The organism is Proteiniphilum saccharofermentans, from assembly GCF_900095135.1.
GTDB classification, from domain to species: domain Bacteria; phylum Bacteroidota; class Bacteroidia; order Bacteroidales; family Dysgonomonadaceae; genus Proteiniphilum; species Proteiniphilum saccharofermentans.
This window is the reverse complement of sequence record NZ_LT605205.1, coordinates 1,441,783-1,499,453: the sequence shown is the minus strand read 5'-3', so window position 1 is coordinate 1,499,453 and position 57,671 is coordinate 1,441,783. Positions and strand designations below refer to the sequence as shown.

41 protein-coding genes and 1 tRNA gene (2 of these 42 only partly in view) are annotated in these 57,671 nt (G+C 42.7%); 12 read left to right on the top strand and 30 right to left on the bottom strand.

From position 1 onward, the window contains the following. Window positions 1–1,963, top strand: partial view of a hybrid sensor histidine kinase/response regulator transcription factor gene (locus tag PSM36_RS05785; protein ID WP_154671078.1) — the final stretch only. The gene continues 2,033 nt to the left of window position 1, outside the view; only the last 1,963 of its 3,996 coding nucleotides appear in the window; the start codon falls outside the window, past its left edge; its stop codon occupies window positions 1,961–1,963. An 8-nt stretch (window positions 1,964–1,971) separates the two neighbouring features. Here PSM36_RS05785 and PSM36_RS05780 read toward each other — a convergent pair whose 3' ends face one another. The 6 genes from PSM36_RS05780 to PSM36_RS05755 all read right to left on the bottom strand — a co-directional run bounded on the left by PSM36_RS05780 (window position 1,972) and on the right by PSM36_RS05755 (window position 10,673). Continuing rightward, entirely contained in the window at window positions 1,972–2,877 is a 906-nt protein-coding gene (locus tag PSM36_RS05780) for a glycyl-radical enzyme activating protein (RefSeq protein WP_076929643.1), read from the bottom strand. Between the two features lie 11 nt (window positions 2,878–2,888). Further along, window positions 2,889–5,252 carry a trans-4-hydroxy-L-proline dehydratase gene (gene hypD / locus PSM36_RS05775; protein WP_076932090.1) on the bottom strand — a complete coding sequence of 788 codons (2,364 nt, stop codon included), beginning with the start codon at window positions 5,250–5,252 and terminating at the stop codon, window positions 2,889–2,891. A 409-nt stretch (window positions 5,253–5,661) separates the two neighbouring features. Beyond that, window positions 5,662–7,053, bottom strand: a complete 1,392-nt coding sequence (locus PSM36_RS05770; protein ID WP_076932088.1) for an aminopeptidase P family protein — start codon at window positions 7,051–7,053, stop codon at window positions 5,662–5,664. 54 nt (window positions 7,054–7,107) lie between these two features. Further along, window positions 7,108–8,118, bottom strand: coding sequence for a S41 family peptidase (locus PSM36_RS05765; RefSeq protein ID WP_076929641.1), 1,011 nt, complete (start codon window positions 8,116–8,118; stop codon window positions 7,108–7,110). A 70-nt stretch (window positions 8,119–8,188) separates the two neighbouring features. Next, window positions 8,189–8,644, bottom strand: a complete 456-nt coding sequence (gene rpiB / locus PSM36_RS05760) for a ribose 5-phosphate isomerase B (protein ID WP_076929638.1) — start codon at window positions 8,642–8,644, stop codon at window positions 8,189–8,191. Window position 8,645: 1 nt separating this feature from the next. Then, window positions 8,646–10,673 carry a transketolase family protein gene (locus PSM36_RS05755; protein WP_076929635.1) on the bottom strand — a complete coding sequence of 676 codons (2,028 nt, stop codon included), beginning with the start codon at window positions 10,671–10,673 and terminating at the stop codon, window positions 8,646–8,648. Window positions 10,674–11,023: 350 nt separating this feature from the next. Here PSM36_RS05755 and PSM36_RS05750 point away from each other — a divergent pair, with 350 nt between their 5' ends. Beyond that, a complete protein-coding gene (locus PSM36_RS05750; RefSeq protein WP_076929632.1) occupies window positions 11,024–11,782 on the top strand; it encodes an RNA methyltransferase in 759 nt (252 codons plus the stop codon). A 102-nt stretch (window positions 11,783–11,884) separates the two neighbouring features. Here the strand turns inward: PSM36_RS05750 and PSM36_RS05745 are convergent. Next, window positions 11,885–11,960: transfer RNA gene (locus PSM36_RS05745), tRNA-His, on the bottom strand. Between the two features lie 106 nt (window positions 11,961–12,066). Here PSM36_RS05745 and PSM36_RS05740 point away from each other — a divergent pair. From PSM36_RS05740 to nth, 6 genes are all read left to right on the top strand, one after another. Further along, a complete protein-coding gene (locus PSM36_RS05740) occupies window positions 12,067–12,660 on the top strand; it encodes a bifunctional nuclease family protein (protein WP_076929630.1) in 594 nt (197 codons plus the stop codon). A gap of 10 nt (window positions 12,661–12,670) precedes the next feature. Further along, window positions 12,671–13,381 (top strand): 16S rRNA (uracil(1498)-N(3))-methyltransferase, encoded by a 711-nt coding sequence (locus PSM36_RS05735; RefSeq protein ID WP_076929627.1) that lies wholly within the window; start codon window positions 12,671–12,673, stop codon window positions 13,379–13,381. 12 nt (window positions 13,382–13,393) lie between these two features. Beyond that, a complete protein-coding gene (locus PSM36_RS05730; RefSeq protein WP_076929624.1) occupies window positions 13,394–14,956 on the top strand; it encodes a M81 family metallopeptidase in 1,563 nt (520 codons plus the stop codon). A gap of 156 nt (window positions 14,957–15,112) precedes the next feature. Further along, a complete protein-coding gene (locus tag PSM36_RS05725; RefSeq protein WP_161947549.1) occupies window positions 15,113–15,313 on the top strand; it encodes a DUF4258 domain-containing protein in 201 nt (66 codons plus the stop codon). A gap of 1 nt (window position 15,314) precedes the next feature. Beyond that, window positions 15,315–15,545: a DUF2283 domain-containing protein gene (locus tag PSM36_RS05720; RefSeq protein WP_076929619.1), complete on the top strand. Its 231-nt coding sequence runs from the start codon at window positions 15,315–15,317 to the stop codon at window positions 15,543–15,545. Between the two features lie 18 nt (window positions 15,546–15,563). After that, window positions 15,564–16,265: an endonuclease III gene (gene nth, locus PSM36_RS05715; protein WP_076929617.1), complete on the top strand. Its 702-nt coding sequence runs from the start codon at window positions 15,564–15,566 to the stop codon at window positions 16,263–16,265. 92 nt (window positions 16,266–16,357) lie between these two features. Here the strand turns inward: nth and PSM36_RS05710 are convergent, their stop codons facing one another. The 21 genes from PSM36_RS05710 to PSM36_RS05610 form a co-directional block, all read right to left on the bottom strand. Beyond that, window positions 16,358–17,503: an aldose epimerase family protein gene (locus tag PSM36_RS05710; protein ID WP_076932087.1), complete on the bottom strand. Its 1,146-nt coding sequence runs from the start codon at window positions 17,501–17,503 to the stop codon at window positions 16,358–16,360. Window positions 17,504–17,575: 72 nt separating this feature from the next. Next, the gene (locus PSM36_RS05705; RefSeq protein WP_076929614.1) at window positions 17,576–19,606 is read right to left on the bottom strand and encodes a hypothetical protein; all 2,031 of its coding nucleotides are present in this window, start codon (window positions 19,604–19,606) and stop codon (window positions 17,576–17,578) included. Between the two features lie 104 nt (window positions 19,607–19,710). Then, complete coding sequence (locus tag PSM36_RS05700; protein WP_076929611.1) at window positions 19,711–20,718, bottom strand: family 43 glycosylhydrolase; 1,008 nt, start codon at window positions 20,716–20,718, stop codon at window positions 19,711–19,713. 3 nt (window positions 20,719–20,721) lie between these two features. Continuing rightward, window positions 20,722–21,876 (bottom strand): sialidase family protein, encoded by a 1,155-nt coding sequence (locus tag PSM36_RS05695; RefSeq protein WP_076929608.1) that lies wholly within the window; start codon window positions 21,874–21,876, stop codon window positions 20,722–20,724. Further along, window positions 21,855–23,666 carry a glycoside hydrolase family 2 protein gene (locus PSM36_RS05690; protein WP_076929605.1) on the bottom strand — a complete coding sequence of 604 codons (1,812 nt, stop codon included), beginning with the start codon at window positions 23,664–23,666 and terminating at the stop codon, window positions 21,855–21,857. Before PSM36_RS05690 ends, PSM36_RS05695 begins: the two co-directional genes overlap by 22 nt. A gap of 205 nt (window positions 23,667–23,871) precedes the next feature. Beyond that, the gene (locus PSM36_RS05685) at window positions 23,872–27,879 is read right to left on the bottom strand and encodes a hybrid sensor histidine kinase/response regulator transcription factor (protein WP_083710944.1); all 4,008 of its coding nucleotides are present in this window, start codon (window positions 27,877–27,879) and stop codon (window positions 23,872–23,874) included. A gap of 80 nt (window positions 27,880–27,959) precedes the next feature. Continuing rightward, window positions 27,960–28,913 carry a glycoside hydrolase family 43 protein gene (locus PSM36_RS05680; RefSeq protein WP_076929602.1) on the bottom strand — a complete coding sequence of 318 codons (954 nt, stop codon included), beginning with the start codon at window positions 28,911–28,913 and terminating at the stop codon, window positions 27,960–27,962. Between the two features lie 59 nt (window positions 28,914–28,972). Then, window positions 28,973–30,538 (bottom strand): RagB/SusD family nutrient uptake outer membrane protein, encoded by a 1,566-nt coding sequence (locus PSM36_RS05675; protein ID WP_076929601.1) that lies wholly within the window; start codon window positions 30,536–30,538, stop codon window positions 28,973–28,975. A gap of 20 nt (window positions 30,539–30,558) precedes the next feature. Continuing rightward, complete coding sequence (locus PSM36_RS05670; RefSeq protein ID WP_076929599.1) at window positions 30,559–33,579, bottom strand: SusC/RagA family TonB-linked outer membrane protein; 3,021 nt, start codon at window positions 33,577–33,579, stop codon at window positions 30,559–30,561. A 382-nt stretch (window positions 33,580–33,961) separates the two neighbouring features. Then, window positions 33,962–34,981 (bottom strand): family 43 glycosylhydrolase, encoded by a 1,020-nt coding sequence (locus tag PSM36_RS05665; RefSeq protein WP_083710943.1) that lies wholly within the window; start codon window positions 34,979–34,981, stop codon window positions 33,962–33,964. A 108-nt stretch (window positions 34,982–35,089) separates the two neighbouring features. Continuing rightward, complete coding sequence (locus tag PSM36_RS05660) at window positions 35,090–37,312, bottom strand: DUF349 domain-containing protein (RefSeq protein ID WP_154670968.1); 2,223 nt, start codon at window positions 37,310–37,312, stop codon at window positions 35,090–35,092. Window positions 37,313–37,515: 203 nt separating this feature from the next. Next, window positions 37,516–38,829, bottom strand: a complete 1,314-nt coding sequence (der, locus tag PSM36_RS05655; RefSeq protein ID WP_076929597.1) for a ribosome biogenesis GTPase Der — start codon at window positions 38,827–38,829, stop codon at window positions 37,516–37,518. Between the two features lie 61 nt (window positions 38,830–38,890). Further along, window positions 38,891–39,784: a GTPase Era gene (era, locus tag PSM36_RS05650; protein ID WP_076929595.1), complete on the bottom strand. Its 894-nt coding sequence runs from the start codon at window positions 39,782–39,784 to the stop codon at window positions 38,891–38,893. 134 nt (window positions 39,785–39,918) lie between these two features. After that, window positions 39,919–40,917 (bottom strand): beta-ketoacyl-ACP synthase III, encoded by a 999-nt coding sequence (locus PSM36_RS05645; protein WP_076929592.1) that lies wholly within the window; start codon window positions 40,915–40,917, stop codon window positions 39,919–39,921. 85 nt (window positions 40,918–41,002) lie between these two features. Further along, a complete protein-coding gene (gene rpmF / locus PSM36_RS05640) occupies window positions 41,003–41,188 on the bottom strand; it encodes a 50S ribosomal protein L32 (RefSeq protein ID WP_076929590.1) in 186 nt (61 codons plus the stop codon). 140 nt (window positions 41,189–41,328) lie between these two features. Next, the gene (locus PSM36_RS05635) at window positions 41,329–41,901 is read right to left on the bottom strand and encodes a YceD family protein (RefSeq protein WP_076929588.1); all 573 of its coding nucleotides are present in this window, start codon (window positions 41,899–41,901) and stop codon (window positions 41,329–41,331) included. Between the two features lie 300 nt (window positions 41,902–42,201). Further along, window positions 42,202–43,287 carry a phosphotransferase enzyme family protein gene (locus tag PSM36_RS05630; RefSeq protein WP_076932080.1) on the bottom strand — a complete coding sequence of 362 codons (1,086 nt, stop codon included), beginning with the start codon at window positions 43,285–43,287 and terminating at the stop codon, window positions 42,202–42,204. 112 nt (window positions 43,288–43,399) lie between these two features. Then, complete coding sequence (locus PSM36_RS05625) at window positions 43,400–44,047, bottom strand: carbohydrate-binding family 9-like protein (protein WP_076929586.1); 648 nt, start codon at window positions 44,045–44,047, stop codon at window positions 43,400–43,402. 305 nt (window positions 44,048–44,352) lie between these two features. Then, window positions 44,353–46,227 carry an SGNH/GDSL hydrolase family protein gene (locus PSM36_RS05620; protein ID WP_083710942.1) on the bottom strand — a complete coding sequence of 625 codons (1,875 nt, stop codon included), beginning with the start codon at window positions 46,225–46,227 and terminating at the stop codon, window positions 44,353–44,355. Window positions 46,228–46,332: 105 nt separating this feature from the next. Further along, complete coding sequence (locus PSM36_RS05615) at window positions 46,333–47,286, bottom strand: IS30 family transposase (protein ID WP_076932077.1); 954 nt, start codon at window positions 47,284–47,286, stop codon at window positions 46,333–46,335. Between the two features lie 242 nt (window positions 47,287–47,528). Beyond that, window positions 47,529–49,946: a TonB-dependent receptor gene (locus tag PSM36_RS05610; RefSeq protein WP_076929584.1), complete on the bottom strand. Its 2,418-nt coding sequence runs from the start codon at window positions 49,944–49,946 to the stop codon at window positions 47,529–47,531. Window positions 49,947–50,153: 207 nt separating this feature from the next. Here PSM36_RS05610 and istA point away from each other — a divergent pair, with 207 nt between their 5' ends. The 4 genes from istA to fldA all read left to right on the top strand — a co-directional run bounded on the left by istA (window position 50,154) and on the right by fldA (window position 53,112). Further along, entirely contained in the window at window positions 50,154–51,341 is a 1,188-nt protein-coding gene (gene istA, locus PSM36_RS05605) for an IS21 family transposase (RefSeq protein ID WP_076929581.1), read from the top strand. A 28-nt stretch (window positions 51,342–51,369) separates the two neighbouring features. After that, a complete protein-coding gene (locus PSM36_RS05600; protein WP_076929580.1) occupies window positions 51,370–51,630 on the top strand; it encodes a hypothetical protein in 261 nt (86 codons plus the stop codon). Further along, complete coding sequence (istB, locus tag PSM36_RS05595; protein ID WP_076929577.1) at window positions 51,627–52,379, top strand: IS21-like element helper ATPase IstB; 753 nt, start codon at window positions 51,627–51,629, stop codon at window positions 52,377–52,379. The genes PSM36_RS05600 and istB overlap by 4 nt, the downstream gene beginning before the upstream one ends. Window positions 52,380–52,605: 226 nt before the next feature. Beyond that, entirely contained in the window at window positions 52,606–53,112 is a 507-nt protein-coding gene (gene fldA / locus PSM36_RS05590) for a flavodoxin FldA (RefSeq protein WP_076929575.1), read from the top strand. Window positions 53,113–53,715: 603 nt separating this feature from the next. On the opposite strand, the gene PSM36_RS05585 is transcribed toward fldA, so the two are convergent. Beyond that, entirely contained in the window at window positions 53,716–55,320 is a 1,605-nt protein-coding gene (locus tag PSM36_RS05585; RefSeq protein ID WP_083710941.1) for a hypothetical protein, read from the bottom strand. A gap of 616 nt (window positions 55,321–55,936) precedes the next feature. Continuing rightward, window positions 55,937–57,671, bottom strand: partial view of a TonB-dependent receptor gene (locus tag PSM36_RS05580; RefSeq protein ID WP_076929572.1) — the 3' portion only. The gene runs 1,577 nt beyond the window's last position; only the last 1,735 of its 3,312 coding nucleotides appear in the window; the start codon falls outside the window, past its right edge; the stop codon is at window positions 55,937–55,939.

The following is a 57,671-nucleotide window of genomic DNA, read 5'->3' as shown; positions in this document are numbered from 1 at the left end:
AAATAAACAAAATCAATCTGTGCTTACACTGGCACACAATAAGAATTCATTCAGTTTCGGATTTACGGCGTTAAGTTTCTTTGCTCCTGAGAAAAACCGGTATATGTTTATGCTGGAAGGGTTCGACAAGAGTTGGAATGATGCCGGTAAAGAGCGGAGAGCAACCTATACCAATATTCCACCCGGAAATTACATGTTCAGAATAAAAGCATCGAATAACGATGGCGTCTGGAACGACGAAGATTATACCTTGGCGATCATCATAAAACCGCCTCTTTGGTGGAACGGATGGTCAATTACGTTCTACATTCTATTCGTTACTGCCGGCATCGTTTATCTGTTCCGTTTCCTCCGGGAGAAAGACAGGCGAAAAAACGAGGAAAAAATAGCCAAAATCAGAAGTGAACAGGAAAAAGAAACGTATCGTTCCAAAATAGAGTTTTTCACCAATGTGGCACACGAGATAAGGACGCCTCTAAGTTTGATCATTGCCCCTTTGGAACAGATAATAGAAACTTCGGACACGATGTCGGATGCAATCACAGAGAATCTGGATATCATGAGAAGCAATAGCCAACGACTCTTAACACTGGTAAACCAGTTACTCGATTTTTCAAAAATTGAAAAAGGGGGTATCCAGATCTCATTGTCCAATCAGAACATTCATCACTTACTGGCAGAGATCTATCAACGGTTTAAACCATTCATCGAACATAAACACATTCTGTTTGAATACATCTGTGATGATACGGATTTCGAGACGATGACCGATGCGGAGAACCTTACAAAAGTGGTAAGCAACCTGTTAAGCAACGCATCGAAATACACCACTGATCACATATTACTGAAACTGAATGCACATCTCTCCGCCGATTACTATGAAATATCGGTAAAAGATAACGGTGCCGGTTTGTCTGAATCGGAAACCGAGCATATATTCAAACCGTTTTATCAGGTGCCGGGACAATACAACTCCGGTACAGGCCTCGGGTTATATCTGGTAAAATCGATAGTAGATGCACTTGACGGAAAAATAGAACTAATAAATAATCCCGGTGAGAGTTTTTCCATTTCAGTCGTTCTTCCTAAAATAAACAGGCAGGAAGAATATCCTCTCCCCGGAGAATATTCTACGGAAACACAGATGAGTTCCGGTATAGAAACCGAAAGTTGCGATTCCGGCAACGTTTGTTGCGATTCGGGTAATGATGAAAAACCATCGCTGCTGATCGTGGAAGACGACAAGGATATGCAGGCGTTCATCCGGAAACAGTTCCTGAACAATTACCTCGTTTATACGGCAAACGATGGCAATGAGGGTATTGGCATCCTGGAAAATCATCCAATAGATATCATCGTTACGGATATGATGATGCCGAATATGGATGGCATCGCATTTTGCAGAACCGTCAAACAGAATTTTTTATGGAGCCATATTCCGGTGATTATGCTGACAGCAAAAACAAATGTCGGATCAAAGATCGAAGCCTTTGAGACAGGCGCCGATGCGTATCTAGACAAGCCTTTCCATATTTCCTACTTGTCCGCACGTATCCGGAACCTGCTGGAATCACGCAGATTACTGTTCCAAAAATTCTCCCAGACACCGTATGCTTCCCTGAAAAGTATCGCAGGAAACAAAACAGATGAAGATTTTCTGGTAAAATTGAACGAGATCATTGAAAAGAATATTGAAAATTCCGACTTTTCTATTGATGATCTGGCAAAAGAAATAGGCATCAGCAACTCGGGATTGTTTGCAAAGATAAAACAGATATCGGGAGTAACGCCCAACAGGCTTATCCTGTCCATGCGGCTGAAGAAAGCGGCTGAACTGTTAAGCGAAAGAAGATACAGGGTAAATGAAGTGTGTTACAGGGTAGGCTTCAACAACCCGTCTTATTTTGCAAAATGTTTCCAGAAACAATTCGGAAAACTCCCGAAAGACTTTACCGAGACTTGAAAATAATATCAGCCGCCAATCACTGCATTCAATCCGTTTTTCGTGAAAGCAGAGAGAATTTGTGCCAGCCTTTCTTGTGACGGTTCCGCCATACCGTTTTCGCTGTACGTTTTTCCCAGTTTCTCATATTTTTTCGAAGCGATATTGTGATATGGCAACAACCCTACAACGGTCGGTTTTCGTTTCAATCCGTTCAGAAAAGCGATTGTCTCCATTATATTTTCATTATCGGTATTTACTCCTTCCACCAAAGGAATACGGATATGATATTCCTTGTCGTTATCGGAAATCAACCTGAGATTTTTCAGGATAAGTGTATTATCTGCTCCCACCCACGTTCGATGGGTCTTTGCATTCATCACTTTCAAATCATAGAGAAAGAGATCTGTGTAAGGCAGGATATCTTCCACCACCGCCGATCTCACACTACCCGAGGTATCGACTGCCCGATGGATCCCTTCCCGTCCGCACCTGATCAGCAGGCTTTTCAATGCTGCGGGGTACATCAACGGTTCACCGCCTGAGAAAGTAACCCCACCACCCGAAGCATCCATCATATGGGTCTCTTTCAGCACGGCTGCCATCACTTCCTCCTCGGAATAGTTCCGCCCGCTCATCTCGATGGCTTTGGTGGGACACACTTCGGCACACTTTCCGCAGAGAATGCATTTTTCGAAATCGGTAATCACTCCGTCTGTTTCAGTCAACGTAAGTGCCTTTTCGGGGCATACCGCCACACACGATCCACATCCGATACATTTGCTTTTATTATACAGTTTCTCGGTCTTAAAAGAAATACTTTCGGGATTATGACACCATCGGCACGAAAGCGGACAGCCTTTGAAAAAGACCGTAACCCGCACCCCGGGGCCGTCGTTGATCGAATACCGTTTTATGTCAAAGAGGAAAGGCATCGACTTTCGTTTTAGAACGATTCGTTTTCAGTACGTTCGATAATCTCCTGTTTCAGGTTTTCGTGCATGTCGTTGAAATAATCACTGTAACCCGCCATCCTCACCAGCAGATCCTTGTATTCCTCGGGATTGTCGCGGGCCGCGATCAACGTAGCTGTATCCACAATATTGAATTGCACGTGGTGTCCTCCCTGTGCAAAATAGCTTCGGATAAGGTTTCCCAATTTCGCTACGTCTTCGTCTCGCCGGAGAAGGCTGGGTAGGAAACGTAAATTCAACAACGTACCCCCCGATTTCACCTGATCCAGTTTACTGAGGGAACGAATCACCGCAGAAGGGCCGTGCGTATCGCATCCGTGTGAGGGTGATGTACCATCGGAAATGGCTTTTCCTGCCAGACGCCCGTTAGGCATGGCGCCCATCACGTTTCCAAAATAGTTATGGCAGGTGGTGGACAACATGTTCAGATGGTATTTACCACCCGGCTTCCCGTTTGGCCGGTTATCGATCAGGTCGAACAGATCGTCATACACCTTCACTGCAATGTTGTCGGCATAATCATCGTCGTTCCCGAAGAAAGGAGTGTGGTTGATGATCCGCTGGCGCAACACCTCTTCTCCTTCGAAGTTGACGGAAATCGCGTACAGCAACTGATCTATTCTGATATCTTTCACCTCAAAGACATGTTTTTTGAGGGAAGAGAGGGAATCGGTTACTGTTCCCAGCCCCGTACATTGAATATAGGTTGTATTGTATCGCGGGCCACCGTTATAATAATCACGTCCTTTTTTGATGCAGTCATCAATCAGCACCGACAGGAAGGTAGCAGGGAAATAGCGGGCATACATCCGGTCGATGTAGTGGTTGACTTTTATTTTCAGGTCGATAATATATTTCAATTGGGCATGAAAGGCTTGATATAACTCATCATAGGATGTAAAATTACGCGGATCACCGGTCTCGATACCTACCTTTTTTCCGGTCACGGGATCAACGCCGTTGAAGAGTGTAATTTCCAGTATCTTGGGAACATTTAAATAGCCGGTCAGCAGATAAGCCTCTTTTCCGAACGCACCCACCTCAATACATCCGCTGCATCCTCCCTCCCGGGCATCTCTCAAAGATTTTCCGGAGCGCAACATTTCCTGAATATAAACATCGGGATTGAATACAGACGGATAGCCATGCCCCTGACGGATCACTTTAATGGCGGCATGCAGAAAACGGTTCGGAGTTACGGATGCAATATGCACCGAATTGCCCGGTTGCAGGATATGTAACTCCTCTATCACTTCGAGCATCAGATAGGAAACATCGTTCACACCATCTGAGCCATCCGGTTTCACGCCTCCGATATTAATATTGGTAAAGTCGTTATAGGTGCCGCTTTCATTGGCTGTGATCCCCACTTTTGGCGGTGCCGGCTGGTTGTTCACCTTGATCCAGAAGCAGCAGAGCAGCTCCTTTGCCTCCTCGCGCGTCAACGTCCCGTTTTCAAGGTCGTTTTGATAGAACGGCGCCAGGTGCTGGTCGAAATGGCCGGGGTTAAAGGCATCCCAGCCGTTCAGCTCCGTAATCACCCCCAGATGAATAAACCAATACATCTGGATCGCTTCCCAAAAGTTACGCGGGGCATGGGCGGGCACCCTCCGGCATACTTCGGCGATACGGTTCAATTCTTCTACCCGTGCCGGATCCTTTTCATGGCGGGCCATCTCTTCGGCTTTTTCGGCATGACGCTCGGCCAGTCGAATAATGGCATCGCAGGATATGGCCATGGCATGTAACTGGTCTTCTTTGTCAAGTGCTTCGGGATCATTGCAATAATCGAGTTTTGCTATTTCTTCCTCTATCTCCCTTTTGAAATCGAGCATCCCTTTCCGGTAGATCTTACCATCCATACAGGTATGTCCGGGTGCTCGCTGTTCCATGAATTCGGTGAACAGACCGGCTTCGTAAGCCGCTTTCCACTCACCGGGGACATGGTTGAAAATACGGTCACGCTGTGAGCGACCTTTCCAATAAGGGATTACCTCACGCCGGTAAATATCGATATCCTCCTCACTGATCACATAACGTTGCTGTTCACGTGTATTCAACACATGCAGATCTTCCACAGAATGGCAGGTCAGTTCGGGAAATGTATATACCGCCTTGGGTTTCTCTCCCCGTTCACCTACGATCAGCTCATTCGTTCCGATGTAAATGCTCTTTTTTTCGCAGATCTCCAAAAAATTCAACGCACGCATCACAGGAGTAGCATATTTTCCGTTGTTCTCTTTATAGAACGCGGTTTCTATCAGTGCCCGCTCGATGGAAAGGGATGCCGGGGTTGAGACGCTCTCTTCCCGCAGAGTACGTATCCGGTCGTTCATTCCCGGTTTCGGAGTACTGCCTGTATAGAAATTGCCCTCCTGATATGCTTTTCGTTCAGGGACATTATTTTTTATTTTAAGCTCTTCAAACATATTCGTAAATTTTAAGGGTAAATAGATAGATAAGCGGAAAATTACCCGGAAGGATCCGAGTAAATAAAAAACGAACAGAAAGAGAGCACATCAACACATCCAGCAGGAGAACAAGCGCTTCCCGTTGTTATGGTATAGGGATATTATGTGTTGACTACAGTACATGTTATATTGATTTGTAGATTTACTTATTTGATGATTATAATTACTAATTACCAATTACCAATTACTAATTACCAATTATTCACATCATTACATTGGCATATTAGCACATCATATTTATATCATCACATTTACACATCATCTAATCATTACATCAACCAAGCCAGGCTTTTTCGCGTTCCGACTCTACTTCTTCAATTGTCTTGGCGAGTGGTTTTCCGAGTACCCGGTTACCCGTTTCAGTGATTAGGATATCCTCTTCGTTGCGGATTCCTCCAAAGTCACGATATTTATTGACCTCATTGAAGTTTATAAAATCGCCGTTTATTTTATTGCTTTCCCAGTGATCGATCAATTCCGGAATGAAATAGATTCCAGGTTCAATGGTCAACACGAAACCCGGTTGCAATTCACGTCCCAGGCGTAATGATTTCAGTCCGAATTGTGTACTTTTTGGTACACCTGCGTAACCGACAATCTGTTCGCCGAGATTTTCCATATCGTGTACATCCAGTCCCATCAGGTGTCCGGTGCCACACGGGAAGAAAAGCGCATGTGCTCCATTGGCGACAGCCTCTTTGGTATCCCCTTTGGTCAATCCTAACGCTTTCAGTCCATCGAAGAGTACTTCCCCCACATGAAGATGCACATCCCTGAAATTGACACCCGGTTTAGCCAGTTCAATCGCTTTATGATGTGCGTCGAGTGTGATACGATAAATATCTTTCTGCTGCTCAGTAAATTTCCGGGATACCGGAAAGGTGCTGCTCATATCACCGGCATATCCTAACGGAGTCTCATATCCTGCATCCAGGAGAAACAGGTCTCCCTCCTTTAGGGTGTTTCCGTGATAATGATTATGCAAGAACTGTCCGTTGATAGTGCCGATGATTGGGAAGGAAAGATTTCCTCCCGCTGCGATGGCCACTTCATGCACCCTGGCTGTTACCTGCGCTTCAGTCATCCCCGCACGGGCATAATGCATGGCGGCTAAATGCATATCGGACGTCACATCGACTGCCCTTTCAATTTCCTCTATCTCTTCTTGCGATTTGATATTACGTTGCCCGGCCACCGCAACGATAAACTCCCTGCTCGCTTTAGCTGTGGCTTCCGCCACCGAATATCCAAGAAAGTCGTTGAGTTTGAGAAAATGTTCAGCCCTGTAAGGCGGCAGGTACTTGACCGACTGCTTGTCGAGACCCGAGATTTTCTTCCGGAATGCCGACAAATCGCCTGTATGGTGTATACCCGCCTTTCCAGCCAACTCACTGATCTTAGGCTGGGAGCCTGTCCAGACAATTGAATCGACCGTAGGATCATCCCCAAAGACATACTCCTTATCCCCATCGATATCAATCAAAGCGATCAAATCGGGTTTACTGATTCCGAAGTAATAGAGGAATGTACTATCTTGACGGTAGTAATAGGTATTATCAGCATAATTGATACCGCATTCATCATTCCCGAGAAAAAGCAGTTTCCCTGTTTGAAACTGTTTCTTCAACTTCTCTCTCCTTTCGATATAGATCCTTTCCTCAAACATCATACGTTATTAGTTTATCGGTATAGTTCTGAATATATTACTCCCAACAGATAATCACTGATTTTTCAACAAGGTACGTGCTCTCTCAATTATTGTATCTTTATTCTTTTCCTTGTCTTCTCCTTCCATATTCACATATATATCGGGTTCTACACCGAATTCGATATGTTCTCTTTCTGCATTGAACATAGGGGAAGCCGAAAAACGAACTGACCAGCCATTGGGCAGTTCGGAAGTAAACGGCAATCCACTACCGCCCCCTGTCTTATCGCCCATTACAGTTACATTGGGAGCGTACTTCATGATGCTGACAAACTCGTTGGTAGCACTGTAACATCCCCTGTTGGTAAGCACAACTACCGGTTTCTGATAACGTACCCTGTCGGAACTTTCTACATATTTAGGATATAGGGTGGAGAAATCGTTATGTCCAGGACCGATTTTGTGGGAAATATAACCAATAAGGCGGCGTTCATTAAAAAATCGGCTGGTAATCTTTTCGACATTGGTGAGACTTCCCCCGCCGTTACTCCTCACATCAATGATAAGTCCCCTACAAATAGCCATCCTGTTTAATACCTGGTCTAGGTTTCCATGTCCTATATCATTGGAAAAACTACCGTAATAGAGATAACCGATATTGTCTTCCAATATTTTATATCTCATTCCGGAAGCAATGCCGTAATCATTTCCCAGGTAATGTTTTTGTACTGATACATCAAAATTGGATGGATAATCTTCCTGCCATTCCCAATAACGGGTTACGTCGTGTGCTGCGGTTAAATTCACATGCCCGTCCTTCAATTCCGCAAGCATCTGCCCCATCAATTTAAAGAGGGCATCATTGTCCATATCGGAAGTTATACGTGCACTGTACTCCTTATATACACTATCCCAATCAATATCCTTATATTCAAAAAAACAGTAATTTCTATCCAGAATAGTCCATAATGCATCGAAATTACCCCTCGGGTGATTATCGAATTGCATCCCTATATCACTACAACCCAACCAAAAGATAAGTTGTAATAACAAAAGTGTAGTATACCTTCTCCTCTTCTTCATATGTTTGAATAGGGAAAACAGTTCTATTTACAGAATATCTCAAGCCGGACAAGCCGGGTGTCATATAAGATTATCCGCAAGGGATTTTACTTACTCTCCTTTGGTGGCGTCCTCCTTCAAAAGGTGTATTCAAAAAAGTCACCAATATTTCATAGATTTCCTCTTCACTCAGCAACCTGCCCGGCAGTGCCAGGATATTCGCATCATTGTGAGCTCTTGCAAGGAAGGCTACTTCGGGATTCCAGCATAAAGCGGCACGTACTCCCTGATGCTTATTCAACGCAATACTGATTCCTATCCCTGTCCCACAAATGGCTACTCCCGGGTAACACTCGTCGTTTTCTATGGCTTTTGCCAAAGGATGAGCAAAATCGGGATAGTCACTGCTTTCCTCAGAATAGGCTCCAAAATCTCTGTAGGGAATCCCTTTTTCTTGAAGCACTTTGATGATGAATTGCTTTACTTTATAGCCCGCATGGTCGGATGCCAACCCTATAGGTTTTTCTGAATTATCGAATAAAGACATGTTATAACAATTTCTTCACCTGTTCGTAAACATTTTTTCCGGTATATCCCAATTTTTCGTCGAGGATCTTATAGGGAGCCGAAAATCCAAAGGATGTCATCCCCCATACTGCCCCATCGGAACCGACCAGCCCTTCCAAAGTTACGGGAAGTCCGGCAGTAAGGCCAAATTTCTTCTTCCCTTTGGGCAATACTGAATCCTGGTATTCGGGAGATTGGGTCCTGAATAATCCCTCTGACGGGACAGAGACTATGCGTACCTTTACTCCGTCAGCCCGTAGAAGATATGCACCTTCTACCAAGGTAGACACTTCTGATCCCGAAGCAAGCAATATCACATCATAATCCGCATCATCTTGAACGATATAAGCACCTTTTCCGGAATTCAATGCTTCACTGAAACGAGATTTACCTGAAGTAGGAAGATCTTTAATATTCTGGCGGGAAAGGATCAGCCCCGTAGGTGTCGTACTGTTTTCCATCGCCATCTTCCATGCGACAGTCGTCTCATGGACATCGGCAGGACGAAGTATAAGCACTGAGTTCTTACCGTGATGATTTTGTAATTTCTCTAACAAGCGTATCTGTGCTTCGTGTTCTACCGGTTGATGGGTGGGACCATCTTCGCCAACACGGAATGCATCGTGAGTCCATATGAAAATGACCGGTGTTTCCATCAATGCAGCTACCCTAATGGCAGGCTTCATATAGTCAGAGAAGACAAAGAAAGTTCCACAAGCAGGGATAACTCCTCCATGAAGACCCATCCCGATACTAAGGCAAGCCATCGTAAATTCGGAAACTCCGGCCTGAAGGAACGCACCGGAAAAATCATTCTTCACAAACGCTTTTGTATATTTCAAGAAACCGTCCGTCTTATCCGAATTGGAGAGGTCGGCTGATGCTACGATCATATTCTCCACTTGTTTCGCCAACTCACCCAAAACGGTAGCTGAAGCTGCACGGGTAGCGTTATCCGGCTTCTGTTGAATAGCGGCCCAGTCGATAGAAGGCAACTCACGCGCAAACCATTTATGCTTTTTCTCAGCCAGTCCGGGATTGGCTTTTGCCCATTCCTCCTGTTTTGCTCTTTTTGCAGATACTATTTCTTTCAGTTGCTCTTTTCTTCCGGCATAGAGTTCTTCTGACTCGGGGAAAATCACGAAAGGATTTTCCGGATCACCACCTAAATTCCTGATGGTTTGGTCGAAATCAGCGCCGGCAGCACTTAACGGTTGTCCGTGTGTAGAAACCTGGCATTCGAATGAGGTACAATCCGCGGCTAACGCACCACGCCCCATTACGGTGTTACCTATGATCAGTGTGGGCTTCTCATTCTCGGTCTTGGCCTCTTTCAATGCACGACGGATTTCATCAACATTATTACCATCTATCGTAATTACTTTCCAGTTCCACGCTTCATACTTTTTCGCCACATCCTCACTGGTAACTGCATCGGTAGTAGTGGAGAGCTGTATATTATTAGAATCATAGAACATGATCAGGTTATTCAATCCCAAATGACCGGCAATACGCCCTACTCCTTGCGAAATTTCCTCCTGGATACCTCCATCGGAAATAAAACTATAAATAGTGTGATTTATGACATCTCCCAGTCTTGCTTGTAAAAATTTGGCAGCAATGGCTGCTCCGGCGGCATAAGCATGACCTTGTCCCAACGGCCCGGATGTATTCTCCACACCCCGCATCACATCAATCTCGGGATGCCCGGGGGTAGGACTACCCCACTGGCGGAATTCTTTCAATTCATCCAATGAATATTTGCCACTGAGACAAAGTACAGAATAAAGCATCGGCGACATATGCCCCGGATCAAGAAAGAAACGGTCCCTCAATTCCCATGCCGGATCTTCGGGGTCATACTCTAAAAACTCAGAAAAAAGGACATTAATAAAATCGGCACCTCCCATTGCTCCACCGGGATGGCCTGATTTCGCCCGCTCTACCATTGATGCCGAAAGAATTCGAATATTATCGGCCGCTTTGTTCAGTAAGGTGTTATCGTTCATAAAATATCGGTAAAATATAAAGTCTTAATTTACAACTCAGATATAATTCAACATTGAAAGGGTTATTATTCACAAAGGTAATTCTTTTTTTAATTTACAGACTGAAATAATTGATATGTTTGACGCATTTTTTGGTACAATTTCATGGATTTTCATGGTGAATTGGCAATCCGGACGAGGAATATTGCTACTTTTACACTTTTGTTCGATGGTTGCTCCGCAGTTGTTCGACTGTAATTTGAAATAATTCCACAAGGCGGGAAACAACGACGAAGCCGAAGAATGCGAAGCAAACAGCGGTAAAACCAAATAACGCGAAGCGAACAACATGAACGTAATGAACGAATAGAATGAGTTTAAGTAAAAACAAAATAAAATATATCAGGTCGTTGAACGAGAAAAAATTTCGCAACGAACACAATACTTTCGTGGCAGAAGGTACGAAGTTGGTTTTCGACCTATTAAGAACTTGTCGCTGTCAACTGATCGCTGCATTACCTTCCATTTTATCATCCCATCCCGAATTAAAGGCCGAAGAGATTATTGCAGCAGATGAAAACGAATTAAAAAAGGCTACTTTTCTGAAAACAGCACCGCAAATTATTGGTGTTTTTTATCGTCCATCACAGGAGATTGAAAAAATTGATTTCAGTAATCAATTATGCCTTGTACTCGAAGGTATCCAGGATCCCGGAAATATGGGAACTATTATCCGTATCGCCGACTGGTTCGGCATCGAACATATCATAAGCTCTTACGATAGTGTCGACATCTTTAACCCCAAGACCGTGCAGGCTACCATGGGAGCCATTGCCCGTATAAAAGTATTTTATACCGATATCAAAGATCTCCTGAGACAGCAATCGCATTCTCCCATCTACGGCACTTTCCTGGAAGGAGAAGATATTTATTCTACCTCCCTTTCAAATAATGGTTTCATTGTTATGGGAAGTGAGGGCAGAGGCATTAGCCGTGAGACTGAGAAGTTGATTAACAAGAAACTTTTTATTCCCAATTTCCCGGAAGGAAGAGCTACTTCAGAATCATTAAATGTGGCTACAGCTACAGCAATCACCTGTGCGGAATTTCGACGCAGGTCAAGGTCATAATCTGAAAACAGCTCATACCGGGCGGACAAAAAAATCACGTATGTAAAATACGTGATCACCTAAAACAAATCTAAAAAGGATAAAACTCACTTCTGTGAGAGTGGGTGGAGAACGGGGCTCGAACCCGCGACCTTCGGAACCACAATCCGACGCTCTAACCAGCTGAGCTACATCCACCGTATTTCAAATCGAGTGCAAAGGTACATCTTTTTTCTAAATTCTCATACAAAACAGAAAAAAATTCATTACATTTGAAGTTGTTTTAATCAAAAAACGAATCAACTGTGTCAAAAAAAGTCAAACTGTCCGTATTGGGAATATCTTTCAGTCAGGTACAGGCCGGGGCTTATGCACTTATCTTTGCAGAGGAAAATGGCATACGCCGGTTACCGATTGTCATTGGTACTCCTGAAGCGCAATCCATTGCAATTGTAATGGAAGGAATTATCCCGCCTAGGCCTCTTTCGCACGACCTGATATGTTCCATCTGGAATGAACTGGGGGTTGAATTACAGGAAGTTTTGATCCATAAATTCGAAGACGGCGCATTCTTCTCGGAATTGCTGCTACTACAAAACGGCAAAGAGTACCGCATCGACTCCCGTACCTCCGATGCAGTGGCCTTAGCTATCCGCACTCACTCCCCTATCTTTACTACAGAGGAAATCATGCAAAAAATGGCAATCGTCTTCGATGAACAGGCTCCTGCAGGTTCTATTGAACCGGAGAATAATGAGCCTCCTCAAGGGGAAGAAGAACTATCGGGTCTAAGATTGGATATTCTCAAGAATCGCCTTGACGATGCAGTGAAGGAAGAGAATTACGAGCTGGCGACCCGCCTACGTGATGAGATAAACCGAAGGGAGAATAAATCCTGAACTTAGGCGTATGGCTGACACACTCTTCTATTCACCCACTCTTTTGGAAAGCTCCCTACTTCCCGAAAAGGAATCGCAACATTGTGTAAAAGTACTCCGTATGCGGGAAGGCGATAAACTTACTGTGACAGACGGGCAAGGATCTTTTTATGAATGTACACTGCTTCAGGCCAATCCAAAGCAATGCTTGGTAGATATTCAAAACTGTATTGAAAAACCTAAAGGGTGGGGGTATAATCTCCGTATCGCTTTTGCTCCTACCAAACAGATGGAACGGAACGAGTGGTTCGTCGAGAAAGCCGTGGAAATCGGGATCGATAGATTTACCCCAATGCTCTGTCATTATTCTGAACGTAGAGAGGTCAAGACTGAGCGTCTGGAGAAGATCGCAGTTTCAGCAATGAAACAGTCACAGCGATCTTATCTACCCAAAATTGATGAATTATCCCAATTTGAAAAGGTAATCTCAGAACCGTTCAATGGAAAAAAATATATAGCGCATTGCTATGATCTTCCTAAGAAGCAGTTGGCTCAGCACTATAAAAAGGATGAAAACGCCTTTTTCCTTATCGGACCGGAAGGAGATTTTAGTCAGGAAGAGGTGGAGAAAGCAATTGCGACCGGCTTTGAACCGGTTACTCTGGGCGATTCCCGGCTTAGGACAGAGACAGCCTGCCTGGTCGCCATACATACTATACATGTAATCAATAGTTTATCATAATATTTTACAGAGATGAAAAAAATAACTATCGCATTTTCAATAGGTCTGATATTGTTGGCATCAGGCTGTAACAGCGGCACTGTTAAAAAGGAATTACCAAGAATTGCCATTGCGGGTATTGCCATCGAATCCAGTACCTTTTCACCGGCAGTGACCCACGAAGATGCTTTCAGGGCACGTACCGGGGAAGATATTTTTTCCTACTACCCTTTTATGGCTCCCGATTCAGGAATAATAGACCGGGCCGTATGGCTTCCTACCCTCCGTGGACACGCTATGCCGGGAGGTATTGTCACCCGTGAAGCATACGAGTCGCTGGTGACAAAGACTTTGGACCTGTTGAAAGAGACCTTGCCTTTGGACGGACTTTTCTTCGATATCCACGGGGCAATGAGCGTACAGGGGTTAGATGATCCCGAGGGTGATTTTCTGATGCGTATTCGTGATGTGGTGGGTACTGATGTACTGATCTCCACCTCAATGGACCCGCACGGCAGTGTAACACACCGTCTGGCCCAGAATACCGACCTGATTACCTGCTACCGGCTCTCTCCCCACGAGGATGCTATCGAAACGAAAAAAAGGGCCGTCATCAACTTGCTTGACAGGTTAGAAAATGGCAAAGGAAAACCTGCTTATAAAGCATGGATCCGCGTTCCTATCCTCCTTCCGGGTGAACAGACCAGTACCCGTATCGAACCGGGAAAGACCCTTACCGGCCAGATCCCCGGCCTGCTTGAAGAGGATAAGGTGATCGATGCCTCCGTCTGGTTATCTTACCCCTGGGCTGATGCACCGCGAAACCATGGAGTGGTAATGGCATATGGAGACGATAAAGAAGCAGTAGCCAGGGTAGCTGAAAAGCTGGCACATCATTTCTGGAACGTAAGGAAAGAATTTGATTTTGTAGCTCCCACTACTTATCTGGATAATGCATTGGCACAAGCATTGGCAAGCGATAAAAAACCATTTATCATTAGTGATATGGGAGATAATCCTACTGCCGGTGGTGCGGGAGATGTCACCTGGACTCTGCATGAACTGTTCAAACGTCCCGAGTTCCGTGCTTCCGGAAGCAAAACATTGATTTATGCTTCCATTCCCGGCCCGGAATTGGTCAGACAAGCCATCGAGGCAGGGGTTGGCGGACAGGTAGACGGCATGGCCGGCGCCGAAGTGGACAATCGTTATGCGCCGCCTATTCGCCTGAAGGGAGAGGTGACGGCTATTGATGAAGATGATGACAATGCCAAAGCTGTAGTGAAAAGTGGGAATATCTACACCATTGTAACGGAAAAAAGGACGGCCTACCACTATGAGAAGAACTTCACCGATCTGGGATTAAACCCGAGAGAAGCTGATATTTTAGTGGTGAAGATAGGATACCTTGTACCAGAATTGTACGATATGCGCGGTGATTGGGTGATGGCGCTTACACCCGGTGGTGTGGATCAGGATCTGTTGAGATTACCGTATGAGAGAGTTCAACGCCCGATCTATCCGCTTGATCCCGACATGGAAGATCCCGATCTGAGTGCACGGTTCATACCATCGTCGGACGAAATAAAACGGTAATATAATGCTCATTTAGTTTAACGAAAACGTTTATTGGCTACCATCGAATCAGTTTATCATTTTTAAAATTCCGTTCTCACAAAAATGAACTAATTTTGTATTTGTATAGTTATGGAGATAAACAATTTGAAAGTCTCGAACCATCTAAGTGAAAGGATGAAGGAGCGAAATTTAAAAACCAAATGGATTTTAGAGACCGTCCAACATCCCGATGAACAGATAGATATAGCAGAAGATGAAACCCATTTTTATAAAATAATAGCAGAATATCAGGATAAATGGCTTAAAGTAGTAGTAAATAAGATGAATAATATTATAATAACAGCTTATTTTGATAGAAACAAGAAAGGGAAATAACATGAATATTCAATATGACAAAGAGGCCGATGCTTTATATATAAAATTTTCCGAAAACAATATTGTCGAAAGTGAAGAAAAAGAGAATAATATTGTATTAGATTACGATAGCGAAAAAAATATAGTAGGAATCGAAATCCTCTACTTTGTAAAAAAACACAAACAATCTATTTTTCCTGCATTTAAAGAGGTGGAAAAAGCGGTTTGGGAAAGTAACCTTGCAGCCGGATAATATTCACAATGCAGCGATATGACCAAAAAGGAGCGTTATAAAAAGGTAATCGACTGGTTCATAGAAAATGCGGAATCAGCCGAGACGGAGTTGCATTATCAGAACGATTATCAATTGCTGGTGGCGGTGATTCTCTCTGCGCAGTGTACCGACAAGCGGGTGAATATGGTTACACCCGCTTTGTTCGAAGTATTCCCTGTGCCCGAAGTAATGGCCGCTTCAACACCCGAAGCAGTTTTCGAATACATCAAATCCTGCTCCTATCCCAATAACAAAGCGAAGAATCTGGTCGGGATGGCGAAAAAGCTGCTCTCCGACTTCGGGGGTGAAGTGCCTAACGATATCGACTCGTTGCTTACCATCCCGGGCGTTGGCCGTAAAACAGCCAATGTGATGCTGGCTGTCGCATTCAATAAACCTGCCATGCCTGTAGATACGCATGTTTTCCGTGTAGCAAACCGCATCGGATTGACCGACAATTCCAAAACACCACTTGAAACAGAACGGGAACTGGTGAAATATATTCCGTCAGAATTGCTCTCGAAAGCGCACCACTGGCTTATCCTGCACGGGCGATACATCTGCGTGGCGCGAAGACCGAAATGCGAGATCTGCGGTCTCAGTCCATGGTGTAAATATTATGAGAAGCATTTCGGATCAGGCATGACTGTCCACTCAGGAACAAAGACAAGTAGAAAGGCAAATAAGCCGAAGAAATAGTTCAATACTAACATTTACCCGGCAGGAAGGGAAAAAATTTCGGGCTATAATCCAACGATTACAGCCCGATTTTTTGTTTTACCTACAATGGGTTACTGTTGTACTGTGAATTTATAGATGCAACGGCTGGTATATTTCTCTCCCGGCTTCAAATAGGGAGAAGGCCAGTCAGGTTTGTTAGGCGAATCGGGATATTTTTGTGTCTCCAGGCAGATTGCATTGCGTTTGCCATATACAGCACCATATTTACCGGTAACTGTTCCGTCAAGGAAATTTCCGGTATAAACCTGAACCCCAGGCTCGTCGGTATATACCTCTAGTTGAATGCCGGTAACAGGCGAATAAACCGTAGCCGCAATCTGTGAAATATCTCCTTTGGTATTCAACACCCAGTTATGGTCATAACCGTCACCGTTTTTCAACTGGTCGAAATCATACTGGTCGATGCGCGCTCCCACAGCAGTAGGTGTCCTGAAATCCATCGGCGTACCCTCCACTTTTTCGATTTTCCCTGTCGTCATAAATGTGTCATCCACCGGAGTGTACTCATCCGCATTGATCATCAACAGGTCATTGAGGATAGTGTTATTGGCATCACCCGACAGATTGAAATAAGAGTGATTGGTCAGATTAACCACCGTCTCCTTGTCCGTTTCAGCTTCATATTGCAGGTCAATGGCATTATCATTTGTCAACGTCATCGTCACCTTCACGTTCAGGTTACCGGGAAATCCTGCTTCTCCGTCTTCCGACAGGTAAGTTAATACTACTGATTGCTCGTTCGGCTGGACAGCATCGAAGACTTGCTTGTCAAACCCTTCCGGTCCGCCGTGCAGGGTATGCCCAAAATTATTTTGAGGCAATTGATACTCTACTCCGTCCACCGTGATCTTTCCGTGGGCAAGCCGATTGCCATAACGTCCGATGGTCGCCCCAAAATTGTTATTGATATTGACATAGTCATCAATATTATCAAAACCGAGTACTACATCCTGTAGTTTTCCGTCTTTGTCGGGAACCATCACCGAGACAATCCGTCCACCATAGTTGGTTACGGTAACCTCCACACCGTTCGCATTCTTCAGTACATAAAGGTTGACCGAGTCACCGTTTACGACTGCCTGAAAGTCGCTCTTCTTCAATCCCGAGAGTGTTGTTTCCTCCGCGGGAGCCTCTTTTTGTTTGTTGGTACATCCGGCTATGGCTATGATTGCCAGCAGCAGGATTAATCGATTGATTTTTATCATTTTTCCTTTATATTTAATAAATTCTTTCGCAAATTTACATGATTTTATTTATGTACCTATGATTTACTTCGATAAAAAATTTTCAGCTCTGCCGGGAGATAGCAGTTCCCATAGCGATGCCACTGTCCATCCCGGAGCAAAAATATCATTATAAAATCCTTTTCCATTGCGTCCGTAATCCCAATTGGTGTGCTGCACCACTTCGGGATAATATCCTGTTTTTGCTACACCGCACATATGGTTTTCAAACGGCAACAGCTGACGCATCGATGAAGAGATGACTTTGACAAAATCGTCAAAACGAGGTTCATCATATCGTTTAGATAGCCAGTTCAGCACTGAACCGAACTCGAAGATAAACACATCGATATGGTTGTTCTCTACCGATACATTCCCCCATCCCCTGGTTTTCAGGCCGATGTCACCTATCATCTGCCCCCGGGCAAACGGCACATCCCACATGTAATACCAGGAAAGAGCAAAGTAGGATGCTTTAAGAGAGAGATCGGAATAGCGCTGTTGTTCATTCCCTTTGGAAATCAGTGCCAGATAGTACATTGCCGTTGCAGCATACAAAGAGGCCTCTTTATCTTCGCAGTTAGCATCCAAGGTAGAGGAAAAATAGTCGGCTTTGGAAATAATTTCCTTCTCCAGGTAATCAGCTGTTTTTTTAGCGGCATTCAGGTATTTTTTGTCGTTAAAATACTTATAAGCCATTACCAATGGTACCGTTACCGAAGGCGTACTACCACCGCTTCCGTCTTCGATAGTCAGGTCGTCATTAAACTTACGTGGAAAACTTCCGTCTGCATTTTGCAGAAGCAGGATTTTCTCCAATAGAGATTTCATTTTACTCTCCCATTCCGGATGTTTTTGGCCGTTTTCTTTTTCATACTGAAGGAAATGGAACATAGCATATAAGCCTTCGGATTGACGGCGAATACTAAGCGTAAGTGTATTGGGTTTCGCCCTGTCATCATCAAAGTTCACAAATTCACGGAAAAGCCCGTTGGGTGTAAAACCATGATTCAGATAACTATCGAAAACAGAATAACTATTGGATACCAATTCAGCTCGATTATTCTGCTGTCCGTATTCCAATGCATTGAATGCATTGAGCAGGACTCTACCGACAAAGCCTATCTCAGCACGTCCGAGGCTCTCGCAGGTAGCAACTACCATTCCTTCTCCCGAATTGAATTTCAGGGGATGGTCGCTCACAAAGCTCCGGGTAAAAAATCCGGTAAGGGTTTCTTTTACGAAATCATCGCTGAAAGGGATATCCACTGGTTCTGGACGCCAGGTATCGTAACTGTATTCCCATAATTGACGGATAAGTCCCGAAAAATCAGAAACTTTACCCGATTGCAGGAGCCATGTCAGTTTGATCGATTCTCCTTTTTCAAGATATTGGAATGCTTCTACCGACGGTGCCAACGTAAGTTTCCGGATATATGTCTTCGGTGTTTCATAATAGGGAAAACCGAAAGAGATATTGGCATCACTGTTCACATTTTCAAATCCGGTGTAACCGATCGATGTTTTACCGGAAACGATCACTTCTCCTTCTTTATGTGTTGTAAGCGCTTCTTCCTTAAAATCGTCCATCCGCATAACTGAAAGATACTCCCCTGTCCTTTCATTGAAAACAGCGGTCATCGGCACACTCAACCGGTCTTCACGTACCGTCCAGCTATCGGATGTATGAAAAGAAGGCGCTTCTTTGGGTGAACGCAGATTACGGCGATACCAGAAACCGGGCATATAGAATTGACAATCATCATGAGAGTAAGTGGTATTGATCCGCTGTTTGAAATTAAAATAGATATCTTCTTTGGCTGAGATCACCACTTCTATCCTATTTTCTTCCACTGTCCGTGTAATGGCAACCGGAATATCCTTATCCGCTTTTAATTGAACTGACTGCTCCTCTCCCGTTGCTCCTTTCAATGGATAGTGTACGGCATTGTTACCGGGTATTTTTAACGCTATTGAAGCATCTATGTTGATTGCAGGAACCTGAGCAATTATGTATTCCACATTCAGCAGGCACAAAATAGCGATAGAGTATAAAGTGATTTTTTTGATTTGCATACGATTAAAATTTAGATACAAGAACCAAGACACAAGAACCAAGACAATTTAATCATGCACTTATGTGATAACGGTTATCATGCTCGTTTCATACAAAATTTATCTTATTTAAATATGGGTTTTTCGGCTTCAAAAGAGGGGCTGCCCCCTTCGATATAAGGCCAGTCGTTTTCCCAACGCACCTGATCCATTACCAGCACACGTCCTTTGGGATTATCTACAGATACAGCGTGATAGAAGATCCAGTCCTGACCTTTTGAGTCCTGCACAATCTCCGAGTTATGCCCTGTACCCACAAATTTCTGATTTTTTTGAATAATTATTTCATGATGATTATCCATCATCGACCTGCCCTGCTTGTCAAGATAAGGGCCGAAAAGATTATCGGAACGACCTGCTACAGTAGTATAGGTACTGTTCAGTCCTTCACAGCAGGATCCGATGGAAGCAAACATATAATAGTAACCGTTCCGTTTGTGTATATACACTCCTTCGTATGCTGTCCCGGCCACCTGTTGTTTTTCTGCTCCCGGCTTCAGGGAAAGGCCATCATCCGAAAGTTCAATGGCATAAATGCCGCGGAAGCTTCCCCAGAACAGGTATTTCTTCCCTTCCTCTTCGATATAAAAAGGATCGATAGAGTTTTGCACATTGATCTCGTTGCTGCGGAAAAGCTTACCGTGATCGGTATAAGGTCCTTCGGGCTTATCCGCTGTCGCAACACCGATGCCGCAGGTCCATTCACCACCCCAGACCGACATGGAATAGTACAGCACATACTTTCCGTCGATGAAATTGATATCGGGTGCCCACAATCCGCCATTGGGTTCAAACGTAGGGCGGGTTGCATTGGTAAATGCGGTACCTGTCATTTCCCAGTTGACCAGATCTTCAGAACGGTGAATAGGCATATTCCTGGTATCTTCTGTTGCAAAGAGATAGAAATAACCGTCATCTGCCCGTATAATGGTGGGATCAGGAAGACTGTAATTAACTACAGGATTTTTATAAATATTCTCTTTATCATTAACTGGCTTATTATCTACCGGTTCAGCACTTTTACAAGAAGTAAACACGGTGATTAGAAAAAGAAATGTAACTAAGCGGATCATTCTTTATTTTTTAATAATTTTCCCTTTGATCATCCATACACCGATCTTGTCGGAATTAAAGTTTGTAGAAGCCAGAGCAGCAATGGTATTATCCCCTAAATCATATAATGAATTCCATTTTGCTTCTTTCGACAATGGTACATCAAAAGGCCGTGAAGGATTCCTGAAACCAGAAGGATTATCGCTCACCACAACTTCCATGGTAGACAGTTCCCAATCGGAAGACCTGTTTCCCGTAGTCTGGTAAGAGAGCACATAGACCCCTTTGTCGGTAAGTACCAGATAAGGAGCTCCGGCATACACCTCACTACCCAGTGGGTCTCTCAAAGCCGAATAACGGTAGGGTGAATCTTCCAGAACAGGGTTTGCCCAGGCCTGTTCAATCGGGCTCTGTACCAGCCAGGGTTTAAACTGCTTTGACAAGTTGTCTTCAATAGCCACATATATTTTACTGCCATCATGTACTGCCACAGGCATTCCATCCCGTTTCCCTTTCCGGAAAGAGACTGTGGTATGTGCTTCCGACCATGAAGCACCGTCATCAGTGGAATAGAGCATAGAGATCTCTTGCTCATCGGAATCACGATAAGGCGATTCATTGGCGAAATAAAGATGTAATGTGCCGTTGGGTAACATGAGGAAAGAAGGCTCCCAACATCCGTCCCTGAAATAAGTTCCGGCCCGGTAAAGAATATCCGCCTCCGTCCATGTAGCACCATTATCCCTACTCCTTTTCAATGCGATAGAAAAAGGGAAAACACCTTCATCCCGTGGACGCAGGTTTGAGGCAAGAAGGATGTCGCCATTGTCAAGTTGGATCATTTCAGGATTGGCTATATTCACTCTTGTTCTTTCACCTGTTTGTTCATCCGTATAATTAAATGCTTCGTATGCCATCACCGGTTCACCCCAGGTTATACCTTCATCGGTACTTTTTTTCACCATCAGATCACCTCTCCTGTTCTCATACACCACGATAAGAGAGTTATCCTTTAACCTCCGCAGACGGGGATAGCCACCCTCATCTGCAATGCAGATGAGGGTATTCTTTTCCCATTCAATGAAATAATCTTCACTTCCCTGATTTTCCTCACTTTGACAAGTAATGAAAGTGAAAAACAGGAACAGAAATAGAATTATTTGCTTAATATATTGCATATCTCCTGATTCACTTTTCTCACTCTATCCTCATCTACTTTCACCAGTTTCCTGTCATAAGTCAATAATCCGTTTACTTCGACTTCGACATCGGTAGTCTGGGTATAAACAGCGGCGGAGAATCCCTGACGGATCAGTTGTTTCAGTTGCTCGGCATATTTGATATACTCATCGGTCACCTCTTTGGAACTATTGAACTGCACATAACCCCAGTTACGATCGGGTTCCCAGAGATGTTCCTTGTTAGCCCATCCGATTCCGCCATATTCACCAAGCACGGTAGCACGCTGGGCATCGTACAGATAAAGTTGGGGAGCAGGATATTGGTGCAGGTCGAGCATATCTCCTACGGGATAATGGTTACCACCGCTGGCCGGATTCACCAGGCGGGAGGGATCATATTGTTTGGTCCATTCGGTAATCTCCCGGGTTTTGAATTGCCCCCACGCTTCATTAAAGGGCACCCACACACCTATCGACGGGTAAGAATAGAGATAATCCATAATCTCTTTCCATTCTTTACGGAAATTAGCTTCCGACTCGGCGGAACGCACCCTTTCCACACCGTCGAAATACTTTCGCATCTGCCATTCAGGGCTCCTGTCACCATTAGGCATATCCTGCCATACAATTATGCCGTGACGGTCGCAGTGTGTATACCACCGTGCCGGCTCTACTTTCACATGCTTACGGATCATATTGAAGCCAAGTTCCTTGGTTTTCACCACATCGTATTCCAAAGCCTCATCGGAAGGTGCAGTATAAAGTCCGTCGGGCCACCATCCCTGGTCGAGGGGGCCGAAATGGAAAAGATCTTTGTTATTGAGTTGTAAACGTACAATTCCCTTATCATCGCGTTTCATGGAATATTTACGCATAGCGGCATAACTTGCCACTTTATCGAGTTGCTTATTACCATCCCAAAGGGTAATTTCCAGGTCGTAGAGATGCGGACTGTCAGGCGACCAGAGTTTTACATTTTCCGGCATCGTGATCTCCACCGGCAGGTTATTGATGGCCTGTCCCGTCGCGACTACACGGGAACCTTCCTTTACTTTCACCTCTATCTTAGCAGCAGAAGTGCACACATTAGTGATAGCCTGGACTGCTAATATATTTTTATCTACATCAGGCGTAATCCTGATATTTTCGATATGTGTTTCAGGCACCGGCTCCAACCACACTGTCTGCCAGATCCCGGTTACCGGGGTATACCAGATACCTTCCGGTTTATTCACTTGTTTTCCGCGTGGTTGGTACCCCTCGTCAGTGGAATCCCACACTTTTACAACGAGTGTGTTATTGCCATTGACAAGTGCGGGAGTAATATCGAAAGAGAAAGGGGTATATCCACCGGTATGTTGTCCTACTTTCACACCGTTCACCCATACATCCGCTTTCCAGTCCACCGCCCCAAAATGAAGGAGTATCTTATTGTTTCTCCATTTAGACGGTACGGTAAACTCACGCTGATACCATAGTTCATTGTCGCTGCCCACCCTTTTTTGTACTCCCGAGAGGCTTGATTCTACGGCAAACGGCACCAGGATCTGGCCGTCGAAATTAGCCGGTTTTTGTTTTCCAACCGGAAGGATGGCATAATTCCACAACCCGTTAAGATTCTGCCATTCACCGCGTTCCATAATGGGTCTTGGATACTCGGGTAACACATTATTCACATCGATTTGCGTTGCCCACCGGGTTTTAATCTTGTCTCCAGCCGGTTGCCACTGGGCTGAGACAGTAAAAGTTGCTACAAGTAAAACAAATAAAACTAGTTTCGATTTCATAAGACAATATTCATTATTAACATTAAAGTCATATGGAACTCGCATTTAATCATTATCTTTAGTGTAATAATGTTCCTGCTCGTTTCATGTTGATATTATTTTAAATAAAATTACAATTTCGAGTTTACGAAAATAGATGTTTATAAATAAACAAAAAAGTACAATCTGGTCAAAAAATACAAATACAATCTCATTCTGACTTCTTTTATTCAAAATCTTTGGGTAAAACCCCAAATTGCTGTTGAAAACACTTGGTGAAGTAAGAAGGTGAATTAAATCCAACCATATAACAGATCTCATTTACTTTGTAAACTTTTTCCTTGAGCAACTGTGCTGCTTTTTTCAGACGTTCTACCCTGATATACTCGTTGGGAGTGAGATCCAGCACACCTTTTATTTTTCGGTAAAAACTGGCACGGCTCATATTGAACTGCTCCGATATATCTTCCACAATGAATTCGGAATTGTCGAGATTTTCATGTACGATAGCATGTAATTTCTTAATAAACTCTTCATCCGATTTGGTGCGTACTATGCTGTTGGCACCGATAAACGGATTTTTCAGAAATGTTTCGCGTAGCTTTTCCCGGTTCTGCAGCAGATTAGCGATCTGCGCCATCAGCACTTCTAAAGAAAAGGGTTTGTCAATATAGGCATCGGCACCCGTCTCAAATCCCTGTACTTTAGATTCTACATTTACTTTTGCCGTGAGCAGTATCACCGGTATATGGCTGAATTCAATATCGAGTTTCACCCTTTTGGTCAGTTCCAGACCATCCATTTCCGGCATCATAATATCACTCACAATAAGACTCACATTTTCCTCACGGAGTATTTCCAGTGCCTGCATCCCGTTTTCTGCCGTCTTTATATGATAATGTGACGATAGAAACTTTTCTTCAAACCGCAACAATTCCACATCATCGTCGACCAAAAGTATGGTATAAGCCGCTACCTTTTTTTTAACATTTGTATCCGGCTCCCTTTTTCCCAATTCTCTTTCTGTTTCGGATACAGCTTTATCGGTCTCACCAACCGGCAGTGTAAGGTGAAAAAGGATCCATTCATCCTCATTCTCCAAAACCAGACTTCCTTTATGTAGTTCAGCCAAAGATTTGGAAAGCGCCAACCCGATACCAGTACCTGCAGTTTTACCATCGTTCTCTTTATCGAGATGCACAAAAGGTTTGAAGATCTCCTCCCTGTATTCATCAGGAATTTTTTCTCCGTCGTTTTCTGTAAGCAGGTGAAACGTGATGTTCTCTTCATCGGTTGAAATATATGCCTTCACTCGTACACAACTATCGCAATACTTAATGGCATTATTCAATAAATTGCTGACTATCTTCAGGAAAGCTTCTTTATCAAGCAGCACAAAAATATCATTATCTGGCAGATCAAGTTCAAAGGTCAAATTACGTTGCCTTGCCAGAGGGGTGAAACGCAGAAATGTCTCCCTGATCAGTTCCGAAGCATTCTGCCTGTGCAGATTCATTAAATAGGCATCCGATTCGGTCTTCCGAAAATCTAATAACTGATTGGTCAGGTTGAGCAGCCTATCGGTATTCTTGCTCATGATCTGCAGGTTCTCCTTTACATTATCGGATACCTGTCCAGTCATGATCACATGATCGAGAGGCGCTTTGATCAATGATAGAGGTGTACGGATCTCATGCGCCACATTGGTGAAAAAATCGATCTTCGACCGGTATAGTTCCCGTTCCTTTTCCTGCTCAAATATTCTCATTCTACGTCGTTGAACGCGTTGTTCACGCATATTCAAAACACGGAATAATAGTATAATTGAGAATGTAAGCAGCAAGAAATAAATCAAATAAGCCCAACCACTTAACCAGAACGGCGGACGTATCTGAATGGCAAGCGTCTTTATATTCCCTGCATTTTCATTTTCTTCATCTCCATTCAATTTGACTGTCAACCTGTATTTTCCCGGCATCAGATTGGAATATACAATATCCTGCTTATCTTTCGCATTGATCCACTCTTTATCAAACCCTTCGAGCCTGTATACAATATAATTTGAATTCAAATTGGAATAGTTGAGTACAGCATATTCCAATCTGAACGAATTTTTACTGTAAGGTAAGATCAATTCATCGGTATAGAGGATACTTTCCTTTAATAGGGATCGTTCGTCCGCAGGACTTGCCCGTTCATTTTTTACAAATAGTTCCGTAAAAACAATGGGTACGTCAAGTTTGGATTCACTAAAGGACGAAGGATTAAAACGCACAAAACCATCGGTAGAACCGAAATAGATAGTTCCATCGGAAGCCTTGTAACTCGACTTATAATTGAACTGATTGGTTTTTAATCCATTATCCACTGTATAATTTCTGAAAGTTCCCGATAAAGGATTATAACAGACAAGCCCTGAATTAGTGGAGAGCCATAAATTGGCATTATCGTCCTCTACTATTTGATACACCACGTCGTTTGGCAACCCTTTGGCACTGTTGAATGTAATAAATTCTTCAGTCTGTTTATCAAAACGGTAAAATCCTCCGCCTTCCGTGGTAACCCACAACCGTTTCCGGCTATCCTCAAAAACGCTTGTCAACTTATTGTATAACGTGTTTCTTGCACCGGAAGGATCATACAGGAAAACGTCCCACTCACGGGTAGCAGGGTCATACCGGTAAAGACCTTTAGTAAAAGTAGATACCCATATCTTCCCATCTGTGTCTTCAAAAATATCCTGAATATAAATCCCCTGAAATTCCTCAATACGGGTAAAGTTGTCTTCATTATAATTATAAATATTCAACCCGGACAGGTTGCCTATCCACAATGTATTCTGGCGGTCTTTATGGATGGCAAAAGTACTGTTATGGCTGATAGAGTTCGGGTCATCAGACTGTATGTAAGTAACCAATTCTCCTGTTTTCAGGTTATACCGGTTCAATCCTTTCGAAAAGGTACCAATCCATAGATAATCTCCATCAGCATACAGAGCATGAATATTCGTATAAAGCGATTGCAAGACGGACGGTAACGGCAAAAATTCAGTCCTTACCGGATCGAACAAATTCAGGCCGTTATCTTCCGTTCCTATCCATATTTTTCCGTCGGGAGCGCTGCAGAATTCACGCACACGGCTACCTTTCATACCGTTATCCTGGGCAACAGGATAGAATAACTCGAATTGGTTATACTGGTTGGAATAGTAATCGACTCCTCCAAAAAACGAGCCGATCCAGATTCCTCCTTCCCGGTCTTTATAAATGGAATAGATCGCATTGTCGGATAAGGAGTATGGGATATACCTGTTGTGACGGAGATTGCCGACTTCTCCGGTTTCAGTGTTATAGATATACAATCCCGATTCACTACCGATCCAGATCGTCTGCGGATCAATCCTCGCCAAACACCGGGCAAATATTGGTTCACCATATGCGTCTTCATCCAATAAAATACGATGTGTCATATTAACGGTATTTACACTTATAATACCTTTCGTAGAAGAAGCAATCAGCAATTGGTTATACTCGTCTGCCACCACTTTCCATATTTCACCTGTATCATATACCAAATCCGGATCATCTTTTAAATGATACTCGGAAACCTCTCCTGTTTTCTTATCGATCCGGATGAAAGGGAGATTATAGGGGAACGCCCAAACATGTCCATCCCTGCCAAGACACAGGCTTATCATCCGCATCCCTCCGGGAGTCTGGGGTATAGGATAATAGGTAAGCGTATCTGCCCTGAAATTATAACAGAAAACACCCTTTTCCTCTACGGAAATCCACATATCACCGTCGTTATCCAACAAGATATCGCTGACAACACCATCCATCGATACATGATCGGCCGGAGTCTTTTCGAAACGGTTGAACTCCTCACTACGGGGATTATAAATATAGATCCCGTCATCAGTCCCTACCCAGAGGTTATCATTTTTATCCTGAAGAATACGGTGGAACACATTGTCACGCAGGTTCCCACCGGGAGAGAATTTAAAGATCTTGAATGAAGTACCGTCAAAACGGTTTAAACCGTCTTTTGTACCGAACCACATAAATCCCTGGTTATCCTGAAAAATGGTAAAGACGGTATTCTGAGACAGCCCGTTATTGATATTGTAATGCTTAAAGGAATAGCCTGGTAAACAGAACAGTTTCCCGCTGTCCATCATCAAAATAATGAACAACAAAATAATATGGTGTAAATTCTGTTTCTTCTTACTCATTGAACCAAAAGCACAAACCACCTGTCATATATTCCGGAAAGCATCCAGCAATTTTCCGACAACAAGATAAGGAAATATTTTTATTCAGCCATCACCGGCGTATCGTATTGTTCTTCAATATACATCTTATCCACGCCATCGACCTTTTTAAATCCGGCTCTTGCGATATACATTGCCCTCGGATGAATATTCTTATCATCATGATGTGCATGGAAAACAATACGTAAATCACCCTGTTTATCCCGGAACATAGCGCTATGCCCTACCCCAACCAGATCTCCTGGTTTTTGCAAGAGGGGATTGTCCGGATATTTTGTCCATTCACCGAAAATATCTGTCGCGGTGGCACAGCCGATACCGTAGAATTGGCTTTCATAACTGTTTGCAGAGTAGGTCATATAGTATATTCCATTGTGTTTCACAATAAAAGCTCCTTCATTGACCCGGGGCCAGACCTGTTCCCACTCCTGAGAAACATGAATACAGGGATGCAATGTTTCCGTTTTTATGGTCATCAGATCCTCTTCTAATTCAGCAACCCAGATATTTAATCCGTCATTGAAACGGTCGAAAAACAGATAGGGTTTACCATCATCATCAATAAACAACGAATTATCAATCGTTTTTTCACCTTCGATCATCGGTTTTTGAACAGGCTGTTTAAAGGGGCCGAACGGAGAGTCTGCCACCGCAACACAAATATGTTCCTCAGCGGAGTAATACATGTAAAACTTTCCGTTGACATAATACACTTCCGGTGCCCAAAACCATCTGTCACCGTATGAATTATCTTTGTGCAGTGCCAGTTCCGGTGCTTTTTTCCATTCTTTCAAATCATCCGATGTATATACTTCAATTCCGTCATTCGCATTGGTGCCGTAAGCATAATAGACATCATCGTATAACATAATGAACGGATCGGCCAATCTCACGGGGACTGGATTATGGATAGTCTCTTCCGGTTTATCAGCTCCTTTACAGGACGACACTACGACAAACAAACATATAAACAGCAGATACCGGTATTTTTTCATCTCTATTGTAATTTAAAAAAACCTTCCTGACCCGAAAGCCAGGAAGGTTTATCATTAATTTAATAATTAGGATTTTGTTCAATATTGGGATTATTACTCACTTCATCAGACGGGATAGGCAGACGGCTATGACGGCCGATCACGAAATTGTTGAAATCGGAATCACGCGATTTCAGTTCGTCTATGCCGGCCTGGCTGTCGACCAATCCCCAACGTTTGATATCGGCCCAGCGTTGACCTTCCGTGGCCAACTCAAGTGCTCTTTCCATCTGCAAACGCTTCAGGAAAGCATCTTTATCGGAAGTCGCAGCAGCGTGGTTTACAGCAAGTGCCGGCATATTCACCCTTGCCCTTACCCGGTTGACATGTGCAACAGCATCAGAGACACTTCCTCCCGATTGAACGATACACTCTGCATACATCAACAATACGTCTGCAAACCGTACAAGCCTTACATTAGTGGGATTATGATAATCATCAAAATCACGATAATGCTCCGAACTGTATTTCCGGTAAAACACACGCCCTTTCCAGTTGTCCCTGTTCCACGTTGCTTCGTTGCTGACCTCACCATATATCCGTTCGTTATCAGGAAAATCCAGATGTTGCTCACTGTAAAATGCAGTATGCCTCAAACGGATATCGTACCCATCATTCAGATTTTTCTCTTTTTTGAATTCGGCAACGAGCCACGGGCGTATTTCACCATCCGTCCATCCTATTCCGGGAGGAGCGAAAAATTGTCCGCGATTCAATCCCAGATTGGGATTTACATCAAAGTCACCATCACCTGCGGGCGCCTTATTCACATCGGAATATTGAATCTCAAATACAGACTCTCTATTATTTTCAGTGTCTCTCCTGAAATTATCGGCATAATTGGCGGTAAGATCGTAGTACTTCTGGCCTTCACCTTCCACTAACCATTGTAAATCATTCTTGGCTTCATTCCATTGGTGCAGTTGCATATAACATTTTGCCCTGAAAGCCAATGCCGCTCCTTTTGTTGCGCGTCCCTTATTGGCATCGTCCCACTCTTCCGGTAAAAATTTCTGCGCTTCAGTAAAATCACTTATAGCCTGTTGATATACTTCGGAACCAGTATGCCCTTCGGGTTGCATCCCTGGAGTAGACGGTTCGAGTACGATAGCCAGACTCTTATTATCACCTCCCCATAACAAAGCGAGATTATAATAGTAAAGACCCCTCAGAAAGTATGCCTGGCTAAGAATCCTGTTTTTTTCATTTTCGTCGGCAAACGTTATGTCAGGTACAAAATACAATACCTGATTGGCCCGGAATATTGCTTCGTAGCAGTCCCTGTATGTCCAGGCGTTGCCTTCCCAGAAATTGTAGTTATTATACCTGAAATCGGTCCATTCTTTCAATTCTGCCCAGGGACTTTGACTAAACCCTTCATCCGAGGTAAGATCCAGCCGGAACCATATCCACCGGCTATATGTTCCCGGTTTATAAAACATATTGTACACTGCATTGATGCCGTATTGTGCATCGGTCTCCGTTTTCCAGAATGTTGCCGTAGTGATGGTATTCGGATTCTCCACAGTCACATCACAAGCATTTAACAAGAAAACAGCAAATAATAAATATATGATTCTTTTCATTGTAATAAGTTTTCTGAGGGTTAGAATGATATTTGTGCTCCAAAAGTTACTCCGTAGGGATTTGGGAAATATCCGCCATCATAGCTGCGATCCCAGATATTGGTATTGAGGAACTCAGGATCCAATCCCGTATAAGAAGTAAATGTGATCAGATTCTGTGCATTTACATATACACGAATATTACTGAACGTACTGCCAAGCATTGATTTCGGCAGGTTATATCCCAACGCCATCTGTTTTACTTTGAGATAGCTTCCGTTCTCTAACCAGCGATCCTGATTGCCTCGCACATTACGGGAATCAGCATAAATGGGACGTGGATCTTTGGCATTCGGGTTTTCCGGAGTCCATGGGTCGTAACTCACGCGGTAATTCGAATTGTCATCAAAACGGTCGAACGCGCTTCTCGGGCCATTGAACGATTTATGTCCGAATGCGCCTCCCATCTGGATTTGAAGATCGAAGTTTTTGTATTCAAAACCAAGATTCATGCCTAACTCGAATTTCGGAATGGTAGATCCACAGTGCTGTCTGTCGTCATCGGTTATTATTCCGTCATCATTGTAGTCTATATACTTCACATCACCGGGTTTGGCATCGGGTTGAATGATTTTCCCTTCACTATTGGTATGGACATATACTTCTTCCTGGGTACGGAATAATCCGTCTGTTTTGATCAGATACCATTCACCTATCGGCTCTCCAGGAAGAGATTTCGTATCCCATTGAGTGAATTGTTTCAAATTATAGGCAATCTCCGTGATCTTATTCTTCAGGAAAGAACCGTTTACATTAATGCTATAACCAAAATCGCTATTTATCCTGTCGCGCCAGGTAGCAGAAAGTTCCACACCGGTATTCTGCAGGGTAACAGCATTCACATAAGGATTTCCACCGTTATTGCCGGTCACCATCAGTATCTGCATAGGAGCCAGTACATCCTTTGTTTCTTTCAGGAAGTAATCTACTGCAAGATTCAACCTGTTATTAAGCAACATGGCATCGAATCCGACATTCAACTGAGTCAGCCTTTCCCACTTTAAGTCATTATTTGCCAGTCTGATCTGCGTCATACCGGTGTGTACATTCTGGCCTGTTCCGAAGACAGCCTGAGGGAATGTGGTAATAAATGACACCCAATCCCATACACCGATATTTGAATTACCCAACACCCCGTAGTTGGCCCTTATCTTCAGATCGTCTATCCAGGAAGATTCAAAGAAATCTTCATTACTGATCCTCCACCCTGCCGATACGGAAGGAAAATATCCTACCCTGTTGTCAGGCGAAAATTTAGAAGACTCGTCGCGACGCATAGTGAAGCTCAACAGATACCTTTCGTCGTAGTTATAGTTTACACGGCCGAATACCGAAAATAATTTCTGTAAGTCCCTGTAATTTCCTGTCTTTGGATTTGAAAGCGCTGCATCAAGCGTATCAAAATAGCGACCATCGCTCGTCATCAACACATCGTTCTTTGTTCCCCAGATTTGCTCATAGGTGGAAGTAAAATAGCTTGTACCCAATACCGCAGAGATATCGTGTTTGCCAATTTTTTTGTTATACTCCAGCGTATTATCAAATACCAATCCCTGGTATTGAGCCTGGTTTTTATTTAAAGAAGAAGGGTCATAGGGTTGGTTGTATGTCCAATAGCCTTCTTTCCGTAAATAAGAATGTCTGTCATTACTGAAATCAAATCCGAGATTAAACCTGTATTTCAAGGCTTTCAGCAATTCAAGTTCAGTGAAGAGATTTCCCCTGACGCGTAAGTTGCTGTTTTTGGTATCTTCAAAATCTTCCTTTGCAAAAGGATTTGTTCCAAAAGTAACATCCCTGCTTCCATCACCGTAACCATATCCACCCCTGGCTGCATTGTTCTCATCATAAACAGGAATGGTGGGGAGCATACGATATACATCGACAATAGGATTCGTATTCAGTTCATCTACAGCAAAATGGCTTAACGTAATATTTTCCCCGATACGGAACGTAACATTGTCCCCAAAATCACGTGTAGCCGAGGTATTTGACCGCAAAGTAAAACGTTCGCTTTGGGTCCCAATAGTTGTCCCGGAATTGTGCTGGTAGTTACCTGAAATAAAATAGCGGCTACCGCTATTACCCCCCGAGAAAGATATATTGTGATCCTGTACGATACCGGTCTTAAATACCTCTTCCTGCCAGTCGGTATTTCCATCGAAATGGTTGGCCGGCTGCCGTCCTGCATTGGCAAAAGCCAGGTCGTTCAACTCAATCCATTGATCCCGGTTCGTGAGGTTGTATCTGGGTAACCATTGCATGGTGGCACGCGAAGATACATCAATCTTCATTTTACCTTCCTTCCCCTGTTTGGTGGTAATAATAATTACCCCGTTACCGGCTCTTGATCCGTAAATAGCTGCTGCTGATGCATCTTTCAATACCTGAATACTTTCAATATCGTTAAAATTGAAATCCCGGTTTGCACCGGAGACAACCCCATCGACAACATACAGTGGAGTACTATTTCCAAATGTACCCGTACCACGAATTTCCACTTTTCCTTCCCTACCCGGTGCACCGGCAGTACGTACGGTTACCCCGGGAAGAGTACCCAATGCGTCACCCACCGTACCGGTTACGATCGTATTTTTCATCTCGTCAGGATTAAATACGGAAACAGATCCTGTCAGGTCAGCCTTACGGATTGTCTGGTAACCGATGACTACCACTTCTTCCAACAGTTCTGCATCTTCGTCCAATGTAATCCTTACGGATGTTCTTCCATTAAGAGAAACAACCTGCGTTGTCATTCCCACATACGATACTTCCAAGGTTGCATTTGAAGGTACATTTTGCAGGACAAAATTACCGTCCATATCCGTAACGGTTCCGGTAGATGTGCCTTCTACCTGCACCGTTACGCCGACCAGTGGTTCTCCTTGGGTATCAGTAACCACACCTCTTACGGTAATTCCCTGTGCATACAAACATAAGGATAATGTCCACAACAGTACGGACAAGACCCCTTTCGATAAATTGAAAATTTGTTTTTTCATTCTCACATTTTGTTTAGATTATAAATTAAGTAAAAAAGATTTATAAAAATAAGTGCTAATCAGACGCTTATCGCCTCTATTGTTAAAAGGAATAAATGTATTTCCTCCGGGTGGAATAGATTAATGCCTCGCCTCTCATTTTTTGCAATTATTATATTAGCAAAAGAACTTTCTTCTTTACACTTGTCATGTCATAATCGTCTCAAAATGTATTAAAAATTTATCATAATTTTATATGCTATTGACTAATATCCCGTTAGGGAGAAGTAAAATATATCAAATTAACATAACAGCAGATTAGGTAAACAAAAAAAATCAGGAGATCAATAAAGGGTTATTCCTCTTTGATCTCCTGATTATACCTGAAAATACCGTAGCAAATTTACTGACCTGATCGGTTAACCAGTGATGGTAAGCCATCCTTCCAAAAAACCTCTTTGTTTGAAATATACCAACTTTTCCCTTTATCATTATTTCCCTGGAAAAACAAGTATGTTCTTCCATCAGCATCTGTAAATATATGGGGATGGCCCGATTCACTCTCATTCCATTCCCCTGGTTTTCCATTAGGAAGGAATGGATCATCGAACACTCTTTGCCATGTGAGCCCATCGTCACTAACCGCTACACCTACTTGTTGGGGCCAGTTATTGTAAGCCCCGGCATAAAACATATACATTCTGCCATTTTGGATGGTAACGGAAGCTCCTTCTATACATTCACCCTCCCAATCCAATTGTGGATACAAAATAGGAGCATTAAGAGGCTGCTTCCAATCTTCCCTGTTGAAGTTTGTCTCTTTCGGAGCTACAGCCACTCCCAACATCTGTATTTTAAAATCCGGATCACGCGTGGCAAAATAGAGGAAGTATTGCCCTTTGAATTCATATACTTCCGCATCGATTGCACGGCCGCAATTCCAATCACCTTCAGCCTTGAAAACCGGGTTTGTCCGGTTTCGCTCAAAACAGATGCCATCTTCCGAAAAAGCATGACAAATAGCATCATTGCGTCCGTTTCCATAAGTCTGATAGAAAAGATGCACCTTCCCATCCCTTACCAATGCACCGGGAGCACATAATCCGTTTCTCTCATACTCCGCTTCAGGGTCGGGAACAATTTCACCAATTTTCTCCCACGTAATCAGGTTTTCGCTTTCTGCAATCCCTATATTCCACCCCGAATTTTCTGCTCCCTTCATCGGAGGTATGGAATAATACATCAAATAACGCCCATCAAAATAAACGACATGGGGATCCTTGGAAAATGGCACTCCGGTACGTGAGGTATCTCCAAACATCATCTGTTTTTCTTGCGGGATAACTTGAGATTGCGGGAAGATTGCATAGGAAGGGAACGAATAGAAGAGCAATACAATAAAAAACAAAAAATCTATTCTCATAATGATATATATTTTATACTCAGATCAATAAAAATCAGGCATATAAAAGATATAAAAAAACGGCCGGATATATTGTCCGGTCGCTTAACTATTCTCTAGGATATATCGCTACAATTCATCCTCGATTGCCCTGATTTTCTTCTCCAATAAGATCAACTCTGATTTAATTTTTTCCACCTTCTGATTCATGTCGTCCAACAGGTGATTTCCCTTTTTGGAAGAAACCGAGAGGAACCCGATATTGTTTTCGTAAGTCTGCAATTCATTTTTTATGCGCTCATACTGGCGTACCAGTTTTTCGCGTTCCCTGAGAAGTTGACCTTTCGAGTTGTCGGATCGTGCCATATCGGAAATCGTGCTTTTATAAGCTTCCAGTTTCCTCTCAGCCTTACCAATATTCAACCTGTCGAACTGGGCTTCGGTCGCATCGTAGAACTCCTTATAAATACGATCCTTCATCTTATAAGGCACATGCCCAATCTCATACCATTTATCCATCAACTCATGCAACTGGGCCAATGCCTCTTCTGTTTCAAGACTGGTATCCAGCTGATTTATTTTATCGATAATGGCTTTTTTCTCATTCAGATTCTTTTGTTCCTGTTCATATTGCGATGAAGTGTGCAATTTCTTTTGTTCAAAAAAGTAATCACAAGCTGAGATAAACCGTTTCCAGATACTATCGACATATTTGTGAGGAACAATACCAATAGTTTTCCACTCTTTCTGGATTTCAATCATTTCCCTTGTCGTACTTTTCCAATCCTGGCTATCCTTAAGGGCTTCAGCACGTTCACAAAGAGCAGTTTTTTTCTTGAGGTTCTCTTCCATCTCCCCACGAAGAGATTTGTAGAACTCGTTTTTACTCCTGAAAAAGAAATCACAGGCAGCACGATAACGTTTATATATCTTTGTATTCCATTTTCTCGGTACAAATCCTATTTGGCGCCATTGCGATTGTATTTCGAGAACCTCTTTTACTTTGTTATTCCAATCTTTGACTGATTTAAGCTGGCTGTAATCAATTGCTTCGAGTTTCTCACAAAGCGCGGTCTTTAATTCCAGGTTTTCATTTTCTTTTTCCCTTAACTGTTCAAAATGGGCCTGGTATTTTTTATTGATTTGGGTTGAAGCCTCTTTGAATCGGGTCCATATCTCTTCCCTCTCCTTCCTGGAAACAGGTCCGACCTCTCTCCATTCCTGATGCAGGTTTTGTAACTGATGGAAAGCCGAAACGATATCCGTTTCATCATTGAGTCTCTCCGCAGCTTCACATAATTCAGTCTTTATCTCCAGATTTTTCTTGAAATCATATTCCCTGAACTCATTATTGATACGCACCAGGTCATAGAACTTCTCCACATAACGCTGATACGATTTCCATAATTCGTTCACCTTTTCCTGGGGTATCAGTTTAATCTCGTTCCACTCCTGTTGAAGAGATTTGAACTCTTGGTAGATTTTATTAAAATCCTCCTGCCCCTGGGTCTCGGTCAATACTTTGACCTGTTCTATAATAGCCAGTTTTCTGGCTACATTTTTCTCTTTCTCGGCATCTTCTTTTGCGAGGATATCCGCCCGCTTTTCCTTTATTTTCTGGATTAATTCCTTTCCTTCGGTATAGATTTCCGGTTCTTTACCTATGAAATCAATCTCTTCTCCTCCTTTTGAGAGGAACTCCTGTTTTTGTGATTCTGTTTCATTCCGCAAAGAACGATAGAATTGATTTTTATATTCATCCACATCCTTGCGTTTAGGACTCTCAGAGGTCAACAGATCACGCAGGTTACGAACGATCTCTTCAATGGGGAGCAAGGTTACGGAAACATCATCTGCAAACGAGTCTTCATCAGCATCTTCTTCATCTTCTGAATCCGGGACACCGTTACCGTCATCCAAATCATAATCAATGGTGGATTCTTCCTCAACAGTTGCCTCTTCGCTAACATCTATCGGCTCCGGTTCCTTTACAGTTTTTTCTTCGCTGCCTTTTTCTTCCTCAATAACTTCTTCTGTGGTAGTACTCTCTTGTGTAGTTTTTTCTTCCGGAATAACTTCTTCCAAATTCAAATTCGTGCTCTTGACGACAGTTTGCTCCGTCTCATCCTCTTGCCCTTTGCTTTCGGGCAACTCTTCCCCGGTTACCTCTTCAGAAGCAATATCTCCCGTTTCCGGCAGATCATCTTTTTCGGGTTCTTCTACAGCAGGAATCTCAGTTTGAGGGATCTCTACCGCTGAATCCTCTTTCGGGAGTTCAGACTGCAGGTCTTTATTATTTTGGTCTTCTTTAACAGGTAATTTTTCGTTGTCAGGATTGTTTTTCGTATTCATCAGTAGTCCCTTAGTTTATTCAGGCTTTTAATGCCTATGTGTTGCGTTTCGATTTTTATCCTTTTTAAAACAAGATAGCAGTTTTTATCATTCGCCTACCTTTGCAAAGATAATACAAATTAACGCAATATTTTTGTGATTTCATACGATTAGTTCATTTTTTTCATTATTCACTTTCCCACTGTCCCATTTTCTCACTTTTATTATTTTTCCCTGAAAAAAATATTTATCGGAGTTCCTGAGAAATTCCAATTTTCGCGCATTCTGTTTTCTACAAACCGTTTATATGGTTCTTTGACCCATTGCGGCAGATTACAGAAGAAAACAAATGAAGGCACTTGAGTATTGGCTAATTGGGTGATATATTTGACCTTTATAAACTTTCCCTTGTTAGATGGAGGTGGTGTCCTTTCAATAATCGGTAACATCACTTCATTTAACTTACTGGTAGGTACTTTACGTTTTTTATTCTGATATACTTCTTTCGCGGTATCCATCACTTTGAGAATTCGTTGTTTAGTGAGCGCAGACCCAAAGATTATCGGAAAATCGGTAAAAGGTGCCAGACGTTCACGGATCGCATTTTCAAAAGTCTTAATCACAATATTGTCCTTTTCTTCTACCGTGTCCCATTTATTGACAAAAACAACCAATCCTTTCCGGTTCTTCTGTATAAGTGAGAAGATATTCAGATCCTGACTTTCAATCCCACGTGTAGCATCGAGCATCAGGATACATACATCGGCATTCTCTATCATCCGGATAGAGCGGATCACAGAGAAATACTCCAGATCCTCTGTCACCTTTCCCTTTTTACGGATACCGGCCGTATCGATCAGATAGAAATCCATACCAAATTTATTGTAGCGCATATTGATGGCATCACGTGTTGTACCGGCAATATCGGTTACAATGCTCCGGTCTTCACCGACCAAAGCATTGACCATGGAAGATTTTCCGGCATTAGGTCGACCTACTACGGCAAATTTAGGTACATCATCCAATTCCTCCTCGGTGTTATCTTTTGTGAACAATGTGAGTATGTGATCCAACAGGTCGCCGGTTCCCGAACCATTGATTGCAGATATGCTAAACGGATCACCTAATCCCAGGGAATAGAATTCTGCAGACTGGTGTCCCAACTCAAAATTATCTGATTTATTGGATATTACCACTACCGGTTTACCCGATTTACGCAGCATCTGGGCCACTCCTTCATCAAGATCGGTCAGACCATGCATTACATCTACTACAAAAAGTATCACATCCGCCTCTTCAATGGCTATGCGAACCTGTTTATTGATCTCATCTTCCATTATATCATCGGAATTGACTACCCAACCACCTGTATCAACCAGCGAAAATTCCTGTCCGCCCCAGATCACTTTTCCGTACTGCCGATCACGCGTGGTACCTGCGGTTTCTGTTACAATAGCCTGACGGCTCTGTGTCAACCGATTAAAGAGGGTCGATTTCCCCACATTGGGTCTTCCTACTATCGCTACTAAGTTTTGCATATTTTTTTTTAGAATCAAGAGCCAAGAACCAAGACTAATTGGTAATTGGTAATTATTCACATTAATCCACCCGATACCCGAAAGTTTTCAGCATATTATCTCGATTACGCCAATCTTTTTCCACTTTTACATAAAGCTGCAAAAAGACCTTTTTCTCAAAGAACCGTTCAATATCCTTTCGTGCCATCGTACCCAGTTTTTTCAATGATTCTCCTTTGTGTCCAATCACTATACCTTTTTGAGAATCACGCTCTACCATCACAACCGCCCTTATCCTGATTATATCATTTTCTTCTTTAAACTCCTCCACGACCACTTCTATGGAATAGGGAACCTCTTTCTGATAGATAAGTAACGCTTTCTCTCTGATAATTTCAGTAACAAAAAAGCGTGCGGGTTTATCAGTAAGCGCATCCTTTTCAAAATAGGGTGGCGATTCCGGTAACAGTTCCAGAATGCGATTCTGTATCACATCGATACTAAAATTATTCAGTGCCGAAATGGGATAGATCTCAGCCTGCGGCAACAATTCTCTCCATTGCGTAACCATTTTCTCTAGCTCATCCTGATTAGTCTGGTCTATTTTATTGATCAGCAGGAGAATCGGCAAATTTAATCGTTGCACTTTACCCAAAAACTCGTCATTTTTATCGATTTTCTCTACCACATCGGTCACATAGAGCAACACATCAGCATCATCCAGTGCCGACAAGGAGAAATTCAACATCGATTCCTGTAACTTGTAATTGGGACGTAGTACCCCCGGCGTATCGGAATAGACGACCTGATACTCGGGCTTGTTCACGATACCGATAATACGGTGACGCGTGGTCTGTGACTTTGATGTGATAATCGATATCTTCTCTCCCACCAACCTGTTCATCAGTGTGGATTTACCTACATTGGGATTACCCACTATATTGACAAAACCGGAACGATGTTTATTCTGTGACATATATATAACCCGTTAATAGGACAAAGATAACAACTAGTGAACGATTTTACCCTATCATTTCTCAATAAAGACAAAAAACGCACCGTTGCCGGCGCGTTATAGTGTATAATTTTTCACTTTTCACTATTCATTTTTCATTTCCCATCGTATCCCCACTTCAGATAAACGCCACCCCAGGAGAAACCGGCTCCGAAAGCAACCAGGATTATATTATCTCCCTTTTTCAGTTTGGGTTCCCACTCCCACAAACAAAGCGGGATAGTACCGGCACTGGTATTTCCGTAACGCTCAATATTGATCATCACTTTCTCACGGGGCAGCCCGGTACGGTCTATCGTCGCATCAATAATACGCATATTGGCTTGATGTGGAACGAGCCAGTTCACATCGTCGATGGAAAGATTATTGCGCTCCATAATATTCAATGACACCTCAGCCATACGTGAAACTGCGTGCTTAAATACCACTTTGCCGTCCTGATGTACGGTATGTTCGGCATTTTCCACCGTCTCATGTGTCGCCGGGAATTTACTGCCTCCGGCCTTCATCTGCAATGGCTGATAGCCCACTCCATCCGAATGAAGTTCGGCATCAATGATACCTATATTCTCCTCGGTAGGTTCTATCATGACCGCCCCTACTGCGTCACCAAAAAGGGGACATGTGGTACGGTCCTTATAATTGGTAATGGACGACATTTTATCACCGGCCAACAGGATGATTTTTTTATACTTACCTGTCTGGATGAGACCATTGCAGATCTCCAATCCGTAAACAAATCCTGAACAGGCCACTTCCATATCGAAACAGAAAGCATTTTTGATACCGTTGTTCTCTGCCACGATAGAGGCTGCTGAAGGAAAGAAATGATCCGGAGTGGAAGTGGCGAAGATTACTGCATCAACCTCTCCGGGAGCCGTATTTGTTTTCTCCAATAACTCTTTAACTGCGGGGGTACCCAATACCGAAATCCCTTGCTGTTCACCTTTTAAAATCCGCCGCTCCTTTATCCCTACCCGGGTCATGATCCAGTCATCAGAGGTATCGACCATGGTAGCGAGCTCTTCATTGGTGAGGATGTAATCCGGCACTTTAGCTGTGATTCCGGTGATTACGGCGTTTAATTGTCTCATCGTGGTAAAAAATAATTATTGAAAAAGACCCTGAAATGCAATATTGACGTTTCAGGGTCTACTATTTCTGTAAACTAAAGGATAATTATGCCGTTACGTCTTTTTCAATAGCCAGTTTACCTCTGTAGTAACCACATTCACCGCATACGGTATGATAAATGTGCCATGCACCACAGTTAGGGCAGATTGCCATTGTAGGCAATTTGGCATGATCGTGCGCTCTCCTTTTACCTTGTCTCGCAGAAGACTGTCTTCTTTTTGGATGTGCCATTTCTATATTTGGTTTTTAATTATTTATATACTCAATTTTCATACGATTATTTCACTCTTACATTTTGGTGTATGGAACCTTTAATATTTAAAATAATCATTCCCTTCGGATGTTTAATGATTATTTTAAACATGTCGGTTTCATTCCAGATTCAATCCTTTGAGTGCATCCCAACGGGGATCGTTGTCCTGGGATTCTTCTTCGTCGGAAAAATCATCATCCGGAATCTCTCCGTCATCATCATCGGTATCGTCTACACTGACCGCCCGATGTTTACGTAATTTGGAGGATACCGCCCTGTTACACTCTCCTGTTGGATGTACATGTTTTATAGGTATGGTCAGGGCAATAAATTCGTACAGGAACCAGGCAATATTGATCTCTCCTTCCTCTTCGGGGATGATCACTATCTCATCGCTTTCCTCAGAATATTCCTTACCAAATTTCACGATCAACCGGCTCTGCGTATCCACATCTAAATTCATATCATCCAGACACCGTGTACAAGGCACCTGGACAACTCCTTTAAGATCGAAAACACATTCGAAAGTGGATGACGTTTTCCGTACTTTGACCGTCACCTTCACATTACCCTTCCGTACTTCGTCTCCATCAATGGCGTCGAAGAACTTTCTATCCAATTCATACTCAAAGGTATGCACTCCTTCAGAAAGATTTTTCAGGGAAATATTGTACAAACTAAATTTTGCCACGTTTTTTCCTCAAAATAAAGCGGTGCAAAGATAGTAATTTTTTCTTTACACCGCCTGTTTTTGGTTAATATATTTATTAATTACCAATTAGCAATTACTAATTACTAATTACCAATGTCTTGAATCCTGGTTCTTGGTTCTCAAATCCTAAATTTTGAGTCCCCTTTAAAAAATATATTTTTTCAATTTCACCCCTTCCAGAAGCATCTATAGGGCATCATATTCTCTTAAATTCGACTTATTCAAGTAGACTCAATTTTGAATCCTAAATTTTAAATCTTGAATTTTAAATCTTGAATTTCAACCCCTTGCCGCCTCTTTTACAATCTGCTGCATTTTCTCAAAGTTTTCCTCAAGGCTTTGCAACAATTTGAACTGCGCTTTGGTCCGCATAAAATTATGTTCCGGATAAGCGATCTTATAGTATGTATCCCCATCAATATAATCTGTAAAGAAGCGTACCATCTGCATATAGGTCAGCAGTTTGGCTCCAAATGCCAGATTATTTATCTCCACATCAGTAAGGAAAGATACTGCATTTTTCAGGTAACCTTTCGCATAAGCTTCAAAAATATCCAGATCGACAGATACATTTTCCAGATTTTTATCGTCTTCGGCACCCGTATTGGCTCCTGTGCGGATAAAATCACCAAAATCTGAAAGCACATAGCCCGGCATGACGGTATCCAGATCCACCACACAGAGTACCTGGTCGCCATTATCAAAGAGAACATTATTCACTTTGGTATCGCAATGGTTGATCCGCTTGGGCAACTTACCTTCACGGTGTAATTTCTCCGCTTTGCACATCTCCTCTGCACGATCTTCAATCTCTTTTACCAATCCGGCTACTTTATCCAGTCGACCTGCCTTATTTGCTTTCACAGCCTCACGGAATGTCTCTAAACGAGCTTCCATATTATGGAAGTTGGGAATGGTCTCGAACAAGGGTTCACCCGGCAGGTCTGCCAACATTTTCTGAAAATCGCCAAAAGCCATTCCAGCACGGTATGCCAATTCGGGATTGATCTCATCGTAACTTTTACTCTCTTTGATAAAATCCATTACCCGCCAGTAATCACCTATGGTATCCTGGTAATAAAGCGCGCCATCCAGTGTGGGAACCAAGGTTAGTACACGGCGATCCACATCAGGGACACCTTGTTCTTCCAGTTTCTTACGAATATGTTCCGTCACCCTTTGGATATTGCTCTGTAATTGATGTACATTTTTAAAAATATTGTGGTTGATCCGCTGCAACACATACTCTTTATCACCCGATACCACTTTGTATGAGTCATTGATATGTCCTTTACCAAGCGGATTTACCTCCACATTCATATCGTCACCGATAAATTGAGAAACAATCTCTTTCAGTTTGTTCATTTCGTCCATTATAATATTTAGTTCTATTAAATTGCAAGATATTTATCCCTATCCTTCAGCCACTTAATCCACGCAATACACTGAGTCATTGACCGTAAGATATCCCTCTCTATTATTCCAAGTTCAACAGCCCAAAGAACTGGGGAGCATGGAAATTCGGTTGGGGTAGATCGATGGGATTCCAACTTAAGAAGTGTGGTTCAGGTGTTTCATCACCACATTTATAGAAATTAGCCTTTATCTTTTGCCCCGAAAGCGATTCATGGGCATCAAAGCCCAGGGCTTTTTTGGGTATCTCCAAATACATGTTCCAATCACTCACCTGCCGGTTCCCTTCATATCTGTGGCAAACAGTACCATATCTGTAAATAGTAGGCATTTCAGGCGTCTGGTTCTCACCTTTCCCCTTTCTTTCATTCTGCCGGGAAAGTAACACTCCCAATACATTGCATTCGAAATTGCGATATATGTTTTCTCCTTCACGTTGCATGAAAAACTCTACGCAGCTATCTTCCCATACCGATCCGAAATCTTCGGTATTTGCTGCACGGACAGCTTCACCGATCACCGTATAGTAGAGGTAAAGCTTTTCTCCATCATGCGCCACCCGCACTGTTACGGGCAGACTTTTAGGGAAATCATCCTTCCAGTTCACCTGATCGATTGGAGCTTCTGCCCCTCCTTCGTGGAGCATTTTTATCTTATCAAATACCGTTTCAAGTTGTGAAACATTTTGCTTGGGCACCTGTAGTGTTCTCATATAATTATTTTATTTAGATATATGTCATCTTTCAGAATATTGAACTTAAAGACAGTCATAATGAGATTGAAAAAGATTGAATGAGATTGAAAAAGATTGAGTAAGATTGGATTATACATTCATAAATCAACAAATCATCACTACTTCCCGGTAAGTCGGGACAAGTTATCCCGACTTACCGGGACCATCAAATTATCAAATCAATAATTTTTCCTCAAAGATATTCTTTTTAGCGAAAACGGGCAAAATATTGGTTTCAAAAATATAGAATCCTGAATGCCATTCGTCCATAACCAAGGAACAACTTACCTGAAAATAATTATATCATCCACTATCCTTGCATAACCTTCTTCGTTCGGGTGCAAACCATCTGAAAACAATGTTTCATCGATTTTCCCATTTTCTAATAATAACCGGTCACCCACATCCAAATAAATATAATCATGGAGTAAAACCATTTTAGTAATATGTTTATTAATAGCTTTTACATGATCTTCGTAACCTCGTCTTGGAAGCAATCCCATCACTTTTATTTTAGCATTCGGTTGTCGGATTCTAATCTGTCTTAAAAGAAACCGCAGGCCTTTCACAATTTCATCATCGGTATTTAATCCCAGATTATTCGTTCCGATCATAAGGATCACCTCTTCTGCGTCATAACCACTGAGTTCTCCGTGATACACTCTCCACAACACATTCTCAATTCTATCCCAACCATATCCTAAATTAAGATAACCGGCAGGATCCATCTGTTTTTTCCAACTTTGGCTTCCATTTTCACGTTCAGTAGTACCTCCCCAGTAATGCGTAATGGAATTACCTATAATCACTCTTTTCGGATGTTTTAACTGAATAGATTGCAGTATATTTTCATGTCTCGCTTTCCATTCGTACATATGAGGTTCTCTCCGTTGACTCACAGGTTTCGTAATTTTAAAATCTCCGGCCGGCATATTCAGAATTTCCCTGATAATTTTCTCATAAGCATTGGCATATGCCTGCATTCCCAAGTCATTAGGATGAATATTGTCGACACATCCATCCTCAGGAAAATCAATCATATCTTTACGCAAATGATAAATATTTTTCACTCCCTGATTTACAAGAGAATCATATGCCGACTTCAAAGCGCTGTTCATCCTGTCTCCCGACTCTTTGGAAGCGTTATTCATTTCCTGATTCCTGTAACCGATATGATCGACCAACAGAATAGGCGTATCATGTTTTTCTCTTATCTTGCTTACGCCATAAATAGTTCTTTTCACCACCTCTTCCGAAGATAAAGAGCCCATATTGGGAAGACAATCGTAAATATACAGCGATGCGTCAATTTCATCTATTAGGTCGACTAATTCCTTTTCCAATGGCCCGTTTCCTGAAAATGCGAGATTAATTACAGGATAATCAAGCTTTCTTGATAAAATATTTGTCCACCCCATTCCCGGCCGTGAAGCACAACCGCCTTGCGCGATGGATGTTCCATACACCATGATAGGTTTTTCTTTAAGCGTAGGAATAAACTTAAATTCTGCCGAATCGGGAACGCCTATCTCCATCCATTTTACGGAATTGTACAGGGGAAGATAAAGCCGGTACTCAAATCCGCTCTTGTGAAATTGATTTTGAGCTTGGATTTCATAACTATAGGTAATGGTATCATTGAAAGTGTATTTGCCTGTAGCCAAACGCCATATCCCATCAGGGTCAATTGCGTAGAGATCCACACCGGATACTCCTGTCGCAGGCATATGAGACATGGCTAAATTACCTGTTACTCCATACCGGATCTCAATTTTTTCCGCATTGGTATAAAAATGGATTGCCAATCCGGCGGAATTTTGTGATAAATTCCAGACCGGCTTTCTCACCTCATCTTCGGCCCTGTCAGGCAACCGTTGGTATGTCTTCCCTATTTCATTTGTCCACCCCTGATTTTGAATGACATTATAATTTTCTTTCAGCGGATCGCACCAATTGGTTTGGGCAAACAAAGAACCTGTAAACGGAATAGCAAGGATAAGGACGATACTTTTTTTTGCAAAATTATAATTTAGAGAACCTCTGCATTTAAAACAAACGGTTGATAATGCTTTCAGGAAAAAATAGAAAATTTTCTTCTGACGGCCATTAAGGCTAACCACCTTGGATATGATCTGGTTAAATAATTCCTGAGTTCCCATAGAATAGTGCTGTTTAATGAAACAGCAAATGTAATAAATATCTCAAATTTTCATCCCATTAGCCATCTATTAAATAATGAAGCAGAGTCAAGCAGCAAGTGCAATTTACATTAATTGTTTGTAAAACTCAACTTTTGGTGTGCTGAAGCTTAATTTTTCTCTTGGTCGATTGTTCAATTTATGCTGTATTTGCTTTAATCTCCCCGGGAGATAGTCCTTGAATGATGCCCCCTTGGGGATGTATTGCCGGATGAGTTTATTAGCATTTTCAATCGCTCCTTTTTGCCACGATGAATAGGGGTCTGTAAAATATACGGGGACTCCCAGTCTTTTAGTTATCATTTCATGGGCGGCGAACTCCGTGCCGTTATCCGTGGTGATGGTCTTTATTATATCCTTGTAGGGTAGCAGCATGTTAGCAAGCACTTTTGCCACCTCCTTGGAGTCCTTGCCCCGGGGCAGTCCCCTGGTCATTACAAGGTTCGTTTTCCTTTCCGTTACCGTCAAGATCACCTCCGATTGATTGGCTCCTATTATCGTGTCCATTTCAAAGTCACCGAACCGGCTCCCGTCGGCCTCCACGGGCCTTTCCCGGATGCTTCTCCGGTTGGGGATGCCCTTGACTGACCCCACCGGCCTCTTGCGGTGCTTGAGCTTGTGGCGGCAATGCGTGTAAAGGTCACCCCCGGCTATTTTGTCCTCCCGGATCCACTTGTAAATGGTCTCGTGGGAAACCCGGATTTGCTTGTATTTCTCCAAATATCCGCTGATCTGCTTGGGAGACCATTCATCACGGACAAGCCGGAACACCTTCTGTTTAATCCACTCCGGGGTGTCCCTGTTCCCGGGCAAACGCTCCTTTCTCTCTTGTGCCATCTCGTGAGCCAAGCGCCAGGAGTAACCTCCATGTTTCTTCTTGTTACGACCCAGTTCCCTGGACACCGTTGAAGGACTGACCCCTATGGACTCTGCGATGGTTCGCTGGCTGTCACCATTTTTTATACCTAAATAAATCGCGTACCTTTGTTCTGAAGTTAACTGTTTGTATTTTTTTCTCATAAGCAACATAATAGTTAATTTTAGGGAGACTTCGGTCTCCTTTTTCTTTTATGTTGCCGCTTGACTCTCCTCGGGGGCTTCGCGCCCCCGGCCGTTAGGCAAACCCCCGCGGTGTTTTTCATGATTGTTTTGAAGAAATCATTTCAAAAAACAACACCCGGGTGTTGCACTTCTAAGTTGAACTTAGGAGTTATAAAAAACCGTGCCCGGTATTTTATCGGGCACGGAAGTCTAATTTTGGGTCAATAATTTATATTTACTGAAATCCCGGCATAGTAGAGTGCGCCATAAAGGGGAGCATAGATAAACGCCGCATCATCGAGGTGTTTCTCATCCTGAATATAATTGAATATATTTTTTGCTCCGGCATAGATATTGAATAGTCCGAAACGTTTAGAGGCCCGTACGTTGAAAGTCATATAGGGCTCCGTCTCTTTGATCTTTGAATTTTCAGCCGTCTCGCTGATATAATCGATATACATTTTGCCCTGATAGATACCGTAGAGTGTGAACATCCAACTCTTCGGCGAATATTCTATCTTTACACTTCCGGTAGTCGATGGAAAGCGGGGAATGTAGCGGCTGATATCTGCATACCCTGTTTCTGCCCAGTCTCCCCTGTTGTTATTATACTTTCCGCTATTCAATGCAAAATCCACACCTAAATTCAAATTTCTGGCCGGATTCACCATTACCATAAGCTCTATTCCTTTTACTACGGCGTCATCAATATTTTCCCATTGGTAAGTATACCCCAGTTTCTTCACCTCGTCGTCGGCATCTGCGAAATCGATCTTATTTTTCAGGAAGGTATAAAACAGGTTGGCACTGACCTGAAAATGGTCGCCGTAATAATCGGCGGAGAAGTTGGCGCTGCGTGATGTCTCGGCTTTCAATTCGGATGATTTCCATACACGGGGAGAGCCGCTGCACAGGTGCAGGTCTTCCGAAAACCCGTAAGGTGCCCTAAAACCCGTGCCGGCATTGGCCCGAAGCGTAATCTGCCTGGTTAATTGGTATTTTAGCGCCAGACGAGGATTAAAGCTCGTTTCATCAAATTTCGTTTTCGGGAAATCGCCATCAAAAACTTTCCTGTCGGAAGTATATTCTTCACCCGACGAATGATGATCGATACGTACACCCGGTACCACCGTCAATCTGGATGACACATTCCATTCATCCTGAATGTAGGCTCCCATTTCACGGGCATGCTTATGGGCTATTGACTTGTAAGCATTTCCGTAGTACTCGCTTGTTTCATCTACCACTGTATACATGCCTGTCTCATTGAGATCGGTAGTATAGTATTGCACACCAAAAATCAGGTTATGATTCTCCAGCCTCGATTTAAAACTCAATGACGACACCCGGGTATTCTCTTTTGCGATATAAGGGCGCATATCCAACACATTGGGGGTATCGCCATCATGAGTATCCATATAATCGCTTAGAAAAGAATCATTGGTCGCCTCCCTGTTATGATCGATATACGAGGTATTAAACTGCAGTTCAGAATGTTGTCCGATGGGTTTTATATAATTTACTTCACCCTCGTAACGGTTGGTCGTAATATTTTCGGTACCATCAGTAAAGGGATTCTTGTAGTAATCATCGGTAATGATTCCACCGGCCCGTTTTTCATTGATGCCTTTTCCCCGGAAAATAAGTTTATCGTCTTTAAAGAAAGGATTATCCACATAAAGGCTGAATCCCACATTGTGCAATTTCGATTCCACCCGGTCAGTTATCCCATCTTTCTGTTTCACCTCTTGCCGGCTATCCCCTTCACCGGTTTCATCAATCACTCCATGATCAACTTTTTGTGCATACACGTTCAGACCTATATTGCCTTTATCATTCCGCATGGAAGAAGAAATATTATATGCGTTGGTGCCATAATTCCCGAACTGGATATCGGCGGAGATGGAAGGGATAGCCGACGGTTCACGGGTAATAATATTGATAGCACCGGCTACTGCGCTGCTCCCGTAAAGGGCGGAACCGGCACCTTTCACCACTTCTATACGATCGACATCACCGGTGCCGATCTGTTCCAACCCGTATACACTGGCCAAACCGGAGTAGATTGGCTGTCCGTTTATCTGTACCTGGGTATGTTCAGCCCCCAACCCCTGCATGCGTACCATGGAAAAATTACAGGACTGGCACTGGTTTTCGACCCTAAGGCCCGGAACCGCTTCCAGTGCTTCAAAAATATTCTGGGCGTTTTTTGTCCTTAACGATTGGGAAGTAACCACTTCTGTACGGATAGGGACATTCTTTACGAAGTGAGGTGTCCGCGTTCCGGTGACAACCACCTGCTCCAGGTTGAATAAATCTTCCTCCAGTTCAAAATGGATTGCATTATCTTTTCCGGCGTCTATCGTCATATTGATTTCCTGAGGCCTATATCCCACATATTGGGCGACAATAGTCTGTTTTCCTTCGGGAATATTTTTCACCACAAATGTCCCATCGGAACGGGAGGATGTCCCCTGTGTTGTCCCCTTCACGAAAATTGTAACGGATGGTAACCTTTCATCGCTTTTCTTGTCCAGTACGTATCCCGAAAGCGTTCCCTCGCTCCTTTGTGCTTGTGGAAAAGCATTGGACACATACAACAGCATAAGTAATAATAAAAATAAATGTGTAGTTTTCATTTTGTTATGTTATTTACTGCGTATAATACCTAAAAAAGAACGCAAAATTACCAGTAATTATAAATTATATCAATACCTGTAATCAGTAACTTCGCATGTACAATTTTCGGCAAGATTGAATGTACAGAAATTGGCAATATGCAATGTACATAAAAAGGGTTAAAGAAGAGTCTTCATATATTTGTAATTCACGAAAATACAAACACTATGAAGACTCAGATACATGACCTTAGAAAGGTACGTATGTGGTACGAAGTTAAAGAACTTTCCAGTAATCCGGGCAATTCGGACAGTAAAATTGCAAAAAAGTTGGGTGTTGATCGCAGAACTGTTTCCAGGTACAAGAAGATGAGTGAAGAAGAGTTTCATGAGTTTTCAATGAAACAACGTGTATACGAACTTGTTCTGTCGCCATATTACCCGGACGTTCTTTCCTTATTGAGTATAGACAATGGTTTGCCGGCGGCAGTGATAGAAGACCGGCTGAAGGAGAAATACGCCGACTTGCCGAAGGTGAACAGCAAGACTGTATACAACTTTGTCCAGCACGTGCGGCGTCAGGAGAAGATCCCTGTACCGGAGAAGATCCGCCAGACGGAAGCCCTGGAAGAGTTTGCATATGGCAGCCAGGCGCAGGTTGACTTCGGTACAGCACAGATGCGACGTTTGGACGGCAGTAGGCGCAGGGTTTATTTTTTTGCCCTTGTCCTGTCACGCAGTCGCTACAAATATGTGTTTTTCCAAACAACTCCCTTCACCGGGAAAACAGCCGTCCAGGCTCACGAGCAGGCCTTCAAGTATATAGAGGGTATCCCCGGGAAGCTTCTCTATGATCAGGACTCGGTGTTTCTGAAAAGTGAGAACCTTGGCGATTATCTCCTGGCTGATGATTTTCGTCGCTACAGGGATGAACGCGGTATCAGCGTTGAGTTCTGCCGCAAGGCCGATCCCCAGAGCAAAGGCCGGGTCGAGAACGTGGTAGGATACGTGAAAAACAACTTTCTTCGCGCGCGTACCTTTCACGATATAGATCGCCTCAACGAGGAAGTCCTGAGCTGGTTGGAGCGCAAGGCGAACGGCACCAAACATGCCACGACGAAGCGCCTGCCCCATGACGTGTGGTTGATTGAAAAGGAGCATCTCTCCTTTTTTCGCCCCTCACCGGCAATCCCCCGGGATGAGATTCCCACCTACACGGTGAGAAAAGATAACACAATCAGTTACAAGGGGAACTTCTACAGGGTCCCATATGGCACCTATAACGGGAAGGGACCGGAGGTATTACTCAAGGTCAAGGATGGCACCCTTTCGCTTTCCAACCGGCAAGGCATCCTTCTGGCCGAGCACCCCGTCAGTCTTGAAAAAGGCAAGGTAAGAGGAGATACACAAGTATAAGCCCCGTTATCTGAGAGACAATCTGAAAATGATAAGGGAGGTGATGGGCGAATATGGTGAGGAGATCGTTGGCAGTGCACTTGATTACTGCCTCGACAATGGGCTCTACAACGCCCTTTACCTGAAAGAAGCCGCATCACATTACCGGGAGTTAAAACGCCGGGAGAAGAAGCCCTTGCCTGTTGTAAGCGTGTTGCATGACGGTGTTCAAACAAGTCAGTATGACACGGATGCATACATCCCCGAGAGAAGCAAGATAAACCGGTACGATCAAATCATGGAGCTATGAAGCAGATAGAAAACATGAAGCAATATGCCGGCATACTTCGTTTGGGATACCTGAGCAAAAACTTGCAGCCGATGCTTCACCAGGCGAGCATAGATACACCGGGATACGCGGACTTCCTGGAGAACATGCTTATAAAAGAGCTAGAGCAGCGACAGCTGAATGATTACCGGCGCAGGACTAAACTGGCCCGTCTGCCACGTGCACACGAGCTTGACGAGTACGATTACAAGGCCTCGAGCAGCATCGGCATAAGGCAGATGACACAGCTCAGGGAGCTGCTCTGGGTCGATCAGCTATACAACCTGGTGCTGATGGGGCCAAGCGGTACGGGCAAAACATACCTGGCCGGGGGACTGGTCAATGATGCCATCAAGAAAGGTTATAGGGCCTATTTTACCACCATGGCTGACCTGATAGGCGTGCTCAACAGGAAAGAAATCATCTCATCGGCAATGAGCACCTACAAGCGATACACCAAGGCACACCTGATTGCCATAGATGACATCATGATGTTCCCGGTGCAAAAGAGTGAAGCGGTGGCTCTGTTCAATCTGATCAATCACCTGCATGAGCAGTGCTCGATCATCATCACCACTAACAAGTCACCCAGCCAGTGGGCGGAGACACTGGATGATGAAGTGTTAGCCACAGCCATCCTGGATCGACTGCTATATCGTTGCGAGGTGATCAGGTTCGAGGGAAACGGTTACCGTATGGACAACCGGAAAACTTTCCTTGAGAAAGAATAAAAAAACAGTTGAATACAATAAAAAAGAGATAGTTAATGTAATGTTAAACCTGTACATTGGATATTGCCAAAAGTTGTACACTCAACATTGCCATTTTTTGTACATTGTAAATTTGCTAATTACAATACCCAATAGTTATAATTTTTCAGAAAAAAATAATCATTTTTGGTCATTGCAGTATCTGATGGAATGATGTTACTTTGTGGAAAATTCAATAATTGATAATATGAAGTCAATCGCTATTATTTACGGTTCAAGTACCGGCAACACGAAACATGCAGCTCAATTAGTCGCTGAAAAGTTGGCCGGCTATTCACCTGTTTTAAAAGATATCGCTGATGTCTCATCTGAGGAACTTCTCGAGCCAGATATACTTATTCTTGGTTGCCCGACCTGGAGTATAGGCGAGTTGCAGGATGACTGGGATACATTCTTCCCGCAGATAAGCAAACTTGATTTGACAGGGAAAACCGTAGCCTTCTTCGGCCAGGGAGATGCAGAAGGATATCCCGATACTTTTGTCGATGCACTCGGTATCCTTTACGATGAGTTTGCCAAGACAGGTTGTACTTTTATCGGAGAAGTATCTACAGAAGGATATACCTTCGATGATTCCCAGGCACTTCGCAATGGAGTTTTCGTGGGATTACCGTTGGATGAAGACAACGAAAGTGACAAAACAGACAAAAGGATAGAAGCCTGGGTAAATTCCCTGAAACAATATCTGGACTGATTCCTCCTATATGATACTCTCTTACAATTAACCGATAAATCTAAATCCCCTTAGCGGGTTCTCTCTTTCAAATTATGAATCATGTACGACACACTATCAAAAAACCCTACGGATTGTGGGGTTTTTTATTGATTTACATTTTGGGATCCCAGTAATTTCCCCGTGACAGGGTGTTTTAACTTGGCGATACAATTTAAACACATCTCTTTTATTTGTCCTTGTAATGTCCGACTGCCAAGGCGGGAGTACTTGACATACACAATACCTTTAAATCGATTTCTTCCATGATGCGGTTAACAACCCTCACAGGATCATTCGGGTCAATCAATTCTCCCAGATGGGTGGAAGAAGAATCAGGTTATCGTTGGTAAGGTAAGACTTAAACATTACTTTCGTATGTATTTTTAAGGCATTTTAAGATACTAATCTTTAAGCAAATAGGCAAGTTTTCATTGTGAAAATGAGAATTTGCCACTCTTTTTTAACACTCTCAAAATACATACAAAAAAAGACTGTCTCCTTGAAGTTAATCTTCATTTTGAGACAGCCTCATCCCATAATTATAGTATTTTTGTCCTATTAATATGTAACGTTTATTTAGGACTAGTCAAGTTTAAATGTTTTGTAAATAATAGAAGGAGGAATATTATCATCTTGAGGTTTAACCTCAATAGTAAAACGAACACCCATCTCAGTTATAATTGGTTCTTGTGGAGGGTTGGTTCCATGTTCTACACCATGAGGCCACTCTTCCCAAGAAATAGAACCGGGATTCAGCTCAAAAGTTTGATATTTAGGATTTTCTCCTCTTCTATAATATTTAACATAATAATCCTGTTGTTTTATTTCAACGGTAGACATATATCGCAATTCTGGATTAAGAATTAAATAAGACGAATAATCTACTGATTGAGGAAAATACAAGTGTCTTATATAATACTGCAGGACTTGACCATTCCATGGATCTACTACAGTATATGGTCCAAATCTACCAGAAGTAGAAGTATCTATTCTAGGAGCTCCAGGTTTGAAATTAAGTACTCCCAATGATTTATTATACAACGGAATATATCCCACTGCATTCGATGCAATATTTGTCCCTGGCACCCAAAAAGAAATAGGGGTTGAAGGAAAAGAACCTGCATTGGTAAGAGTGCCCTTAAGAGATATATCTGCATTCAAATTAAAACTCGCTGCAGTGGGCCCTGAACTACTACCTCCAAAAACACCACTTAAAAGACCAATTACTGCACCGGGAATGTTTCCTGATGCGGCAGATAAAGCAGCATTGACACCTGTTGACAACGCTTTAAAAATATTATTTGGTAATTTCAGGTGATTTCGTCCTGTAGAATCTATAGTGTTATTATTTATGACTGCTTGTCCAACGCCCGCCAATACACCTTTTCCTACAACCTCTCCAGTGTTTTTCAATTCAGAAATGATATTTGAACTTGTTGATGAAGCTGACCCAATGGTTCCATTTATTGTTCCTGTTGCACCTCCACCTAAATTGACTTCGGTAACATCATAGGAACTCAAACTCCAATTCAATTGTATTTGATTATATGGAATTGTCGCCAAATTTGGATCATAAGCCAATTCATATTGCATCATATACCATTTGTTAGAACCCAATGGGTAAGATCCGTCACTTGGTTTAGGTTGAATTTGAGAATACGACTTGGTTGGAGCCACAGAGACATCGACAATTTCTTTTCCTATAAAATTGAGCAAAGACGTACTATGGTTGGAGATAATGGAAATACCATCTTGTAAATAAGATGAAGGAGCATAAAACTGGGTCGTTGTATATAAAAATATTCGCATTAATCCCCTGTATTTGTTATACAGAACAAAATACGGATTTGCAAGAGGTCCACTTGCATTCGGATCGAAACTGTTATACATCAATTCCCAACCATCTGACGCTCTACGATCATTTATCACATCCAATCCATAAATCGAAACAAGACTCCCTTGCCCAACCCATGGCGACGGTATTTGTGATTGCCCCGGAGGTGTAGGCATCCAATCGGCATTTTCCCAATCAAAATCATGAGGAATCACAGCACGTGTTTGCGCAGAAACGACTGAAGCTCTGTCATCCTCCTTCGGTTCATCCAAGATTTGGTTGTCCTGACAACTTACAATAAGCATAAATGATATGCTCAATAAAACAGATAATAACTTAGTTAATTCTTTCATAATAATAAATAATTAATCGTTAGTCTTTCAAAGTTAGGAATTACAAATAAACAAAACGGTTAAAATCAATATCAAACAATAAATTTAGCGACAAATACCTATATAAGAACCTATTAAATAGATGAATACTCATGTATAATTTAACGGTTATTTGGGTATTTCCCTATAATAGAATCATGGCTTACACTTACATTATTATAGAATATTAAGGTATTATAATTAAACCACCATCCTCAAAGGTAGTGGATTTTTAAACTGAATCAAAGAATATCTTAAGTCGAACTGTAAACTCCAAGTCTGACTAGTTACATCATTATGTATGTTGTGAAAATTTTGAGTATACTTTTATAGGTGAAGCAGGAAGAAAAACATCGATTATATACCCAAATTAAGTATATTTACTTTTAGATTATTCACATCCTATACGCGATTCTCAGTTCCATAATTGTACCCATATGTAATAGTCTCCTTATTATTTATATTGAGGGTTAATACTCATATCGGTTTCTCCCATAGAGGAATTTTTCTTTCAAACGATTAATCATGTAATATACAACACACCATCAATAAAAAACCCCACGAATTGTGGGGTTTTTTATTGATTCGGGCAGTATTATTAATTGAATTTATATCTGACACCAACTTGTAGCTGCCATGTTTGATCAAGTGAATAATTTGTTGTAAACGTCTGTGTAGGATAGACGTCATTCCCGTCAGCATCTTTAATTTTCACCATTGAAAATACCGGGGTATTATCATTTTCTGTGGATACACGTTCTAGTATCTGTCCACCATTAGAAGAACTCATATTTTTCATTACACCCCATGTGCTTTTCAACAAATTGCCTACATTCAAGAAATCCAAACTCAACTCCAGTGAATTCCTGCTTTGTCCGACATTCACATAAAACTCACGTGCAATACGGAAATCAAATCTATGTAACCAAGGTGCCAATACAGCATTTGCTCCGGCATATTTTCCTTTATTCGCTTTCAAATATTTATCCTGTTCCATGAAAGCAAAGAATGCGGTTTCATCTTCAGCCGATGCAAATTTGATATCTCCTTTTCCCGATGGGATATAGATCAAATCAGCAGCGTATCCATCACCATTCATATCGCCTTTGTAGGTATAGCTATACCCGCTATACGAATAGCCAGTATAGAACAGATTAAGAGTTGTATTGGATAAAAGAATGTTGTTTTCCCAAGGAATTCTATAAGATATAGAGGAAACAACCCTATGAGGCGTAACATATTGTGAGCGCTGTAAAGTAGGGAGATGTGGTCCGTCGATAGCAATCAATCCACCATAAGCAGAACCGGCACTACTACCGGGCATACCTGAAATTTCTTTCGATTCGGTATAGGTATAAGCAGCCATCAAGTTCAGGTCTTTTACAGGTTGAGCCGTAAGGGTTATATTTCCGATTGCACCCCATCCTTCACTGTTGTTAGACAGAACCAGAGCTTCTATTGGGTTATTATTATGGTAGTTATAATATCTGTTTGCCACTGCCGGGTAAATGTAGCGGTCGTCAGCCCCTTTGAAACGCTGCCATGAGTCATCAGGATCTTTCATATTATAATTCACAAGCATCACATCGTTCAACTTTTTAGTATAGATACCTTCCAGGGTAACGGTAAACGGGAATGATGTCGGTAATTGATAGTCAACAGCCAATGAACTTTTCCACACTTGTGGCATTTTGAAATCTGGATCTACTCCGGCAATAGAAGTCTGAAGAGCACCATCTTCTGGAGAGATAGTATTTTGCATATTCAATTTACTGATCATTTCATCAATGTTCGTAATCATTTTTCCAGACAAAGAAGCCAGTATGGGATCTGACGAACTTACCCCATTTGCATAAGTAGTCTTCGCAGTGAAGATACCTTTTACCATGCCTCCCTGTGTAGGCATATTCGTAAAGAATACCAAGGGCAGACGGCCAGTAAAGATACCTGTTCCCCCGCGAACTACAAATGATTTATCCTCTTTTACATCCCAGGTAAATCCGACTCTGGGAGAAAATTGCACCTTAGGAGTAGGCCATTTCCCCGTATCAATTTTCTTTCCGTTGAAATCAAGATCGTAAATGGCATTATTACGAATTAGATTATCTACATATGAAATATAATCAGCCCGCAAACCGTAAGTAAGTTTAAACGAAGGGGATAGATTCCATTCATCTTGTGCATATGCACCGATTTGATGGAACGCAACCTGAGCGGTAGGATTTTTCTCTCCGTCATATCCATAGTCTAACGCAAAGTCAATCGGAGCAGCCTGATTCAAAAAGTCTTCAACGCTGGCATAGCGGTAATATCCGGTACCGTTACGCATATAT

What these genes read in the sequence shown, in the direction of transcription:
- PSM36_RS05780 (WP_076929643.1), bottom strand. Translation starts at nt 2,877, where the DNA reads ATGCCTTTCCTCTTTGACATAAAACGGTATTCGATCAACGACGGCCCC.
- hypD (WP_076932090.1), bottom strand. Translation starts at nt 5,252, where the DNA reads ATGAACGACCGGATACGTACTCTGCGGGAAGAGAGCGTCTCAACCCCG.
- PSM36_RS05770 (WP_076932088.1), bottom strand. Translation starts at nt 7,053, where the DNA reads ATGTTTGAGGAAAGGATCTATATCGAAAGGAGAGAGAAGTTGAAGAAA.
- PSM36_RS05765 (WP_076929641.1), bottom strand. Translation starts at nt 8,118, where the DNA reads ATGAAGAAGAGGAGAAGGTATACTACACTTTTGTTATTACAACTTATC.
- rpiB (WP_076929638.1), bottom strand. Translation starts at nt 8,644, where the DNA reads ATGTCTTTATTCGATAATTCAGAAAAACCTATAGGGTTGGCATCCGAC.
- PSM36_RS05755 (WP_076929635.1), bottom strand. Translation starts at nt 10,673, where the DNA reads ATGAACGATAACACCTTACTGAACAAAGCGGCCGATAATATTCGAATT.
- PSM36_RS05750 (WP_076929632.1), top strand. Translation starts at nt 11,024, where the DNA reads ATGAGTTTAAGTAAAAACAAAATAAAATATATCAGGTCGTTGAACGAG.
- PSM36_RS05735 (WP_076929627.1), top strand. Translation starts at nt 12,671, where the DNA reads ATGGCTGACACACTCTTCTATTCACCCACTCTTTTGGAAAGCTCCCTA.
- PSM36_RS05730 (WP_076929624.1), top strand. Translation starts at nt 13,394, where the DNA reads ATGAAAAAAATAACTATCGCATTTTCAATAGGTCTGATATTGTTGGCA.
- PSM36_RS05725 (WP_161947549.1), top strand. Translation starts at nt 15,113, where the DNA reads ATGAAGGAGCGAAATTTAAAAACCAAATGGATTTTAGAGACCGTCCAA.
- PSM36_RS05720 (WP_076929619.1), top strand. Translation starts at nt 15,315, where the DNA reads ATGAATATTCAATATGACAAAGAGGCCGATGCTTTATATATAAAATTT.
- nth (WP_076929617.1), top strand. Translation starts at nt 15,564, where the DNA reads ATGACCAAAAAGGAGCGTTATAAAAAGGTAATCGACTGGTTCATAGAA.
- PSM36_RS05705 (WP_076929614.1), bottom strand. Translation starts at nt 19,606, where the DNA reads ATGCAAATCAAAAAAATCACTTTATACTCTATCGCTATTTTGTGCCTG.
- PSM36_RS05700 (WP_076929611.1), bottom strand. Translation starts at nt 20,718, where the DNA reads ATGATCCGCTTAGTTACATTTCTTTTTCTAATCACCGTGTTTACTTCT.
- PSM36_RS05695 (WP_076929608.1), bottom strand. Translation starts at nt 21,876, where the DNA reads ATGCAATATATTAAGCAAATAATTCTATTTCTGTTCCTGTTTTTCACT.
- PSM36_RS05690 (WP_076929605.1), bottom strand. Translation starts at nt 23,666, where the DNA reads ATGAAATCGAAACTAGTTTTATTTGTTTTACTTGTAGCAACTTTTACT.
- PSM36_RS05685 (WP_083710944.1), bottom strand. Translation starts at nt 27,879, where the DNA reads ATGAGTAAGAAGAAACAGAATTTACACCATATTATTTTGTTGTTCATT.
- PSM36_RS05680 (WP_076929602.1), bottom strand. Translation starts at nt 28,913, where the DNA reads ATGAAAAAATACCGGTATCTGCTGTTTATATGTTTGTTTGTCGTAGTG.
- PSM36_RS05675 (WP_076929601.1), bottom strand. Translation starts at nt 30,538, where the DNA reads ATGAAAAGAATCATATATTTATTATTTGCTGTTTTCTTGTTAAATGCT.
- PSM36_RS05670 (WP_076929599.1), bottom strand. Translation starts at nt 33,579, where the DNA reads ATGAAAAAACAAATTTTCAATTTATCGAAAGGGGTCTTGTCCGTACTG.
- PSM36_RS05665 (WP_083710943.1), bottom strand. Translation starts at nt 34,981, where the DNA reads ATGAGAATAGATTTTTTGTTTTTTATTGTATTGCTCTTCTATTCGTTC.
- PSM36_RS05660 (WP_154670968.1), bottom strand. Translation starts at nt 37,312, where the DNA reads ATGAATACGAAAAACAATCCTGACAACGAAAAATTACCTGTTAAAGAA.
- der (WP_076929597.1), bottom strand. Translation starts at nt 38,829, where the DNA reads ATGCAAAACTTAGTAGCGATAGTAGGAAGACCCAATGTGGGGAAATCG.
- era (WP_076929595.1), bottom strand. Translation starts at nt 39,784, where the DNA reads ATGTCACAGAATAAACATCGTTCCGGTTTTGTCAATATAGTGGGTAAT.
- PSM36_RS05645 (WP_076929592.1), bottom strand. Translation starts at nt 40,917, where the DNA reads ATGAGACAATTAAACGCCGTAATCACCGGAATCACAGCTAAAGTGCCG.
- rpmF (WP_076929590.1), bottom strand. Translation starts at nt 41,188, where the DNA reads ATGGCACATCCAAAAAGAAGACAGTCTTCTGCGAGACAAGGTAAAAGG.
- PSM36_RS05630 (WP_076932080.1), bottom strand. Translation starts at nt 43,287, where the DNA reads ATGAACAAACTGAAAGAGATTGTTTCTCAATTTATCGGTGACGATATG.
- PSM36_RS05625 (WP_076929586.1), bottom strand. Translation starts at nt 44,047, where the DNA reads ATGAGAACACTACAGGTGCCCAAGCAAAATGTTTCACAACTTGAAACG.
- PSM36_RS05620 (WP_083710942.1), bottom strand. Translation starts at nt 46,227, where the DNA reads ATGGGAACTCAGGAATTATTTAACCAGATCATATCCAAGGTGGTTAGC.
- PSM36_RS05615 (WP_076932077.1), bottom strand. Translation starts at nt 47,286, where the DNA reads ATGAGAAAAAAATACAAACAGTTAACTTCAGAACAAAGGTACGCGATT.
- PSM36_RS05610 (WP_076929584.1), bottom strand. Translation starts at nt 49,946, where the DNA reads ATGAAAACTACACATTTATTTTTATTATTACTTATGCTGTTGTATGTG.
- istA (WP_076929581.1), top strand. Translation starts at nt 50,154, where the DNA reads ATGAAGACTCAGATACATGACCTTAGAAAGGTACGTATGTGGTACGAA.
- PSM36_RS05600 (WP_076929580.1), top strand. Translation starts at nt 51,370, where the DNA reads ATGATAAGGGAGGTGATGGGCGAATATGGTGAGGAGATCGTTGGCAGT.
- istB (WP_076929577.1), top strand. Translation starts at nt 51,627, where the DNA reads ATGAAGCAGATAGAAAACATGAAGCAATATGCCGGCATACTTCGTTTG.
- fldA (WP_076929575.1), top strand. Translation starts at nt 52,606, where the DNA reads ATGAAGTCAATCGCTATTATTTACGGTTCAAGTACCGGCAACACGAAA.
- PSM36_RS05585 (WP_083710941.1), bottom strand. Translation starts at nt 55,320, where the DNA reads ATGAAAGAATTAACTAAGTTATTATCTGTTTTATTGAGCATATCATTT.